Annotated in this window: 38 protein-coding genes; 16 read left to right on the top strand and 22 right to left on the bottom strand. The window is 48.8% G+C overall.

All coding sequences use genetic code 11. The features are described from left to right. Positions 1-218: 218 nt before the first annotated feature. Positions 219-1,247 (bottom strand): lipoate--protein ligase, encoded by a 1,029-nt coding sequence (locus tag BZJ17_RS13060; RefSeq protein WP_077641013.1) that lies wholly within the window; start codon positions 1,245-1,247, stop codon positions 219-221. Between the two features lie 373 nt (positions 1,248-1,620). Here BZJ17_RS13060 and pheS point away from each other — a divergent pair, with 373 nt between their 5' ends. The 6 genes from pheS (at position 1,621) to btuD (ending at position 8,667) form a co-directional block, all read left to right on the top strand. Continuing rightward, positions 1,621-2,604 carry a phenylalanine--tRNA ligase subunit alpha gene (pheS, locus tag BZJ17_RS13055; RefSeq protein WP_077456131.1) on the top strand — a complete coding sequence of 328 codons (984 nt, stop codon included), beginning with the start codon at positions 1,621-1,623 and terminating at the stop codon, positions 2,602-2,604. Between the two features lie 19 nt (positions 2,605-2,623). Beyond that, positions 2,624-5,026, top strand: a complete 2,403-nt coding sequence (pheT, locus tag BZJ17_RS13050; RefSeq protein ID WP_077641012.1) for a phenylalanine--tRNA ligase subunit beta — start codon at positions 2,624-2,626, stop codon at positions 5,024-5,026. Positions 5,027-5,433: 407 nt separating this feature from the next. Then, positions 5,434-5,730, top strand: coding sequence for an integration host factor subunit alpha (gene ihfA, locus BZJ17_RS13045; RefSeq protein WP_069587653.1), 297 nt, complete (start codon positions 5,434-5,436; stop codon positions 5,728-5,730). Positions 5,731-5,904: 174 nt separating this feature from the next. Further along, positions 5,905-6,885, top strand: a complete 981-nt coding sequence (locus BZJ17_RS13040; RefSeq protein ID WP_077641011.1) for a succinylglutamate desuccinylase — start codon at positions 5,905-5,907, stop codon at positions 6,883-6,885. A gap of 10 nt (positions 6,886-6,895) precedes the next feature. Beyond that, positions 6,896-7,879, top strand: coding sequence for a vitamin B12 ABC transporter permease BtuC (gene btuC / locus BZJ17_RS13035; protein ID WP_077641010.1), 984 nt, complete (start codon positions 6,896-6,898; stop codon positions 7,877-7,879). Continuing rightward, positions 7,879-8,667: a vitamin B12 ABC transporter ATP-binding protein BtuD gene (gene btuD / locus BZJ17_RS13030; protein WP_077641009.1), complete on the top strand. Its 789-nt coding sequence runs from the start codon at positions 7,879-7,881 to the stop codon at positions 8,665-8,667. Before btuC ends, btuD begins: the two co-directional genes overlap by 1 nt. On the opposite strand, the gene BZJ17_RS13025 is transcribed toward btuD, so the two are convergent. Further along, positions 8,651-9,103, bottom strand: coding sequence for a TerB family tellurite resistance protein (locus BZJ17_RS13025; protein WP_077641008.1), 453 nt, complete (start codon positions 9,101-9,103; stop codon positions 8,651-8,653). The genes btuD and BZJ17_RS13025 overlap by 17 nt on opposite strands. Positions 9,104-9,361: 258 nt before the next feature. On the opposite strand from BZJ17_RS13025, the gene hrpA reads away from it, so the two are divergent. From hrpA to BZJ17_RS13010, 3 genes are all read left to right on the top strand, one after another. Next, positions 9,362-13,084, top strand: coding sequence for an ATP-dependent RNA helicase HrpA (gene hrpA, locus BZJ17_RS13020; protein ID WP_241836805.1), 3,723 nt, complete (start codon positions 9,362-9,364; stop codon positions 13,082-13,084). Positions 13,085-13,267: 183 nt separating this feature from the next. Continuing rightward, positions 13,268-13,903, top strand: coding sequence for a murein L,D-transpeptidase catalytic domain family protein (locus BZJ17_RS13015; protein ID WP_077456138.1), 636 nt, complete (start codon positions 13,268-13,270; stop codon positions 13,901-13,903). Positions 13,904-14,075: 172 nt separating this feature from the next. Beyond that, positions 14,076-14,933 (top strand): DNA ligase, encoded by an 858-nt coding sequence (locus BZJ17_RS13010; RefSeq protein WP_077641006.1) that lies wholly within the window; start codon positions 14,076-14,078, stop codon positions 14,931-14,933. 39 nt (positions 14,934-14,972) lie between these two features. Here the strand turns inward: BZJ17_RS13010 and dld are convergent, their stop codons facing one another. Then, complete coding sequence (dld, locus tag BZJ17_RS13005; protein ID WP_077641005.1) at positions 14,973-16,763, bottom strand: D-lactate dehydrogenase; 1,791 nt, start codon at positions 16,761-16,763, stop codon at positions 14,973-14,975. A 109-nt stretch (positions 16,764-16,872) separates the two neighbouring features. Continuing rightward, a complete protein-coding gene (locus BZJ17_RS13000; protein ID WP_077641004.1) occupies positions 16,873-18,564 on the bottom strand; it encodes an L-lactate permease in 1,692 nt (563 codons plus the stop codon). A gap of 195 nt (positions 18,565-18,759) precedes the next feature. Between BZJ17_RS13000 and BZJ17_RS12995 the strand changes: the two genes are divergently transcribed. Continuing rightward, positions 18,760-19,662: a LysR family transcriptional regulator gene (locus tag BZJ17_RS12995; RefSeq protein ID WP_077479819.1), complete on the top strand. Its 903-nt coding sequence runs from the start codon at positions 18,760-18,762 to the stop codon at positions 19,660-19,662. Positions 19,663-19,776: 114 nt separating this feature from the next. Here the strand turns inward: BZJ17_RS12995 and BZJ17_RS12990 are convergent, their stop codons facing one another. Further along, a complete protein-coding gene (locus tag BZJ17_RS12990) occupies positions 19,777-20,601 on the bottom strand; it encodes an HDOD domain-containing protein (protein WP_077456142.1) in 825 nt (274 codons plus the stop codon). A 78-nt stretch (positions 20,602-20,679) separates the two neighbouring features. After that, complete coding sequence (locus BZJ17_RS12985; RefSeq protein WP_077641003.1) at positions 20,680-21,387, bottom strand: DUF3581 family protein; 708 nt, start codon at positions 21,385-21,387, stop codon at positions 20,680-20,682. A gap of 216 nt (positions 21,388-21,603) precedes the next feature. Between BZJ17_RS12985 and cobB the strand changes: the two genes are divergently transcribed. Continuing rightward, positions 21,604-22,320 carry a Sir2 family NAD+-dependent deacetylase gene (gene cobB, locus BZJ17_RS12980; RefSeq protein WP_069587672.1) on the top strand — a complete coding sequence of 239 codons (717 nt, stop codon included), beginning with the start codon at positions 21,604-21,606 and terminating at the stop codon, positions 22,318-22,320. A gap of 31 nt (positions 22,321-22,351) precedes the next feature. On the opposite strand, the gene BZJ17_RS12975 is transcribed toward cobB, so the two are convergent. From BZJ17_RS12975 to potA, 4 genes are all read right to left on the bottom strand, one after another. Continuing rightward, entirely contained in the window at positions 22,352-23,395 is a 1,044-nt protein-coding gene (locus BZJ17_RS12975; RefSeq protein ID WP_077641002.1) for an extracellular solute-binding protein, read from the bottom strand. Between the two features lie 70 nt (positions 23,396-23,465). Beyond that, complete coding sequence (gene potC, locus BZJ17_RS12970) at positions 23,466-24,236, bottom strand: spermidine/putrescine ABC transporter permease PotC (protein WP_077641001.1); 771 nt, start codon at positions 24,234-24,236, stop codon at positions 23,466-23,468. Further along, positions 24,233-25,087 (bottom strand): spermidine/putrescine ABC transporter permease PotB, encoded by an 855-nt coding sequence (gene potB / locus BZJ17_RS12965; RefSeq protein ID WP_077456146.1) that lies wholly within the window; start codon positions 25,085-25,087, stop codon positions 24,233-24,235. The genes potC and potB overlap by 4 nt, the downstream gene beginning before the upstream one ends. After that, positions 25,074-26,189, bottom strand: coding sequence for a spermidine/putrescine ABC transporter ATP-binding protein PotA (potA, locus tag BZJ17_RS12960; protein ID WP_077641000.1), 1,116 nt, complete (start codon positions 26,187-26,189; stop codon positions 25,074-25,076). Before potA ends, potB begins: the two co-directional genes overlap by 14 nt. A gap of 275 nt (positions 26,190-26,464) precedes the next feature. Here potA and BZJ17_RS12955 point away from each other — a divergent pair, with 275 nt between their 5' ends. Both BZJ17_RS12955 and BZJ17_RS12950 read left to right on the top strand, forming a co-directional pair. Continuing rightward, positions 26,465-27,283 (top strand): hypothetical protein, encoded by an 819-nt coding sequence (locus tag BZJ17_RS12955; protein WP_069587681.1) that lies wholly within the window; start codon positions 26,465-26,467, stop codon positions 27,281-27,283. 29 nt (positions 27,284-27,312) lie between these two features. Continuing rightward, positions 27,313-27,969: a DUF2987 domain-containing protein gene (locus BZJ17_RS12950; RefSeq protein WP_077640999.1), complete on the top strand. Its 657-nt coding sequence runs from the start codon at positions 27,313-27,315 to the stop codon at positions 27,967-27,969. A gap of 51 nt (positions 27,970-28,020) precedes the next feature. Here the strand turns inward: BZJ17_RS12950 and ttcA are convergent, their stop codons facing one another. The 11 genes from ttcA to ccoN all read right to left on the bottom strand — a co-directional run bounded on the left by ttcA (position 28,021) and on the right by ccoN (position 38,065). Then, positions 28,021-28,950 carry a tRNA 2-thiocytidine(32) synthetase TtcA gene (gene ttcA, locus BZJ17_RS12945; protein ID WP_077640998.1) on the bottom strand — a complete coding sequence of 310 codons (930 nt, stop codon included), beginning with the start codon at positions 28,948-28,950 and terminating at the stop codon, positions 28,021-28,023. Between the two features lie 133 nt (positions 28,951-29,083). After that, the gene (uspE, locus tag BZJ17_RS12940; RefSeq protein ID WP_077640997.1) at positions 29,084-30,031 is read right to left on the bottom strand and encodes a universal stress protein UspE; all 948 of its coding nucleotides are present in this window, start codon (positions 30,029-30,031) and stop codon (positions 29,084-29,086) included. Between the two features lie 152 nt (positions 30,032-30,183). Beyond that, a complete protein-coding gene (locus tag BZJ17_RS12935; RefSeq protein ID WP_077640996.1) occupies positions 30,184-30,927 on the bottom strand; it encodes an FNR family transcription factor in 744 nt (247 codons plus the stop codon). 81 nt (positions 30,928-31,008) lie between these two features. Continuing rightward, the gene (locus tag BZJ17_RS12930) at positions 31,009-31,683 is read right to left on the bottom strand and encodes a sulfite exporter TauE/SafE family protein (protein ID WP_077640995.1); all 675 of its coding nucleotides are present in this window, start codon (positions 31,681-31,683) and stop codon (positions 31,009-31,011) included. 11 nt (positions 31,684-31,694) lie between these two features. Beyond that, complete coding sequence (gene ccoS, locus BZJ17_RS12925; protein ID WP_077640994.1) at positions 31,695-31,901, bottom strand: cbb3-type cytochrome oxidase assembly protein CcoS; 207 nt, start codon at positions 31,899-31,901, stop codon at positions 31,695-31,697. Positions 31,902-31,910: 9 nt separating this feature from the next. Further along, the gene (locus BZJ17_RS12920) at positions 31,911-34,283 is read right to left on the bottom strand and encodes a heavy metal translocating P-type ATPase (protein ID WP_077640993.1); all 2,373 of its coding nucleotides are present in this window, start codon (positions 34,281-34,283) and stop codon (positions 31,911-31,913) included. 2 nt (positions 34,284-34,285) lie between these two features. Beyond that, positions 34,286-34,771: a FixH family protein gene (locus BZJ17_RS12915; protein WP_077640992.1), complete on the bottom strand. Its 486-nt coding sequence runs from the start codon at positions 34,769-34,771 to the stop codon at positions 34,286-34,288. Positions 34,772-34,841: 70 nt separating this feature from the next. Then, the gene (gene ccoP, locus BZJ17_RS12910; RefSeq protein ID WP_077456155.1) at positions 34,842-35,822 is read right to left on the bottom strand and encodes a cytochrome-c oxidase, cbb3-type subunit III; all 981 of its coding nucleotides are present in this window, start codon (positions 35,820-35,822) and stop codon (positions 34,842-34,844) included. After that, the gene (locus tag BZJ17_RS12905) at positions 35,819-35,998 is read right to left on the bottom strand and encodes a cbb3-type cytochrome c oxidase subunit 3 (protein ID WP_077456156.1); all 180 of its coding nucleotides are present in this window, start codon (positions 35,996-35,998) and stop codon (positions 35,819-35,821) included. The genes ccoP and BZJ17_RS12905 overlap by 4 nt, the downstream gene beginning before the upstream one ends. Before the next feature lie 14 nt (positions 35,999-36,012). After that, positions 36,013-36,624: a cytochrome-c oxidase, cbb3-type subunit II gene (ccoO, locus tag BZJ17_RS12900; protein WP_069587701.1), complete on the bottom strand. Its 612-nt coding sequence runs from the start codon at positions 36,622-36,624 to the stop codon at positions 36,013-36,015. A gap of 13 nt (positions 36,625-36,637) precedes the next feature. Further along, a complete protein-coding gene (gene ccoN / locus BZJ17_RS12895; RefSeq protein WP_077456158.1) occupies positions 36,638-38,065 on the bottom strand; it encodes a cytochrome-c oxidase, cbb3-type subunit I in 1,428 nt (475 codons plus the stop codon). Between the two features lie 278 nt (positions 38,066-38,343). Between ccoN and BZJ17_RS12890 the strand changes: the two genes are divergently transcribed. After that, positions 38,344-38,766: a hypothetical protein gene (locus BZJ17_RS12890; protein WP_077640991.1), complete on the top strand. Its 423-nt coding sequence runs from the start codon at positions 38,344-38,346 to the stop codon at positions 38,764-38,766. A gap of 84 nt (positions 38,767-38,850) precedes the next feature. On the opposite strand, the gene BZJ17_RS12885 is transcribed toward BZJ17_RS12890, so the two are convergent. Then, positions 38,851-39,399: a hypothetical protein gene (locus tag BZJ17_RS12885; protein ID WP_077640990.1), complete on the bottom strand. Its 549-nt coding sequence runs from the start codon at positions 39,397-39,399 to the stop codon at positions 38,851-38,853. A 146-nt stretch (positions 39,400-39,545) separates the two neighbouring features. On the opposite strand from BZJ17_RS12885, the gene BZJ17_RS12880 reads away from it, so the two are divergent. Together BZJ17_RS12880 and BZJ17_RS12875 are read left to right on the top strand one after the other, a co-directional pair. Further along, on the top strand, positions 39,546-40,736 hold the full coding sequence (locus BZJ17_RS12880; RefSeq protein WP_077640989.1) for an FIST N-terminal domain-containing protein: 1,191 nt from the start codon (positions 39,546-39,548) through the stop codon (positions 40,734-40,736). 2 nt (positions 40,737-40,738) lie between these two features. Beyond that, a complete protein-coding gene (locus tag BZJ17_RS12875) occupies positions 40,739-42,862 on the top strand; it encodes an ATP-binding protein (RefSeq protein ID WP_077640988.1) in 2,124 nt (707 codons plus the stop codon). Positions 42,863-43,217 lie beyond the last annotated feature (355 nt).

Genomic DNA, 43,217 nt, shown 5'->3' with positions numbered 1-43,217 from the left:
GTAATGGTTTTTTACCAAAATTAAAATCTATTAATCAATCTCTTTATGAGTCATTTGATTAACTTTCGAGCAGGTAGTTGAAATATTGTGTTTTGAGGATTTCAAAAAAGGCTGCCACCATCATAGTTGGTGTAGCAGCCTCTTAAATCTTTGAGTGGGATCAAAAGAAGGGGGTTTATGTGACGTGTGTCACTATGAAGAGTGCGTTTGGATAGAAATCAGACAATAGCGTTACGTAGCCACAGCGCGATATCTTCGTACATAGTTTGGTGGCTCTGATCGGCATCAGCCCAGCTCATCACAAAGTGATAAAGCTTTTCGTGGTGATACGCTTGCCCCACCATTTGATTGGCCAGTAATTCTAACGGACCGGGCGTCAGGCTGTCGGTAAACAGTTTACAGTCCACAATCTCACCGTGTTTGACGTCCAAGTGTAACTCCACGCCACCCCAATTAAATCGCTCGTCAAAGGTGTGCATAAATTGCGGGCTTTGACCAAAGTTCCATTCCCAACTGCATTGCTTCTCGTAGATAGCATCAAACCCTTCGACGTCAGGTTTTGCTTGGGGAGAAATGTATTCAATCTCAGTGTGCTGACCAAAGTGCGCGAAGAATGCTTGTTTGATGGCGTCACAGACCTTTTCGTGATCCACCGATGGCACAAACTCCGCAATGTTAGCGACGCGAGCGCGGACTGACGTGATACCTTTGGCTTGCAGTTTTTTGGGATCGGGGTTGAGGTAATCACCCAATCGAGATAGATCGGCGTTAATCAACAATGTGCCATGATGAAAACCACGATCTTTGGCTTCTTTATACGCAGAGCCAGAAATTTTACGTTGTCCTTCAGGGGTGTCCATAACCAAGTCGTTGCGTCCACTGGCGGAGGCATTCACGCCAAGCGACTTGAGCGCATCAAGGACGATTTGCGTAGAAATGGATTTATCATAGCCGGGTTTGCCTGCCATGAAGGTGAAGTTAGTATTGCCGAGATCATGAAACACTGCGCCACCGCCACTTTGACGACGCGCTAAGACCACCTTGTCTTCTTCCATCTTTCGCGTATTACATTCGCGCCAAGGATTCTGACCGCGTCCAATGACCACCGTATTGTCATTGCGCCACAAGAACAGGACATTTTGTTGGGCCGACATGGTGCGAAATATGGTGTCTTCCACGGCAAGATTGAACCAAGGGTGAGTGGACGTTGATACAAAAACGCGCAGCGGCAGAGAGTTAGGGTTCATGCAAGGCTCCAATCGGTCAAAAAGCTGGGCAGTAGAATAACAAACTCACTGAGGCGAGCGGGAACAAATAGCAATATAAATCATCTCCGAGTGTCGCTGTGACTGACAACTCTGCTTAAAGAGCAGACAAATTCACTTTTTCTCCGCAAATCAGTGTGGAAAAATCCAACAAAAGTGGTTTAGGGTTTGGCATTAGCCGTGGCATTAATTAGTATGTAAGGTCATTTTTATTACCCGTTCTCTCAGTTAATTGGCATGGTAGTGCAAATCGGCGCTCTGTCAGTTTGCTCAGACAATTGGTAAACCACGATTTCCAACTGGTATGCCACTTCTTTAATCTGGTTGGACAGCCCCACGGGTCGACGAGGAAACAATGCAACAATTAGAAGAAATTCTTGCTAGCGCAACAGCGGCGATCGCCAGTGCCGCATCCGTTGCTGCACTGGATGAGGTCCGGGTGAAATTCCTGGGTAAGAAAGGTGAATTAACCGCGCAATTACAAGCTTTAGGCAAATTGCCTCCGGAAGAGCGTCGTGAAGCAGGTCAAACGATCAACCAAGCGAAGCAAACCGTACAACAAGCGATTGCTGAGCGTAAAAATGCACTTGAGCGCGCCGAGTTGGAAGCGAAGCTTGCGGCTGAAACCATTGATGTCAGCTTGCCGGGCCGTCGTATTGAAAACGGTGGTATTCACCCTGTAACGCGTACTATTGAGCGTATCGAACAGTTTTTTGGTGAGTTAGGCTTTTCTGTTGCCGCAGGCCCAGAAGTCGAAGACGGCTTCCACAACTTTGATGCGTTGAACATTGCTGCGGACCATCCGGCACGCACAGACCATGATACTTTCTTCTTCAACCCAGATCTGATGTTGCGAACCCATACCTCGGGTGTACAAATTCGTACCATGGAAGCGGGTAAGCCACCGTTCCGCATTATTGCGCCGGGCCGTGTTTATCGAAATGATTACGACCAGACCCATACCCCCATGTTCCATCAAGTGGAAGGTTTATTGGTTGATAAAGACATTAACTTCGCTGACCTGAAAGGCGTGTTAAATGACTTTTTGCGTAACTTCTTTGAAGAAGACTTAGAAGTGCGTTTCCGTCCGTCTTACTTCCCGTTTACTGAGCCGTCAGCAGAAGTGGATGTGCGCCGTAAAGGTGGTAAGTGGCTTGAGATTTTAGGCTGTGGCATGGTTCACCCGAATGTCCTACGCGCGGTAAACATTGACCCAGAAGCGTACCAAGGTTTTGCCTTCGGTATCGGGGTAGAGCGCTTGACCATGTTGCGTTATGGCGTGAATGACCTTCGTGCGTTCTTCGAGAACGATCTGCGCTTTTTGAAACAATTTAAGTAATCAGTGGGGCAAGGTAATAATGAAATTCAGTGAATCTTGGCTGAGAGAGTGGGTGAGCCCAGCAAACGACACCGAGGCGCTTGCCCACCAAATCACGATGGCCGGCTTAGAAGTAGACGACATTGCGTCAGTGGCCGGCGACTTTTCCGGCGTAGTGGTTGGCGAAGTGGTTGAGTGTGGTCAGCATCCGGATGCGGATAAACTGCGTGTCACCAAAATCAATGTTGGCGGTGATGAGCTACTTGATATTGTATGTGGTGCGCCAAACTGTCGCCAAGGCTTGAAAGTTGCAGTAGCGACCGTTGGTGCGGTCCTTCCTGGAAACTTTAAGATCAAAAAAGCGAAGCTGCGTGGCCAGCCATCGTTCGGGATGCTGTGCTCTTTTACCGAGCTGGGCATCGATGTGGAATCTGATGGCATTATTGAGCTGCCAACCGATGCACCGATTGGCACCGATATTCGTGAATACTTGTCACTCAATGACGCTGCGATTGATGTTGATTTGACACCCAACCGTGCTGATTGCTTGAGCCTGCGTGGCCTCGCTCGCGAAGTGGGCGTGCTTAATCGCGCCGATGTAGCCGAGCCGACCATTACTCCAGTGGCACCTAGCATTGATGATAAAGTCACGGTACGTATTGATGCGCCTCAGGCATGCCCACGTTACCTCGGCCGTGTCGTTCGCAATGTCAATGTTGGCGCACAAACACCACTTTGGATGCAAGAAAAACTACGTCGCAGCGGCATTCGTGCCATTGATCCTGTTGTTGATGTCACCAACTATGTGATGCTCGAACAAGGTCAGCCGATGCACGCGTTTGACCTCAGCAAAATTGAAGGCGGCATCGTCGTGCGTCTTGCTGAAGAAGGCGAAGCACTGACCTTACTCGATGGCAACGAAGCGAAGCTAAATGCGCAAACACTGGTAATTGCCGATGACCAAAAAGCCTTGGCGATGGCGGGGATTTTTGGTGGTCAAGACTCAGGTGTGACGACGGAGACTCAGGATATCTTATTAGAGTCCGCCTTCTTTGCGCCAGAAGCCATTCGTGGTCGTGCACGTAACTATGGTTTGCATACTGACTCGTCACACCGCTTTGAGCGCGGCGTTGATCCAGCACTGCAAACTGCTGCGATGGAGCGTGCGACTGAACTATTGATCGCGATTTGTGGCGGAGAGGCCGGTGAAATTGTGGTGGGTGAGTCATCTGAGCATCTACCTAAGCGTGACACTGTGACTTTACGCCGCGAGAAGCTTGATCGCCTACTGGGTCATCATATCGACGATGCCACCGTTACCGACATTCTGACCCGTCTTGGCTGTGGCGTCACACAGACGCAGGAAGGTTGGCAGGCGACAGCACCAAGCTGGCGTTTTGATATTGCTATTGAGCAAGACTTGATTGAGGAAGTGGGCCGTATCTATGGATACGACAACATTCCGACGCGCGCACCGAAAGCCGCACTGACTATGCGCGAGCATCAAGAAGCCGCGATGCCGCTAAAACGTGTACGCGATTTGTTGGTTGACCGTGGCTTCCACGAGGCGATTACCTACAGCTTTGTCGAGCCAAAACAGCAAGCGTTGATTGTGCCAGATGTTGAGCCGCTAATCCTGCCAAGCCCAATTTCTGCAGACATGTCAGCCATGCGTTTAAGCCTGCTTCCAGGGCTTTTGAATACGGTAGCGTACAACCAAAAACGCCAACAACCACGCGTGCGTTTGTTTGAGTTTGGTTTACGTTTCACTCCAGAAGGCGATATGACGGGTGCTGTTCGCCAAGAAAATATTCGTCAAGAGCGTATGCTTGCGGGTGTGATTGCTGGTCCTCGTAGCGAGGAGCACTGGGATATGGCAACGGCGACAGCGGATTTCTTTGATTTGAAAGGCGATCTTGAAGCTGTTCTTGAATTGAGCGGTAAGTTGTCTGACTTCCGTTTTGTCGCCGCCAAGCATCCAGCGATGCACCCGGGTCAAACTGCTGCGATTGAATTGGATGGCAAGGTCGTTGGCTATATGGGCACCTTACACCCAGAGCTTGAGCGTGAGTTTGGCTTAAATGGTCGTACCGTGGTGTTTGAGATTGAGTGGCAAGCCATTGACAGCCGCTTTATTCCAGAAGCCGCTGGCCTTTCTAAATTCCCAGCAAACCGCCGTGATATTGCGGTGATTGCCGACCAAACACTCGCGTCTGGTGACGTAGTAGCTGCGTGCTTGGAAAGCGGTAATGCGTTGGTGAAAGGGGCGAAACTGTTTGACCTCTACACTGGCAAAGGGGTGGAAGAAGGTAAGAAAAGCTTGGCGATTGCCCTTACGCTTCAGTCTGATGATCGCACGTTGGAAGAAGCCGATATTAGCGATGCCGTGTCTGGTGTTGTGGCCCATTTATCAGAGAAACTGGGCGTAACTTTGCGTGATTAATCCCACTCTGATTAGAAAAAAGCAGCGGAAACGCTGCTTTTTTTATGCCTAATTGATCTAACATCTATCCGTTTGAAAAGCTGAGTAAATTCACTAAATCTGTATAAAATCCGCTCAGATATTGATAAATTTGCCTAAAATCAGTCACTAATGGATATATGCAAATAGCGTGACTAAAATACGCTTGGTAAGTGGCTGGTAACAAAGGTCAAATTTTTGGACACTGTTCTTGCTTTTGCAACTTAAAAAAGTTGGCGCAAATCAGCCAGTTGGCATACACTTGTTTTGAGTTGGTCCTCAAATATCCCTAAAATACAAGGGCTAAAGACGTGTGGACCACGTGTAGAATGGTGGTGTCGATACTGCGGTATTGCATATGTGTTCAACAATTCTTGAGGGAAAAACCTATGGCGCTCACTAAAGCCGATTTGGCTGAGAACCTGTTTGAAAATATCGGGATTAGCAAACGGGACGCCAAGGAGACAGTCGAAGCGTTTTTCGAAGAAGTTCGTAAAGCACTCGAAAGTGGCGAGCAGGTGAAATTATCAGGTTTTGGTAATTTTGACTTGCGAGACAAGAATGAACGTCCCGGTCGAAACCCTAAAACAGGGGAAGATATTCCAATCACTGCGCGACGCGTTGTGACGTTTCGACCTGGCCAAAAACTAAAAGCACGGGTTGAGAACGCCAAGGTAGAGAAATAAACAGAGCGTTACTCGTGCCAGTGGTGACGATGCCACGGATAAAAAGCCGCGGACCGAAAGGTTGGCGGCTTTTTAATTTGTCTATACATGATCACACTGTGAAGGGAAAACGCTGGGTTTATCGGTTAAGTCACTGTAACGTTTTGTTGTCTAGTTGTAATAAAAGGAAGCATTATGCTGACAACACGTCCTGGTGCCTTTATTGATGCGGCATTGACTGCACCTCACGCCTTTACCCCAGACTCATGGCGAGTTGGCTCGCTGACCTTCAATCACAGCGCGCCCGGTATCATCTCAATCCAACCCGATGCGGCCAACGTTTGCCGTTGTGTGGTGCTATCGTCGGGGATCCATGGAGACGAAACTGCACCGATTGAACTGATTGACCAGCTGCTCGCGGATATGCTCGCAGAGCAATTTACTCCTGATGTACCACTGTTACTGATCATTGGTCATGCTGAGGCGATTAAAGCGCACACTCGTTTTATTGAAGATAACCTCAACCGCTTATTCGGAGGCTGGAATGAGGAAAAAAACGAAGAGCACTACCTTGCCAACCAGCTGCAGAAAGCGGTGAGCGATTTCTTCGCGGCTCAACCGGATAACATGACCCGTTGGCATCTTGATTTACACAGTGCGATTCGTGAGTCCTACCATTATATGTTTGGAGTGATCCCAACCACGCCGACCGAGAAAGACGTGCGCCCATTGGCCGCATTACTCAATGACGCGAAAATGGATGCCACTGTCCTGTCTCAATCACCCTCACCAACCTTTAGTTGGTATAGCGCCAATCACCATGATGCGCTGGCTGCAACCTTAGAAATGGGCCGTGTGGCGCCGTTGTTTGAAAATGATATGCGTGAGTACGAGCCACTTGATCGCACCTTACGGGGCTTGTTAAAAGCCGCTACGTTACCGACTGAGTTGGCGCCGATGCGCTTTTACCGCGTGACTCGAACCTTGACCAAGCACACGGAGCAATTTGCACTCACGTTTCCCTCCACCGCCAAAAACTTTACACCGTTTGAAAAAGGCGTGTTATTGGCGACCGACAAGGGACAAGACTCTATGTGCACGTACCACAAAAAGCCACTGCGTAGCGCTTTTCAAGCCTCACGCCAGTCTGTAAAGTGCGTCACAGAATCAAAATAATGGATGACGCATGCGAGTGTCCGAACTTACTTCACGCCAGCAAGCCAGATGGCGGCGTGCTTTACTAGTATTTAGTGGCGTTTTACTGGTCGTTGGCGTGTTTGCTCTGAGCGTTGGGGAGATCTGGATCGCTCCGTTTGGCAATCACTCAGTATTAGAGTCGCAGCTGCTGGTACAACTGCGTTTTCCGCGAGTGTTGGCGGCCATACTCATTGGCGCGTCGCTTGCCATCGCAGGGGCGAGTTTACAGGTATTACTCGGTAACCCGCTTGCCGAGCCCGGCGTGTTGGGGATCTCAGGCGGCGCCAGCGTCGCAGTCGTATTGTTGCTTTTTTTCGCGCCAGCATGGGCATCCGGCGGCATGATGGCGGTTGCGGCTATGCTTGGTGCTAGCCTCTTTACACTGATACTGGTGTTGCTTGCTCGGCGTGCCTTAGCAACGTCACGCATTTTGTTAGTGGGCGTCGCCTTGAGCATCCTTGCCGGGGCGGTGGTGACCTTAGCCTTTTATTTCAGCTCTGATTTTAACCTTCGCCAATTGATGTATTGGCTAATGGGTTCATTGTCCGGTATGCGCTTAAGCCATATCGCGTGGTTGGCGCTGACCGCGCCGTGTATCGCGATATTGTGTCAATTCGGCCAGCAATTGGATCAACTCATGCTTGGTGATGTACAAGCGCAACAATTGGGGCTAGATACCCATCGCTTGCGTTGGCAATTGATTGTGCTGATCAGCATCTTGGTCGGATTATCGGTAGCTGCAGCTGGCGTGATTGGCTTTATTGGCCTTGTGGTACCCCACTATTTACGTTTGTGGTTTGGTAGCCGGAATCGCTACTTGCTGCCTTTGTCGGCGTTGGCTGGGGCGATTTTACTGGTCAGTGCCGATACGCTGGGTCGATTGCTGCTTGATGCGGCAGAGCTCCCCGTTGGGGTGGTGACCAGTGTGATTGGTGCGCCCTTATTCATTTGGATGCTGGTTAAGGCGGTGTAATGTTAACAGCACATCAATTGAGCTTATCGCCGCGTTTATTGCCACTGTCTATCCGCTTTCAGCCAGGGCAAGTTACGCATTTGATTGGCCCTAACGGCAGTGGCAAAAGCACGTTATTACATTTACTGTCAGGGCTTGGTACGCCTGAACACGGCCAGGTGAGCATTCAAAGCACCGCTATTGCCGGCCTACGCCGCCAAGATCTCGCGCATCTTCGCGGTTACTTAATACAACAGCAAAAACCTGCCTTCGTGATGGCCGTGTATGAATACCTCAATTTGGTCATCGACAGTCTACAGCTTGGCCAAGTGTCTGCGCGTGATGCGGTGGTAAGACGTGTATGCCAATCGCTGTCGATTGATGACAAGCTTCATCGTCGTGTTGACAGTTTGTCAGGAGGCGAATGGCAACGGGTTAGGCTGGCTGGGGTATTATTGCAAGTTGACAGGCAATTAAACCCACAAGCTTCTGTGTTATTGCTGGATGAGCCGGCGACGGGGCTGGATGTTGCTCAGCAAGAAGCGATTTACGCAGAAATTACTCACGCCGCCAAGCAGGGACTGTGCGTCGTCATGGCAAACCATGATCTTAACCGCAGCCTGACGCACGCAGATAACGTGGTTTTGCTCAACCAAGGCCGGATGGTGGCGAGTGGTGCACCCCGTGATGTACTTTCGGACACCCGCTTGTCTGACGTATTTGCGACCCCTTTAGTGCAGGTCAGTACTGCATACGGCCCGGTGATTGTGCGGGTTGGCGAGCAAGCCGATCTCAATCCGCCTCGATGACGTTCAGCTTGGCCCTGATGAATTCCGCGTGATCCACATAAAGCAGCTCGGCGGTTTTACGGATCACCGCTTCTTCGAGCGGGTCGATATTTTCATCGGCATACGCCACCGACCACATGGCTTCAATCAGTTCAATCCGTGCTTGTGGGTCTAAATCACGCAGCTTGTCCGTGTATTCGTATAGCGACGTCGCTTGTTTACTGTGAGCTTGTGCCTCGGCCAACAGTGTATCTGCTTGCGATGGCTCGAGGTTCAGTAATTGGCAAATGCGATCGCGCTTAGTCACAAACTCCCGCTCATCAATGTCGTGATCGGCCATCGCCACCTCACTCAATAAGCCTGCCATCGCTTGATGCAGCGATAGCCCAGCCTCACTGTGTTGCGTCGCATCAGCGGCGAGGGCGGATTCAAGTTTTTTAAAAAGCTGTTTTAGCATGGCTGTTCTCCCAAACTGCGGAGTTTATTGGCCGTCTTTACACACTGAGTACGTAGTGAACGGGCAATACGTTTACTTTAGCAACACCGTATTGGCGGTTTGCGCGTCGATGGCGCGGCTTTGTTTCTTTTTACTTTGTGATAGGATGCGTCTCCAATCAACCTTATTTATCGGCTGTGACACTGATAAACGCCTTAAAAGATTAAGCAGTAAGCAGGAATCGCCTTGAGTTCACGTCATCACAACACGTCAGAGACACTGTTTGCAGCGTTAAACGATTGTATCAATACGCCAACCGTTCGCTACCCGGAAGAGTTGCCAGTCAGTCAGAAGAAAGATGACATTGCCGAGGCAATCGCGAACAACCAAGTCGTGATCATTGCGGGGGAAACGGGCTCAGGCAAAACCACTCAGCTACCCAAAATCTGTATGGAGCTTGGGCTAGGCGTCGCTGGTACCATAGGTCACACTCAGCCACGTCGCTTGGCTGCACGCTCGGTCGCCTCACGAATTGCTGAAGAGCTTGACGTCGAGTTAGGCAGTAGCGTCGGCTATAAAGTACGTTTTAATGACAAAGTCTCAGAGGCGACGCAAGTCAAACTGATGACGGACGGGATCTTGTTGGCCGAAATCCAGCACGATCGGTATCTGAATCAGTACGATTGCATCATTATCGATGAAGCCCACGAGCGCAGCCTAAACATCGATTTTATTCTTGGCTATTTGCGCGAGTTATTGCCTAAGCGCCCCGATCTCAAAGTCATCATTACCTCGGCAACTATCGATCCAGAGCGTTTTTCTAAGCACTTTAATAACGCGCCTATGATAGAGGTGTCTGGCCGTACTTATCCGGTGGAAGTGCGCTACCGCCCATTGGTGGAAGAGGACGATAGCGATCGTGACCAGCTGGAAGCGATCAGCGATGCGGTCGATGAACTGTGTCAGGAAGGGCCGGGTGATATCCTGATTTTTATGAATGGTGAGCGTGAAATTCGCGACACCGCCGATCATCTTCAGCGTCGTCAACTGCGCGATACCGAAATTTTACCCTTGTACGCAAGGCTTTCTGCTGGTGAGCAAAATCGTGTATTCCAATCTCACTCAGGTCGCCGGATTGTACTGGCCACCAACGTCGCCGAGACCTCGCTAACCGTTCCGGGCATTAAGTATGTGATTGATCCCGGCACGGCACGGATTTCTCGCTATAGCTACCGGACCAAAGTGCAGCGACTGCCAATTGAGCCGATTTCACAGGCCAGTGCTAATCAGCGTAAAGGACGCTGTGGCCGTGTGTCGGAAGGCATTTGTGTGCGTCTGTATAGCGAAGAGGACTTTTTAGGCCGTCCTGAATTTACCGATCCAGAAATTCTGCGGACTAATCTGGCTTCGGTGATCCTGCAAATGACGGCATTAGGGCTCGGTGATATTCAAGCCTTTCCATTTGTTCAGCCGCCTGACAGCCGTCACATCAAAGATGGTGTTCGTTTGCTCGAAGAGCTGGGGGCGATCAAGCCCGGCCAAGCCACTGATAAACGTAAGCTGACCGCGATTGGTAAAACCTTAGCCAAACTGCCGATTGACCCGCGTTTGGCACGCATGGTGATTGAGGCGCCCAAGCATGGTGCCTTAAATGAGGTGATGGTGATTGCCGCGGCCTTAGCAATCCAAGACCCGCGTGAGCGTCCAGCGGATAAGCAGCAGCAAGCGGATGAAAAGCACCGTCGTTTTGCCGATAAAGAATCGGACTTTTTAGCCTATGTAAACCTTTGGGATTACGTCAAAGAGCAGCAAAAAGCGCTATCGAATAACCAGTTCCGTAAACAGTGCAAAAAAGACTATCTCAATTACTTGCGGGTGCGAGAGTGGCAAGACGTTCACTATCAGATCACCCAAGTAATGAAAGAGCAAAATGCACAATTCAACCAAGAGCCTGCCAGCTATCAGGCCGTTCACATGGCACTGTTAGCAGGGCTATTAAGCCACATTGGCCTGAAAGACCAAGAAAAGAACGAATACCAAGGCGCGCGGAATGCACGGTTCCATATTTTCCCGGGTTCTGGGCTTTTCAAAAAGCAGCCTAAATGGGTGATGGTTGCTGAGCTGGTTGAAACTTCGAAACTCTGGGGGCGAATTGTTGCGCGTATCCAACCTGAATGGGTGGAGCCATTGGCGCAGCATTTGATTAAGCGCAGCTACAGTGAACCACATTGGTCACGCAAGCAAGCGGCTGTCATGGCCAGCGAGAAGGTCACGCTATACGGGATCCCGATTGTCGCCAGCCGTAAAGTCAATTATGGCCCCATCGACCCGGTGCTTAGCCGTGAGCTGTTTATTCGTTCGGCATTGGTTGAGGGGGATTGGCAAACCAAACATGCCTTTTTCCGCCAAAACCAAAAGCTGTTGGCGGAAGTGGAGGAGCTCGAGCTCAAATCTCGTCGGCGCGATATATTGGCAGACGACGATACCTTGTTCGACTTTTACGATCAGCGCCTCGATCATAGCGTGGTCAGTGGGCGTCATTTCGACACCTGGTGGAAAAAGGCTCGTCAAGACAATCCGGACCTGCTTAGCTTTGAAAAAGCCATGCTATTGCAAGGTGACGCTAGCCATGTCACGGAGCTGGATTACCCCAATTTTTGGCATCAAGGCAACCTAAAACTCAAATTAAGCTACCAATTCGAGCCGGGCCAAGACCACGATGGGGTGACGGTGCATATCCCACTACCAATCCTTAATCAGGTGTCAGAAGAAGGCTTTGATTGGCACGTCCCCGGGCTACGTCACGAGCTAATTGTCGCGCTGATTAAATCTTTGCCTAAGCCGATACGACGTAACTTTGTTCCGGCACCAAACTATGCGGATGCGGTCTTGCAACGCGTGACGCCCATGGAAGCGCCTTTGCTCGATAGCATGGAAAAAGCCCTAAAGCAGATGTCCGGAGTCACCATTGAGCGCGACAGCTGGAATTTGGCGCAATTGCCAGAGCATCTGCGCATTCAGTTCCGCGTTGTGGATGATAAAAACCGCACCTTGGCTGAAAGCGAAGATCTTCATGCACTGAAACTGTCACTGAAAGATAAGGTGCAAGCGACGTTATCGGATGTGGCGGATGATGACATTGAACAGCAAGGACTCACCCAATGGACATTTGGGGAATTGCCGAAACGTTACCAGCAAAAGCGCAGCGGGTTTGAAGTCAAAGCGTATCCGGCTTTAGTCGATGAAAAAGACAGTGTCGCGATCCGCCTTTTCGAAACGGAAGATCAACAACATAAAGCCATGCAAGCGGGGCAGCGTCGATTGGTCTTGCTCAATGTGCCATCGCCGATAAAATACCTGCACACCCATTTGCCCAACAAGTCGAAACTCGGTCTGTATTTTAACCCCTATGGCCGTGTTTTGGATTTGATTGATGACTGCATCGCCTGTGGCGTGGATAAACTCATTGAGCAACACGGCGGGTTAACCTGGGAAGCGCAAGCATTCGAAGCTCTTAAAGAGACGGTGCGTGCGGAGCTAGGTGATACTGTGGTGGATATTGCTCAACAGGTCGAACAGATTTTAACCCATGCCTTTAGCATCAATAAAAAGCTAAAAGGCAAAGTGGATCTTTCGATGGCGTTTGCGATGTCGGATATCAAAGCTCAACTAGAAGGGCTGATTTACAAAGGCTTTGCTACCGAATCAGGCTGGCAGCGGCTGCCCGATATTTTACGCTATATGAAAGCGATAGAGCGTCGGTTAGAGAAGCTGCCGATTGATCCAGCGCGAGATCGCAGTCATATGCTCAAGATTGAATCTGTGATGAATGACTATAAGGCGTTGCTGAATAAGTTACCGAAAGGCAAAACTCTCCCTGATGAGGTAAAAGCCATACGCTGGATGATTGAAGAGCTTCGAGTGAGTTACTTCGCGCAGCAACTGGGTACGCCTTATCCGATTTCAGACAAGCGGATTAAAAACGCCATTGCGGCGATTTAAACGCGGCAAGGTCGTGCCGCCGTGTGACGTCAGTGAATGGATAAATCGTGAACGATAATTAATTTATATAAATATCAATAGTTAATAGAAACCGTGTCAAATGGCACGGTTTTTGTTTTTGCCAATACGGACAACAAACGGCTCGGTCGTTCGTGTTGCAGTGGCAAAGTAAGGAGCAGAAAAATGAAACAAGCAGGTGTGGCCCCTTGGTATCGGGTAGTTTTTTATGTGTTAGCGCTCAGCATGCCAACCACAGTATGGGCCAGTTTTAAAGATGAGGTCAGTGGTTTATATCAGTCTCTCAACCTCGCCGGTGAGGTGTCGTATCAGGCCTTTTCTGATGCGTATCGCCATTTTAAGCACAACCAAAGTAGCAAGCCGGTGATGACGCTGATTGATTACGGAAAACCGTCGTCAGAAAAGCGGTTTTGGGTGATCAATGTGAAAAAACGCCAAGTGCTATTTCGCTCTTATGTCTCTCATGGCAAGAATAGTGGCGCCCTTTACGCAAAGCGTTTCTCGAATCAGATTAATTCCTTGCAAACATCATTAGGGGTTTATCGTGCGGCTGAAACCTATCATGGTAAACATGGCTACTCACTGCGTTTAGATGGGCTTTCGAAGGGCTTAAACGATAATGCGCGCGCAAGAGCGATTGTGATCCATGGTGCCGATTATGCTCACCCTAAGGTGATTAAACAAAGCGGCCAATTAGGTAGAAGCTGGGGCTGCCCGGCGTTACCTAGCTACTTATCCGCGCGCGTGATTGATGCAATAAAAAATGGCACCTTTATCTATGCGTTTGCCAGCCAAGCTTGATGGTTCTTGATTGCGCAGCAGACGAGGTTTCACGAGTCATTTCACGGTGGGCGATGTAACACCTGCACATTGTTCACCGTGAACGCAAATTCTCTACCAACAAAAAATAAAGGCATGTTGAGACGCCTTTTATCGCGCTAGCGTATGCTCCTTAACCACTAAGGAGGAATGCATGGCACGCCTAAATCCAGTTACTTTATGCTTACTCTCCGCGTTTACCCTGTTTCCTAGCAGTGATGGGGATGCTGCACCGTCCGCGCCAGCGTTGATGCATGGTGTTGACGGGCAGATTGCCGAACATGACTATCGTGGCTATTGGGCCAGTGAAAAACTGGATGGGATCCGCGCCTATTGGACGGGCACGCAATTCTTAACCCGACAAGGAAATCCCATTCACGCACCGGATGCATTGATACGAACGCTACCAACGACGGCTTTAGATGGTGAGTTATGGGCCGGAAGAGGCGAGTTTCAAACCGTGTTGCGTACCGTGTTGGACGATAAACCAGACCCTGACGCGTGGCAGAACGTTCGTTTTTATGCGTTTGATTTACCGGATGAACCTGGCCCGTTTTCTGATCGCTATGCAGCACTGAAAAAGATAGTCGCCAACAGCGCATCGCCGTTCTTAGCCTTGGTAAAGCAAACGCCAGTGACTGACAATGACGCGCTCCAAGCACAGCTTATTGCCATCAATGAATCGGGGGGAGAAGGTTTGATGCTGCATCATCCCGATAGCCTGTACTTAGGAGATCGGGTAGAGAGCTTGGTCAAGCTAAAAACCTACCAAGAGAAAGATGCCATCGTTGTTGGTATGACGCCCGGAAAAGGTCGGTTACAAGGCTTGATGGGGGCCTTAGTGGTACGTCTTGCGGATGGTACTGAATTTCGCGTGGGGTCAGGCTTTAGCGATGCACAGCGGGCTGAACCACCTGAAATCGGCAGTACCATTTTGGTTAGGCACAATGGTGTAACGGAAAAGGGCATCCCACGCTTTGCGCGTTTTATTCGCGAGAAACCCATGCTTTAAAAAGAACCCGCCTAACGGTTGGCGGGTTTGCAGGTCGGTTTAGTGCTCATGCGTGGCGGGTGACGTGTCCTGACTTGCTCGATGACGAAGCTGGTGATCAAGACACTGACAGTCTGCATTGTATTTTTTCTTGCTGGTTTTTCCGATCCCCGGGTTAAAACTATTGGTTGGGTCAAGCTGATGGTAGAAATGGGCTAAATCGGGCTCGGCGGCATAGAGATGTCCCACGTTATGCTCGGCAGGGTATTTCGCGCCGCGTTCGTTGAGCTGGGCAAGCATTTTTGCCTTAATTGCATGTACATCGGCACCTTTTTTCACAATGTAGTCTTGGTGAAAGACGTGACAGAAAAAGTGTCCGTAATAGAGCTTGGTGATCAATTGTGACTCAATGGTATCAGGCAGTTGCTCGACCCAATGTTTTTCATTGCGCTTCAATGCAATATCAAGCGCGAGAATATCTTCCACATCATTGCTGTGCATGGTGTGATAGCGAATCGCTGCGCCGGCAGCAGCAAAGCGGTGAAGCATGGCTTTTTTGGCTTCCTCTTCGGTACAGACAAAAAAGTCGCTGTCATCATGGTCGGCAAAGAATTTCGTCAAGAATTGCGAGCTTTCCTCAATACCTTCGTCTGATGCTTTAAAAATCAAATGATGCTCAAAGCGGTCACGGAACGCGATCATACGAGAAGGCAAATGCTGCGGAAAAAGCTGGCTAACGTACTGCATGACTTTATCCGGCAGTGAATTGGGCAGCAAGGGCACTTTATCCAGCCACGCGGTAATTTGAGCTTTTAAGGCAAACATTTTAGGAATGCTGTCCGTCCCTAGTCGGCCAATGGCTAAAAACACGTCTTTGCCATATCGTTCAGCAATATTAAAGGCCTCGCGATGCATGTATTCTGCCACTTCGGGAAGATGTGACAGCTCGCTGAGCACACGGCGACGTAACTGGTACAATACATCAGGATTGTTGGTGCCGATATAGAACACCTTTTCACGCTCTGGAATGGGATAGGTATCTAGCCTGACCGCAAACACTGCCAGTTTTCCTGCACAGCCACTCACTTCATGAAGACGGTGTTTATCGGCGTTATACCGTGCAGGGCTATCTGCGTCGACATCACGGAGGATTTGCTCGTAATCATGCGCGGAGGCTTTGCGCGTATCCGTGGTAATGTCTTCAGGACGATAATCGCCGCGTTCGACACGGGCGAGAATGGTTTCCGGGTCGTCGCCAAGCGCAATCCCTAAATGATTGACCAAGACTAGCTCACCGGCTTCGTTTAACTGCGCAAAGAGCGAATATTCTGTATAGGCAGGGCCACGTTTAACCAACGCGCCACCAGAATTATTGGCCACACCACCGACAATCGATGCGCCAATACACGACGAGCCAATCACAGAGTGCGGGGCTCGGTTAAGAGGGCGTAAGGTTTGCTCTAAGTGATGAAGTGTGGTCCCCGGAAAGCTGATCACTTGCTTGCCCTGATCAAGCAGCTGTAAGCCGTCTAATCGTGTGGTATTAATTATCACCACATCGCGGTCATAGTCATCGCCCTTCGGCGTCGATCCTTCGGTTAAGCCCGTATTCGCGGCTTGCATGATGATCACCACATCGGCGTCAACACAGGCTTGCAAGACACGCCATTGCATCACTAATGATGTTGGGAAAATGACCGCCAGCGCACTGCCTCCTCCTGAGCGAAACCCAGTGCGATAGTGCTGGGTATGACTTGCATCCGTCAGTAGGTTCTTGTGACCGACAATATCCGTCAGCGTTTGTATCAATGCTTGTTGTTGTGATGAGGACAAACGTGATGGGGTGTTCATAAGCGTTCCTTTCCTTCCATATATTCAAAAAGGCTGAGGGTCAGCCTGGCTGGCCCGCTTGAGTTAGGTCAATCAGGCCGAGTTCTGCGCTCGGCCTATCACCGTCAGATTACGCCGCCATCAGGATGTCAGCAACTTGAATCACATGTATCGCGATGATGCCAATTACCCCAGCGGCAATCAGGTAGTAAATCGTAGGTAATACAGTTTTACGTAAGGTCGCGCCTTCGCGCCCCAATAAGCCCACAGTGGCGGAGGCGGCAACGACGTTGTGAATGGCAATCATATTACCTGCTGCCGCACCGACGGCCTGAAGTGCCAGCACGGTGACGGTTGATGCGCCCAGTGTTTGTGCGACTTCAAATTGAAACTGACTAAACATCATATTCGAGACGGTATTTGAGCCGGCGATGAAGGCCCCTAATGCACCAATGGTGGCGCTAAGAGCAGGGAAACCATCACCCACCAGTTGCGCAGCAAACCGCGCTGTCATCACTGGCATACTGACCAAATCGGCGGCATTCACACCTGAGTTAATAAATATACGCACCATAGGAATGGTAAACACCAACACAAAGCCTGCACCGATGAGTGTTTTACTAGACTCATTCGCTGCTTTGAATAGAGGCTGGAGACGTTTGCAGTGAAGTAAGGTGGCAACTAAGGCGACGAATGCGAGGATCCCACCAGGAAGATACAAAGGTTGAATCGCCGCGTTAATGCCGGTTTCTCCCAATAGCGCGTTAAAACTTAAGCTCACATCTGTTAGTAGTGATTTTACCGTTGGACTGACGCGGCTGATCACCAAACACAGTGCCAAGAGTAAATAAGGCGCCCAAGCCATGGCCATGTTCATGGGCTTTTCTTGAACCTTAAGGTCCATTTTAAGCGAGCCTAACCATTGACTCGGCCACGTAGAGGCATCATCAAAGTCCCAGTGCTTTTTGGGAACAAGAAAATTTTTCCGTGCCGCGGTGGTGACCAGGACAATCCCCACTAATCCACCAAGTAGAGAGGGGAATTCAGGACCGAGTAACCACCCGGTCAAGGCATAAGGAATGGTAAAGGCTAACCCCGCAAAAATGGCGAATGGCGCCACGGCCAATCCTTCGCGCCAGCTTTTGTTTTTGCCGAAAAAGCGGGTCAACATCATGGCCATCAATAGTGGCATTAGGGTGCCAATCATGGCATGGATGAGTGCGACTTGGGTGGTGATAGCTTGTAAATAGCTGGCCCAGTCACTGCCGTTAGCCAGTAATGTTTGCCCAATAGTGTGGCTATCAAGCCCTTTATTGACGCCGACAATGATAGGGGTTCCCACTGCTCCGAAAGAGACGGGCGTGGATTGGATCATCATACCAATCACAACGGCGGCCAGCGCAGGAAAACCGATCGCAACCAACAAAGGGGCAGCGATGGCCGCGGGGGTCCCAAATCCTGACGCGCCTTCAATGAAAGAGCCAAAACACCAAGCGATAATAATGGCTTGAATACGCCGGTCATCTGAAATATTGGTGAAACCATTACGGATCACGGTAATCGCACCGGTGTGTTTCAATGTGTTGAGCAGCAAAATCGCGCCAAAGACAATCCAGAGGACAGCGGCTGTAATGATTAGTCCTTGTAAAATCGAGGCTGAGACACGAGTAAGGCTCATTTGCCACTGGAATAGTGCGATTAACACTGTCATGATAAATGCCACTGGCATCGCCTTTTTGGCGGGCCAATTTAATCCCACCAGCAAAATGGCAGCAACCACGATGGGGGAAAACGCAATAAGGGCGTAGAGGGTATCAGTCATAGTCTGTCCTTTTAGACGTCTCTTCCGTTAGTTCACGTAAAAGCAAGGCACGCCATCGTATTTTTATGCTGTCGCATCTGTTGTTTTTTTGCTGACATCGTGATGACGTGATGTTAACTGGATGTGACATTACTCGTTTACATTTTCTTGATATATGGAAATAATGAAAATGATTACTTCCATAATTGACATAATATGCCGAAAACAGACGATCTCGTACTTTTTGCTCAAGTCGCTGAATATGGTTCCTTCAGCAAAGTTGCCGAAATAAATTCCCTTACAAATTCAGTCGTTAGTAAACGGATTAAGAAGCTGGAGGAGAGTCTAGGCGTTCAGTTGTTGTATCGAACAACCCGAAAGCTGACACTGACGGATGCGGGGCGGACACTCTATCAAGGCGCAAAAACTGTGAAGCAAGCCGCTGATGAAGCCTTTGATGCTGTCTCGGGCTTTGGTGAGGCGATCAGTGGCCATATCAAAATCTCGGTACCAACGATTTCTGGTGAGTTACTGTTAGCAGAGGCAGTCGCGGAATTTTGTAGCCAATACCCGGGGCTTACCATTGATATGTCGTTAGAAAACCGCTTTGTTGATTTGATTGATGAAGGGTTTGATTTGGTAATCCGTACCGGTTATCTCGAGGACTCCAGTTTGATTGCCCGGCATATTCTCGACTCTCAATGGGTGGTTTGTGCCGCACCGGGCTACATTGCACGTCATGGTCGTCCGCAGCAACCTCATGATCTGAAAGCCCATAACTGTTTGCAATATGCCTATCAAACCACAGGAGCAAGTGATTGGGAATTTAAAGGTGAGGGCAAAAACCAAATGATTAAAGTGTCGGGGAATATCTCGACGGATAACCCCATTGCATTGAGGAAAGGCGCGCTTGGGGGACACGGTATTGCGTATGTCCCGCGTTGTTTGGTTTATCAGGATATTACTCGGGGCGACTTGATTGATTTGTTTCCCGATCAGGTGGGCAAGCGATTGGGAATTTATGCCGTGTACCCGTTTACCCGTCAGCCACCAAAGAAGATCCGCTTACTCATTGAGCACATTCGGCAAAAGTATTTAGATATTCGCCATTGTTTCTAGCAAGGTGATGTATAAACAGATACCGCGTTTATTTGGCTGCAATGGCAACGTTCGGTGACAACCAAAAAGCGCCATGCTGGATGGCGCTTGTATTCTATGTACAGTCAGATTTAACTATTTCAGCATCTTCGCCATTTCACGGCCTTTGCCGATCACATCATCAACGGCGGCGACCACGGTTTTAGGAAAGCCGAGCATATTGTATTCGAGCTGCTGATTAAGCCACTCGAGCTTGGAGTCGGTGGTGACAAACTCCTGCCATGATTCGTCGACTTTCCCCGCCAGTCGTAAGATACCGGCCAGTGGCGAGAATTGTTCTTGATGGACGGGCGTAAATTGATAGCGAATTGCATCGCAAAGCCGATCAGGAAAATTCCACCTACGTGCTAACTCACCGCCTAACTCTGCGCTGGTGACACCTAAAATGAGTTCCTGCGCTTCTTGCTTGGGTTTACCCGCTTCTATATGTAGATTAATCCTATCAAGCTGTTCATAAGCGGTTGTCATGATCAGCAATTCGCCCAAGTTATGAAGCATCCCCGCAGTAAACGCCTCATTCGGATCCATTTTTAATGAGCCCGCGAGCGCTTTGCTGATGGTCGCTACTTCAAAGGTGTGCTGCCAAAATGCGTCGATATCCAATTCGCTATCGACGTCAAACGCACTCATTAATGCACTTGAAACGACGAGGGTGCGCACGGGGCCAAGCCCAAGCCGAATGACTGCCTCATTGACAGAACCAATGTTCCGGGCTCGTCCAAAATAGGCGGAATTTGATAAGCGGAGTACTCGGGCTGAAATCACTTGATCGTATGAAATTTTGTCCGCAATTTGATTGAGATCGGCACTGTCACTGTTTACCAAATCAATCAGTTCTTGCACAATTTTGGGGATCTTCGGTAATTTATCGATACGCTCAACTAAGCTACTGGATTGCATAATAACTTCCCTATAAAAACGCCCTTATCTAACTATAGATCAGGGCGAAACGTGGGTGCGGATAAAATGCAAAAAAAGCTAAGCCATACAGTATGCCTGCTTACGGGCATTGAAACGCTCAACCAAATCTTGAATCGCGTCTTCACAATAAGGGCGCAACCCGCTGGCAACCATTGTCTTGCAACCATGACCGACACGCCTGTCCCCAACCATAAAATCAAACGCGAGATCGACCTTGCCACGTTTACCGTTAACACTCATGGTTGAGCTAGAAAGGGCAACTTCTGCCGAGCTAATTTGTAAATCATCAAACGACAGACTCATGCTCTCATACATCACCAGTGGACGATCGGTATTGATCATCATCTGCTGCTCACGCATCAATGGCACCATGATATGGGGAAAGTTTTTACCTGAAAACTGTACATAGTGCTGAGCAATTTCGTTAGCAAGCGCAGGGTCGTGTCGTACAGCACCGCGGCGGGTCAGGGTAAGATAGAGCTTTTGGTTTTCATCGACCACAGTGACTTCATGATCGGTTTCGACAATCTGTAATGGCGTGTTCGCACTGATCATGCCATTAAAATGAATCTGAATATGCTCACTGATCCCAATCTTTGCAAGCAAAATAGAGAGCAGAAGATCGCCGGGTACACAAAAGCGTGATGCCTCAGTATCGTGGATAGGGTTAAAGTCACCGGCAACACGTTTGGCAAAGTCACTGGCTTGCTGGCGAGTAAAAAGCAGTTTTCCGTCCTGCTCACTATAATAACGTTCAAGTTGCATAATTGTTAACAAAAGCGATAAACAAGTGAGTATTGTAACCCAAGCGGACGGATTGATTGGTCTAGCCAGTCGTTGCATTAGCGGTTCGTGATCGCGGTCGAGCATTTTTTCCTAAGGAAACCATTTCGCGACCAAGGTCTAAAGCCACCATGCTTCAAAGGTTTCATTTTGGGTGTTATAAATGAAGGTGTTAGATAAAAAATTCAAGGATGGGCTATGACATTTCCCTACCGACACATTGTTGTGCTTACCGGCGCGGGCATTTCTGCAGAGTCGGGTATTCGTACCTTCCGTGACCAAGATGGCCTGTGGGAAGAGCACCATATTGAAGATGTCGCGACGCCAGAAGGCTTTGCGCGTAATCCGCGATTGGTTCAGCAGTTTTATAATGACCGCCGTCGCCAGCTTCAATCCGGTGTATTGCCCAATGCGGCACACGACGCGCTAGCCCGTTTAGAAAAAGAAAGTGATGCCACTGTGCTGGTGGTCACGCAGAATATTGATGATCTTCATGAACGTGCCGGCACACAGCACATCATTCATATGCATGGCGAGCTCCTCAAAGCACGCTGCAGCCACTCGCAACAGACCATTGATTGGGTAGGGGATATTACTGATGCTGATCACTGTCATTGCTGTCAAATGCCAGCGCCCCTTCGTCCTCATGTGGTTTGGTTTGGCGAGATGCCACTGGGGATGGGACAAATCCATGATGCACTCACCCAAGCTGATTTATTCGTCTCTATTGGGACGTCTGGTGCAGTCTATCCCGCGGCGGGATTTGTACATGAAGCGGCGATGCATGGGGCTCACACCATTGAAATCAACTTGGAGCCCAGTGCGGTTGAAAGTGAGTTCAGTGAACGCCGTTACGGCAAAGCCAGCACGCTCGTACCGGCGCTGGTGGATGAAATCCTCGCCCTTGAACAGTAAAAAGGGGCCCTCAGGCCCCAATGTCTCGTTATTACATCCCCGCCTTTAAGCGCTGGAAATAATCTTCGTACAAGCGGTTGGCATCACCGACCGCGTTTTGCCATTCACCGGCCTGCATCACCGCTTTCGGTGGGTAAATATTAGGATCATTTTTAAAGGAAGCCGGTAACAGCGGATAAGCCGCTTTAACGGGTGTTGGGTAGCCAATTTCGAGTGCGAGCTTCGCGGCGTTTTCTGGACGCAGCAAGAAGTCGATCATCTTGTGCGCAGCGTCTACATGTTTAGCGTTGGCGGGAATGGCAAGGCTATCCATCCAAAAGATAGCGCCTTCTTCTGGCCAGACAATCTCAATGGGAGCGCCTTCTTGACGGGCCATATACGCAGATCCATTCCAAAGCATCCCCAAGGTGACTTCGCCGGCAAGGTAGGGGTTGGCAGGGAAATCGGAGTTAAACACCAATACATTTGGCATTAGCTCACGCAGCGCCTCGTAGGCGGCTTTAATCTCATCCGGATTGGTGGTATTCGCTGAATAGCCCAGCTTACGCAGTGCGATGTGGAAGAGCTCGCGCGCGTCATCCATCATCAGCAATTGACCCTGCCATTTAGGATCCCACAGATCGGCCCAGTGAGAGACAGCGCTGCTATCCATAAAATCAGTGTTGACCCCAATGCCCGTTGCTCCCCAGATATAAGGGATAGAGTATTGGTTATCAGGATCAAAGGGTTTGTTCAGGTTATCAGGGTCAAGGCCGTCAAAGTGGCTTAGCTTGGTTTTATCCACTTTCTGTAGCATGCCTTCCTGACGCATTTTGGAGACGTAATAGGTTGAGGGAACAACCAAATCATAGCCTTCAGGATGCGTCTTTAATTTCGCATACATGGTCTCATTGGACTCATAGGTGGAATACATGACTTCAATACCGGTTTCTTCGGTAAATTCTTCTAGCACGGATGCTGGAATGTATTCGGACCAATTGTAAAAGTAGAGAACATCATCTTCAGCCGATGCCGTTGATGGGACCAGTGACGCACCCAGCAGCGCCAACGCAGAGAGTGAAGACCATTTGGTCATGGTGAAAACTCCTAGACATTACAGACAACAGGAAGCGGGCTGCCAGCGGGGCAGCAGCCCGAGGAAAGGTTTATTTTAGTCGATCTTTAGCCAGCCATTGTGAGCACATAACTAAGACGAGCGATACCATTAGCATGATGGTCGCTAAGGCATTAACTTCGGGTGAGACGCCAACTTTAACCATTGAGTAGATTTTCAAAGGTAAAATTTCATAACTTGGGCCCGTCACGAAAGAGCTAACAATCACATCATCCAAGGAGAGTGTGAAACTCAGTAACCAGCCCGCGCCCACCGCAGGCGCTGCAAGGGGCAGAATGATTTTGGTCAGAATGATCCACTCACTGGCGCCTAAATCGCGAGCTGCCTCAAGCATTTTGACATCAAAGCCATTTAAGCGGCTGTACACGGTGACCACCACGAACGGCAAACAAAAGGTGATGTGCGAGAGCAGCAAAGTAAGAAAGCCCAATTGTGTGCCCATTAAGACAAATAATGCCAACAATGAAATGGCCATCACGATATCAGGCGACATCATCACCACGAACAGCATACCATTAACGAATTGCTTGCCACGAAAGCGATAGCGGAACAACGCGACTGCCGTGAGGCTACCGATAATTGCCGCCGCAGAGGCAGAGAAAATCGCGATGGTGAGCGAGTTTCCTGCCGCCTGAACCAAGCTGTCATTGTTGATAAGCTGCTCATACCATTTCCAAGTAAAGCCTTTCCAGTTCATGCCAAACTTGCTGGCATTAAAGGAATTCACAATCAATATAATGATTGGAATATACAAAAAGGCATAAACTAAGGATAAGAATCCACTGCGTAAGATGCGGCTCATGCAAGTGTCTCCTTACGGTTCATCCATTTGCCAACCCGCCAATAGGCGAACAACATCAGACCCATGAGAACGGTCAGAGAAATACTGGCTGCGGAACCAAATGGCCAATCTCGTACATTGAGGATTTGGCTCTTAATCACATTACCAATCAGTAGATTCTTCGCTCCACCCAATAAATCAGAGACATAGAACATGCCCAAGGCGGGCAGTAATACCAACAAACTGCCGGCAATAATCCCCGGAGTGGTTAAGGGAAGGATCACGCGAATAAAACGTTGAACCGTATTCGCCCCAAGATCGCGCGCCGCTTCAAGGTACGCGTTGTCTAGCTTTTCAATGCTGGAATACAAGGGCAAAATCATAAACGGTAGCAAGATATAGACAAGACCAATCATGACCGCGTATTCGGTATACATAATGCGAATGGGGCGCTCAATCACGCCGAGCCACATCAGGCTTTCGTTCAATAAGCCGCGTGTGCCGAGAAAAATCTTAAGGCCATAGGTACGGATCAGTGAATTCGTCCAGAAGGGCACAATGACTAAAAAGAGCATTAACGGACGCATGCGTTTTGGCATTCTGGCGATGATAAACGCGAACGGGTAACCGATTAACAAGCAAATCAGAGTTGCGATGGCTGCCATATAGAACGAATGCCATACCACCTTGGCGTAGAGAGGATCCAGTAACTTGGCATAGTTACTGAGTGTGAAGGTCATCTCAATCAAGTTGGCATCGTCACGGGTTAAGAAACTGGTGATGATGATCATCAGGTTGGGCATAAAGACAAAAACCAATAACCAACCGACAACCAAGCCAATGATGGCGGTTTGCAGGTTAAGCTTTTTCATCGGCCAATACCACCTCCCAGCTTTCAACCCAAGTGATTGCCACTTTTTGGTCGAGTGAGTGGTCAACATCCGGGTCATCTTCATTAAAGAATTCGCTGACCATCACGGTTTGCCCTGATGGCATCTCGAGCACAGAGTCTAACGTCATGCCTTTATAGTTACGCTCACGCACGTAGCCAATTAGGCCATTGGGGTTAGCATCATCACTAATTTCTTCAATGCGAATGTCCTCTGGGCGCAGCAAGACTTTGACTTGATCGCCGGCACCTACATCCAGTTTGCAGTAGACCTCACATTCACGTGACTCAATACGCGCCCAAATGCGTTGCTCATCCATCCGTTTAATCACGGTAGCATCGAACACATTGATTTCACCAATAAAGCGCGCCACAAACAGGTTCTTCGGCTCTTCGTAAATCTCACGAGGGCTACCGTCTTGCTCGATTTCACCATCACGCATCACTAATATCCGATCGGACATCGACAGTGCTTCTTCTTGGTCATGTGTGACAAAGATAAAGGTGATCCCCAGTTTACGTTGTAGCTGTTTGAGCTCCATTTGCATGCGCTTGCGCAGCTTATAATCTAGCGCGGATAAAGACTCATCTAACAACAACACTTTCGGTTTATTGACAACAGCACGAGCAATCGCAACACGTTGTTGCTGGCCACCTGATAGTTGATGTGGCTTACGCGACGCATAATGGTCAAGCTGCACCATACGCAGCGCTTCCATCACCCGAGGCTCGATCGTCGTACGATCCACACCTTGCATCCGCAGTCCGAACGCAACGTTTTCGAATACGCTCATGTGCGGGAAAAGAGCGTAGCTTTGGAATACCGTATTTACGTGGCGCTGTTCGGCGGGGATATCAGTGACATCCTTTCCATCGATAATGACATGGCCGCTGTCCGCATCTTCAAGGCCAGCGATAAGACGTAATACGGTTGTTTTCCCGCAGCCAGAAGGGCCGAGGATAGTCAGAAATTCACCATCATTAACGGTGAGATTGAAACGGGAAATGATTTCTTTGCCGTCAAAGCTTTTGGTCAGAGACTTAAGCTCAACAACCGGTTTGTGAGATACATGCGCGTGGTTCAATGGTTCGTTCTCTCCCTACCTGGCAAATTGTTGTTCGCGGATTTACCCATAAAATAGACGGCGCATGATAGACGTGCATCCTACTAAGTTAAAGCAATTTTTTACACAATTTCGCCGTGCTCAAATCAGCCGCTATCATCGGTAAATCATGAAACATCCTTGATGTTAACGTTGGGTAAAAATAGCACGGATTCCTTGTTTTCTGGTGAGATTGGTTTTTGGCTATTGGTAACAGTCAGATATACTGTCAACAACAGTCATGACAAATAACGATTATGAGTCAACAAGATTTCAACAATGCGCTACATATTGGTGGGTCGATAGAGACCGCACTCAACGGTCGATATCGCCTCGAGCCATTTGAGATTATTAAAGAAGCGTTCTCGCTGACATTTAAACACTTCTGGTCCTTTCTGCCCGCGGCTTTATGCTTATTTGCCGTTCAAGTTGGTATTCTAGTGTTGATGTTGACGTTACTTCTGGGCGATCCCTCTCATTTATTCGAGGGGTTAGTCGGGCAGCGCGAAATGACCACAGATATGGTGTCATCCGTGTGGTTATCTAACTTTACCTCTGAGGTGCTGATTGCCCCCTTGTATGCAGGTGCAAGCTTGATGGGGTTGGCGCATGCCATTGGGTTTAGGTCCAAACCTCGCCATCTAGTTAAGGGGTTGGCGTTTGCACTGCCTGTCACCGTGGTGATTTGTTTGTCTGCGACGTTACAAAGCGTCGCCAGTATGATTTTCCCATTATTGAGCTTATATGTCGCGATGGCCTTTTCGATGGCACCGCTACTGATTTGTGAAAAGCGTTTGACGCCGTTAAAGGCGCTGGCGGTGTCTTTCCGTGCCGTCAACAAGAAAGTGCTCGCCCTTGCCACTATTTATGCGGTGGTCGGCGTGCTATTTCTCATTTCTTTTGTTACCGCTGGCTTTGCATTGGTTTGGGCATTACCCTTTCTGTTCAATGTTAAGGGTGTGATTTACCGAGAAATGTTTGGTGTCGGCGTCGAAGTGACGGTGTCACAAAATAACGATAACAATGCCACCCCTGAAACATCCCATTCGTCAGGCAACGATACTTTTGATGCCTGATTGGCGTTTAGCCCGTACACGGAGTGTCCATGAAAAAATTAACCAGTGCATTGGTACTGGCAGCTTGTATGAGCTTGCCTGCCCATGCCGATACCATGAGATTTAGCTACAGCAAATTGTTCACTCAGCTCAAGCATAATGTTGAAGAAGGGCACCCAGATATTGGTGTCGCGTATTTTATGGTTTCGCCTGATACCGGAGAGGTGTGCCCCATATCTCGAGCGTGGATGCGCAAAAAGGAACATTACGAAGCCTTTGATATCCCGCCATCGCAAGCATTGCCACTGCCACTAGATAACCAGTTACGCAAAGTGAACCCAGATGTATTTGTGGAAACTCCAGCGGGCATGACCTGCGACATCTCTTTTCAGGTTCTAGTGAATACGCCGGTTGATCAGCAATTGACGGGGGAGCAAATTCAAGGCTGGTTGCCGCAAATGGATGCGATGATGAAGAATCTCGGCGGTATGTTCGCGTCGTGGTTTATGCCGAAAACGCAGGGTGTCGTGGTGCATTTTGGACCAGATGTTAGCGGTAATGTGGTATCAACAACCGGCCAATCGTACGTGATTGAGAACCGTAAAGTGACCATTGATGCCAGTGCGTTGCAACCGGAGTCACGCTTAACGCTTCCAGCCACGCCAATTAAAATATCACCTTGGCTACCAAAAGACCCTTCCTCTTGATACAAAAAAAGCGCTCTAAGAGCGCTTTTTTTACGGTAAAGAACGGGTTAGCTATTGGCTCACGTTCATCACATCTAACGTTAATGCCGGGTCTACCTCAACCACATCATCATTATCGGGTGTCGGGTTGGTAAAGGTTTCTTTATCGAAGGCAGTGTCTCCATCACCTTCATAGGCCATACCTGCTGCCACTGATTTGAAATCAAACAAGTTGAAGTCAGCCATGTGCGAAGGCACCACATTTTGCATCGCGCGGAACATGGTCTCAATACGTCCAGGAAAACGCTTGTCCCAATCACGCAGCATATCCTTGATCACTTGGCGTTGCAGGTTAGGCTGCGAGCCACATAGGTTGCATGGAATAATCGGAAACGCTTTTTGCTCCGAGTAACGTTCAATGTCTTTTTCGCGACAATAGGCCAGAGGACGGATCACCACATGTTCCCCGTTATCTGAGACAAGCTTGGGTGGCATGCCTTTCATTTTGCCGCCATAAAACATGTTCAAGAATAAGGTTTCAAGGATGTCGTCGCGATGGTGGCCCAAGGCAATTTTAGTGGCTCCCAACTCTTTAGCCGTACGATACAAAATACCGCGACGTAAGCGTGAGCAGAGTGAGCACGTGGTTTTACCTTCCGGCACTTTATCTTTCACAATCGAGTAGGTGTCTTCTTCAACAATCTTATACTCGACGCCGAGACTCTCAAGATACTCTGGCAAGATATGCTCGGGAAAGCCGGGCTGTTTTTGGTCTAAGTTGACCGCGATAAGCTCAAACGAAATGGGAGCGCTTTTTTGCAAGCTTTGTAGCATATCTAGCAGCGTGTAACTGTCTTTTCCGCCAGATAAGCACACCATGATACGATCGCCATCTTCAATCATATTGAAGTCAGCAATGGCTTGGCCGGTATTACGGCGAATGCGCTTTTGCAGTTTATTAAACCCGTATTTTTGTGCTTTGGTCAGCTCTTGAGTGCTCATAAGTACTTTCGCGTGATGGGCAGCTCAACCACGTTGCGCTGCAGTGAATGCATGAATGGCGGGTATGATACGGATTTTGACTATAAATGCCAGCAGCAGGCAGTGAATCGCACTGCCTGCTAGGGTTGAAGGGTTAGTCGTTCGCGCGAGGATCAAGTGGACTGATGTAACCATCCGGTTTGATGGCGAGCAAGTCACAATCCAGTTGGTCAATCATATGTTCTGCTGTATTACCAATGAAGACGGCTGAGAGGCCGGTTCGTCCTGTCGTGCCAAGAATCACCAGCTCTGCATCTAATTCACGCGCGATCTCGGGAATAACATCTTCAGGCAACCCCTCATGCACATGTGTACGCGCCTCTTCAATGTGGTGACGCTGGCGGAGCGCTTTCATGGCAGTGAGGTGATGTCCTCTAACTGCATCGGTATATGAGGTGGGGTCAAACTCTGGTAGCTCGATGGTAATGTTCACCGGWGTTGCCGGGTAGGCATTGGCTAAATGAAGCTCGGCACCAAGCATGGCGCTCATCACTTCGCCTTCATCCACGAGTTTATCATTCAATGTGGAGTGTGTTTCGCTCTCAGAGGCAACATGCACGGACGCAATGATTTTGCCTTTGTCTGGCCATCCATGTTCTTTCACCAACAACACAGAGCTTGGGCATTTTCGTAATAGATGCCAGTCAGTTGGGGTGAAAATCACGGAGCCTAAGGTGTCATGCTTGTGCGTGGCCTTAACCACTAAGTCATGCTGATGGCTCAGTACTCGCTCAACAATGGCTTCATAGGGACGGTTATGCCACACCACCTCTTTTTCAATATCACAATGTTGCGCGTTGTGTGACTGAATGATGTCATTCATCCATTCTTCACGTTGGTGCATCACGCCATTTCGCATTGCTTGACGCTCATCGGATGAGAGCATCGAGGTCATTTCATAAGAGAAATCATAAATAGCAAGAAATAGGGTCAGTTTTACATCCGCATCGCAGCGCTCACTTAATGTGACTGCGCGAGACAGTGCGGGTTGTTGGTCTTGGGCGGGGTCGATCACAACCAGAAGATTTGTATACCTAGACATATCTGCCTCCTTAGCACAGATGCACCGTGTAGTTTCAATGTAACGCACAACATCTAAGAGAGCGATATAAAATCGAGATAGGGGAGTAAAAAAGAGAAATGGCGCATAATGCGCCATTTATTAGGAATTTGTTTACATGTTGAGAGGGTAGTTTAGCACTCTTCACCCGCTAAACGCGCCAATTCTTCCAGATTGAGAATCGTGATGTATTTCCCTTTCACGGCAAGAATTTCTGATTTTTGGAAGCGACCTAGCAACCGGCTAATTGTCTCAACAGTAAGGCCGAGATAGTTACCAATATCACCACGGGTCATCGTCAACCGGAACTCACGAGGCGAAAATCCACGCTGAGCAAATCGTTTGGAAAGGCTGTAAAGGAAGGCGGCAAGACGCTCTTCTGCGGTTTTCTTCGATAGGAGCAAGATCATGTCTTGGTCTCCTTTGATCTCATTACTCATCAACCGCATGATTTGTTGTCTTAACTTTGGCATCGAGCCTGACAAATCGTCTAGCGTTTCGTAAGGAATTTCACAGATCATCGAGGTTTCAAGCGCCTGCGCAAAACTTGGGTGCTCTCTCTCGTTGATGGCGTCAAAGCCAACCAAGTCGCCCGCTAAATGGAACGCGGTAATTTGTTCATCACCTTGTTCGGTGATGGTGTAGCTTTTGATGGTTCCTGACCGAATTGCGTAAAGTGCTCGAAGATGATCACCCGCTTTGAACAACTCTTGGCCTTTCTGAATAGGTTTTTTTCGCTCAATGATGCTATCCAGTTGATCCAACTCTTGCTCATTTAACGTAAAAGGGATACATAATTGGCTGATACTGCAATCCTGACAATGAATTGCACAGCCACCAGACTGTACCCGCCGAGTGATGATCTTATTAGACACCATACACCTGCCTGAAATAAAAAACGTCGTTAGTAATATTACACCATCATGGCGTGCTTGGTCGACCTTATCCTTAAGGTCTATCTACAAAAGTAACTTTAATGCCCCATACGCTGTGTAAACCCCATACAATGCCATCAATGTGGCACATGTCAAACGTATTAGGCGATTATTGAGTATGGGTTTGATCCGCTCCGCAAGTGCACCCACGGTGATCATCGCGGGTAGAGTACCGAGACCAAAGCCAAACATAATCAGGGCACCTCCTGATGCGCTACCTGCAACTGCTGACCAACTGAGTGCAGAGTATACGAGTCCACAGGGTAACCAGCCCCAGAGTAAGCCAAATGGAAGTGCATAGGTTGGTGATTTGAGCGGTAATAACTTAGAGGAAAGTGGAGAGACGCTCTGCCACAATTTGCCACCAACCCGCTCGATATAACTTAAGCCATTCCAGATATGTGCCAGATAAGCCGCAAGCAACAGCATCATCACAGCAGCAAAAAGGCGTAGTACAGCCAGCTGATGGGTGAGATCACTCATGGCAAGAATAGAGGCAACTGCACCGCCAATCAGTGCACCTGCAATGGTGTAGGAGGTTATGCGTCCAAGGTTATACAAAAGTAGGTAGGGCCATTTCGCTTTATGCTTGGGGATACCGAGTGACATTGCTGCCGCCACACCACCACACATCCCAATGCAATGCCCGGCACCGACCAAACCAATGACGAAGGCGCCAATAAAATCAACGTTAGTCATACAAGGCTCGTTTAGGGATGTTTAGATGAGTGCTGGTTGTCGGTTTCGTTTTCGTTACGCTGCGCATTTTTCTCTGGCTCTTCCTCATCAAATAGGATTGATGAGCCTTGGCGTTCTAAATCTTCAAATTGATCGGACTTCACCGCCCAAATAAACACCACAGCAGCCACACAGACCAGCATGATGGCAATTGGGATCAGAATATAAAGGCTGGCCATAAGATTTCCTTATTTTCGGTTGAGCAGACGGAGTGAATTCGATACCACAATAATGGAACTTGCTGACATGCCTACCACGGCAACATAAGGCGCGACAAACCCCATTACTGCAAGGGGAAGAATGGTGACATTGTACCCTAAAGCCCATGCGAGGTTTTCGGCAATGATACGGCGTGTGCGACGCGCGAGTTGTCTCGCCGTAAGCAGTTTTTCTAGATCATCGCTCAGTAACACCATATCGGCGGAGGCTTTAGCGATGTCGGTACCGCCACCCATCGCCACCGATAGGTGGGCACCTGCAAGTACAGGGGCATCATTGACACCATCACCGACCATTAATGTAATCGTATCGCTTGAAAGCTCCTGAAGATACGCCAGTTTTCCTTGTGGCGATACGCCTGATATCACAGTTTCAATGCCAAGCTGGTTTGCGACCATGTCGGCATTGGTAGATTGATCGCCTGTGAGCATGGTGGTTTGAATGCCTGCGTGTTTGAACGCAGCAATTAAGGATGCACTGCTATCACGAATTGGGTCATTGAGCGAGAAGGCGGCAATGGGCTTACCATCACAGGAGAGCACGACTGGGTAATGGCTAAACGCTGTCTCTGTGGTGGTCAGCGCAAAATCCGGCTTGCCGATCCGCCAATGTTGTCCGTTAATTGTGCCGCTGATACCCAGCCCAATGTGATTATCTGCGTCAACGACGTCATAATACGCTAAGGCTCTCAACTGAAAAGCGTAGGCAATCGGGTGGTTGGCAAACGCTTCTAAGCTGGCGGCAATGACCAGTACGTTTTGTTCATCATATTCAGGGTTGAGGATCGCGACATCACTGATCTCAATCTTACCTTCTGTCAGGGTACCCGTCTTGTCGACAACCAACCGATTGACTTTCGTTAACGTCTCCAGCACATGACTGCGGCGTAACATAATACCGAGCTGACCAAAGGTTGAGGTTGAGCAGGTTAATGCGGTCGGTGTTGCTAAAGACAGCGCACATGGGCAGGTCGCCACCAACACTGACAGCATGATCCAAAATGCATCGTCAGGTCGCTCAAAATGCCAATATAACCACGTTGAGGCGGAGATAAGTAAAATAGCGGCGACAAAATAGCGGGCAATTTTGTCCGCGAGGACAGCGACTTTTGGCTTCGCCATTTGTGCTTCATCTTGTAGGCGAACAATGTTAGCAACTAATGACTCTTTATGATTGGCTGTCACTTCAAGGTCGACGTTACCTTCAACATTCATGGTCCCCGCGTAAACAACGTCTCCCTCTTGTTTCATTTGCGGCAGTGACTCGCCGGTGAGCATTGCTTCATCAACTGAGGTTGTGCCGGTTAGTACCACACCATCGGCAGGGAAAGGCTCACCTGGCAACACGCGTATTTTTTCTCCGACCGAGAGGCTATTAGCAGGCACTGCTTCACCATCAAGATAACGTGCCATTTTCGGTACCAGCTTGAGCAAATTTGCACTCGCGGCCGCCGCTGTGCGTCTTGCCCGCATTTCCAGAAAACGCCCCAGCAGTAAGAAGAAGGTAAACATCGCGACCGATTCGAAGAAGACTTCCCCTTTACCGGTAACGGTCGCGTACAAACTTGAAAAATAGGCAAAGAGCAGGGCGATAGAAACGGGCACATCCATACCCAGTGTACGTGCTTTTAAGTTTCGCCACGCATTGGTGTAAAACGGAAGCGCGGAGTAAAGCAGCACGGGAGTCGCAAAGATAAGGCTTATCCAACGGAAATAGTTTCGGAAGGTTTCATCCATATCGCCAAAGACTTCAAAGTACATTGCCACGGCAAGCATCATCACTTGCATGGTAGCGAGGCCTGCAATCCCTAGACGATAGAGATATTGCTTCATATTGCGGTGGTATTGCTGCTCTTGCTTATCCGCTTCAAACGGCGCAGCTTTGTAACCGAGTTGGTGAATGTGTGTAAGAATAGTGCTGAGTGATGTTTGGGTTTGATCCCAACGCACAGTCGCACGGTTCGTGGTTGTATTGACTTGGATATGCGTTACGCCTTTGGCGCGCTGCAATTGCTTTTCAATCAACCATGCACAAGCCGCACATGACACACCGTCTAGTGACAGTGTCACTTCTTTTTGTTCCGCGAGGTCGCGAACAAATTCACGTTGAACATCTTCATTGTCATATAGCGACAGTGATTTGAGCTCTTCCGGCACGAGGTCGGCTTTGTCTGCTTGGGTGGTTCGATATTGATAATAAGAACTCAAACCACTGTCTACAATAGTGGTTGCCACTGCTTGGCAACCGGGACAGCACATTAGACGAGGTTGATCAAAGATCACAACTTGATAGGTGTCGCCAGTCAAAACTGGCTCACCACAGTGATAACAGGAGTGGGTCATGATTACTGCTTACCGCTTAGTGTCCAATCACTTGAGAGAGGGAAATTTACCCGTCCGTTTACCTTCCAACTATCGTCAAACGACGAGATCTCAACAAACCACGGCCCCTCAATTGGCTCTGCAAGATCAATATGATAAATGCCCGCTTGGTTCGGATTCACCATCGCATTGATGTCTTTCCGCTCTAGCGTGCGGTGTTGGACATGTACCCGAAGGGTTGGGAAACGTTCAAGTTCGCCTTTATTGAGCGCAATACGTAATGCGTCCGGCGTCGTCGATAGACTCGCGGAAACCCCTTTTTGAGCCGCCACACGAAGTTTAGAAAGGTCGATGTTAATTGCTTTCCCTTTTTTATAATAATCTTCAGCCACAAGCGACACTGAGTTCAATGAGAACACTGTCACTGTGAGCAAACTGGCGACAACAACAGAAGCGGGAAGCGCGATAAGGAACCAAGGCCAGAACTGCTTGTACCAGGGCTTTATCATGGGGAACACCTTTGCTTGAGCGTTAAAAAAAAGCCCCTGCGGAACAGGGGCCATGTTCACACGTAAGTGCTTATTTTACTTCAGGGTTACTCAAACGCCATACATAAGCAGAGAGCAACTGAATTTTTTCTTCACCGAGGATATCTTTCCACGCAGGCATCACACCTTGGCGACCGTAGCGGATAGTGTCTTCAACTGCACGGCGAGAGCCACCGTATAGCCAGACGTTATCGGTGAGGTCTGGTGCGCCGAAGGCAGGGTTACCTTTACCATCTGTACCATGACATGCAGCACAGACAACAAAGCGCGTCTTACCTTTTGCGGCCATTTGCGCGTCAACCTTACGACCAGAAAGACTCAAGGCATAGGCAGCGACTTCTTTTACGCCGTCTTCACCCATGGTGTCTAACCACGCTGGCATATTACCTTGGCGGCCGTGCATCAAGGTTGCCTTGATGGTTTGAGGCTCACCGCCGTATAACCAAGCGTCGTCGGTCAGGTTAGGGAAGCCCGCTTGGCCACGCGCATCAGAACCGTGGCATTGCGCACAGTTTTGAATAAACAAACGTTGACCAACCTTTAAGGCTTCTTCGTTATCCGCAATTTGCGTAATAGGGCGAAGCGTTTTCCCGTCTTCTTGGTAAGCAAGCTTACGGAAGGCTTCACCGAACACTTTGTCTGCGGCTTCTAGTTCCATCGCGTACTGGTTGATGTGCTGCGCTTCTTGCGCTTTCGCCATCAATTCACGCGACTCCTCGACACTTCTTATATCCTGATAAGAACTTTTCCAACCTAGAACGCCGGCAAAGTTACCTAAACCTGGATACAAGATTAGATACCCAATCCCAAACACTAACGTGGCCCAAAACATGTAAGACCACCACTTGGGAAGTGGGTTATTCAGCTCACGAATACCGTCGTAGTCGTGACCCATATCATCCCCTTCGGCAACACCCATCTTATCTTTGGTCGTCCAAATGATAAGGGCTGCACACCCTGCAATGGTGCCGAGTACGATGATTGTTACAAAGAGACTCCAAAACGTACTCATTCGCGATTATCTCCTGTCTTGTCTTTGGACTTATCCTGGTCCTCATCGGCGAACACCAGATTGGCCGCATCATCAAAGTGCTTTTTGCGACCTTTGCTGTAAGCCCAAATAACGATCCCAATGAAGCTAACAAATAGGACTACTGTCCAAATACTATGAAAGGTGCCGATATCCATAGGCCCTCCTTTTTTTACTTCATTGCATGACCGAGTGACTGAAGATATGCAATCAGTGCTTCGATCTCTGTTTTACCTTCAACTGATGCCTTCGCATTCGCGATGTCCTCATCGGTATATGGCACACCGAATTGGTCACGGAACAGCTTCAACTTAGCAGCAGTGGTTTTCCCATCTAGCTTGTTTTCAGCAAGCCAAGGGAAACCTGGCATGTTTGATTCAGGCACTACGTCACGCGGGTTAATCAAGTGGACACGATGCCATTCATCAGAATAGCGGCCACCCACACGTGCAAGGTCAGGACCTGTACGCTTCGAACCCCATAAGAACGGGTGTTCCCAAACACTTTCACCAGCCACTGCGTAATGGCCATAACGCTCTGTTTCTGCGCGGAAAGGGCGCACCATTTGGCTATGACAAACAGTACAGCCTTCGCGCACATAAATGTCGCGTCCTTCCATCTCTAATGCTGTGTACGGACGAAGGTTATCTACCGGTTCAGTGGTTTGCTTTTGATAGATCAGCGGGGTGATCTCGACCAGCGCACCAAAACTGATTGCAACGATAATTAAAATCGCAAGCAGACCGGTATTTTTTTCAACGATTTCGTGGCGATTGGCACTCATTTATTCGTTCTCCTTATACCGCAGGCTCAAGCGACTTCAAGCTAGCTTCTGGCGCACGAATCGTTTTGTACGCGTTATAAGCCATCAGGAACATCCCTGAGAGGAAGATTGCACCGCCGATAAAGCGGACGAAATAGAACGGATATGAGGCCTCTAGTGATTCCACAAAACTGTAGGTGAGGGTGCCGTCAGTGTTCACTGCACGCCACATCAGACCTTGCATCACACCAGAAATCCACATTGCCACGATGTACAGAACAGTACCAATAGTAGCGAGCCAGAAATGGACGTTAACCAGTGATACGGAGTACATACGCTCTTGGCCAAACAGTTTTGGAATGAGGTGGTAAATGGAACCGATCGATACCATCGCAACCCAACCCAAAGCACCAGAATGCACATGCCCAATGGTCCAATCGGTGTAGTGCGACAATGCGTTGACCGTTTTAATTGACATCATTGGGCCTTCGAACGTCGACATGCCGTAGAACGACAAAGAAACGATCAAGAAGCGCAAGATTGGATCATAACGCAGTTTATGCCATGCACCAGACAGGGTCATAATACCGTTGATCATACCCCCCCAAGATGGAGCAAACAGGATCAGCGACATCACCATACCCAACGACTGGGTCCAGTCAGGCAGTGCTGTATAGTGGAGGTGGTGAGGCCCCGCCCAGATATACAGTGAGATAAGTGCCCAGAAGTGAACAATAGACAGGCGATATGAGTACACTGGACGACCTGCTTGCTTAGGCACAAAGTAGTACATCATACCTAGGAAGCCAGCCGTCAGTAGGAAACCTACCGCGTTGTGTCCATACCACCACTGCACCATGGCGTCGACGGCGCCGGCGTAGATAGAGTAGGACTTCATCGGTGAAACGGGGATCGCCATGCTGTTAACAATATGCAGTACAGCAATGGTCAGGATAAAGGCACCGAAGAACCAGTTCGCAACATAGATATGAGAGGTCTTACGCTTAATCAGTGTTCCAAAGAACACAATGGCGTATGCCACCCATACAACAGCAATAGCGAGGTCAATTGGCCACTCTAGCTCTGCGTACTCTTTCGAGGTGGTATATCCCATAGGCAGCGAGATTGCTGCGGCGATAATAATGGCTTGCCAGCCCCAGAAGGTAAACTCTGCTAACTTTCCTCCGAATAACCGTGTTTGACACGTACGTTGCGCAACGTAGTAAGACGTTGCAAACAGCGCACTGGTACCGAATGCGAAGATCACTGCGTTAGTATGCAGTGGGCGCAAACGGCTGTAGGTCAAATACGGAATATCAAAGTTCAGCGCAGGCCACACCAACTGAGCGGCAATAAGTACACCTACTGCCATGCCCACAATACCCCACAAAATAGTTGTTAGGGTAAATAAGCGGACAACGCGGTAGTTGTAGTCTTGTTCAAGCTGCTTAACTTGGCTCATATTGCATGCTTCCACTTTTTGGTTAACTACACTCACGTTTGATACGGACGAAGCCTCCGCTTCGTCTTGTTACATACCATCCCAAAGCACATCATCCGTCGCGTACGGTTTTTAACCGCTTTGCTCGCTCCGTTGCTATTTCTTTGTAAAAATGGCATTTTCGGCCAGAATCATACTGTAGATAATGGGTGAAAAACAGGGGCTAACCCACACACTCAGTACGGCTTACCCCTCTTTCTTATAAAACTTTGACCTCTGTAACACGGAAAAACCTAACTATGGCAGCAGAAAAACTTACCAAAGGCCGACTCACGCAAATATTGGTGATGCTTACACTTTTAATCTCCGCGTTCATTTGGCGCACCCTTATCTATACGCCGGGACTTTCGAGTATAGACTGCGATGGTCGCCAAGGAGTTTGTGGCACATCACATTCCCCGAAATTGCTTAGCTATCAATGGCAAGAAGAAGGGGGTAATTTAAAATTCTCTTTAATATCAAAGACAAATCCACATGCTGCCTACTGGTTGGAAGATGGCGCACAGGCGCCGAAAGTCGCAGCATCGTCAGAAGAAACCCCAGAAGGCGTGCAACGAGTTTGGCAGTGGACATCAGAGACTCGGCCCGAGGGTCAAGACACGTTTGTGGTTGTCATTGATCAGTATCAATTCAACTTTAATTACCTAAAAAAGCCCAATTGATATGCGTGTAAATTCACTTTTTAAGGGATAGGTGTCGTATATTTACTAGAGTGGTATTTATCTAAAGACTTCTCTAATCCTTTTTTACAGTGATATTTCAAATGACTGATTATCAATGAATTTTGAATCTTCGCTTATTAGGAACCCAGTCAGAGATGACAAAACTTCGCACTTTTTACCTTCTAGTAACGACTCGTCATTCGTGTTAATTGTGTGATCCGACTTGAAAATGACTCTGTTAAAGCGTTTCACACATTCTGTATCGGGTTTGTGTGCGGGGCCATTTGGATTAAGTGATTGGAGCATGACAAAGGCGGGCTCGTGAATACAGGCCGCCATCAAGGGGAGCCAACCCACCGCAGACAAATAAGCCTCACCATGCTCAAGGAGTAAAACAGCACCATGGAGAGAGCCAAGTTGACGACCGCATTCTTCCAACACTCTTAGGGTCTCATTCGCCGAAGGTTGCGCTTCACGAAAGCGAGCACGAGGCTCATCCGCGACGATGTCCAATCCATTGGATACTCGATAATCGATAATGATGGGCGTAAAGCCTTTAGCAGCAAGTTGATGGGACAAAACGGCACCGAGTTTACAGGCCCCGCCTAGCAGGGCGATAGGTCGACAGTCCATGTTTTTCGTCTATCCATAATAAGGTTGAATTTAGGATACGCGAGATTAGGTGCAATTTCAGCCACCTAAAGCGATGAATTCAGCGCCTAAAGTGCGTATCATGACTATCCTTACTCATTAAGATATCATTAAAACATACGGGTTGTATGAAAATATCGACAGCACATACGCGACTGAGCGATGCCGACCAAGCGGCACACGCACTCGCTCGTACGCTTAAAGCACGATTAACTGCGCCGCAGCTCTTAATGGTGTACTTTACCGAGCAGTATGACGCCAACCAGCTCCGAGAGACACTAAATGAGCTATTTCCTGACGCTCAAGTAGTCGGCTGCTCAACCTGTTGTGGTGTAATGACACAGAGTGGTTATATAGAAGGGCCGTCTATTGCTATCTGGGCATGTAGTGATGAGAAAGGGTGCTACGGTTCAGCCTTGGTGCCGCACGAACCCCACCGTCAAGTCGCTGACTCCGCACGCATTGCTTTAAATCAGGCGATTGAAAATAGTGGCCGATGTGGCGAGTTACCAAAACTCATTGCACTCCATAGCACCCCAGGTGAAGAAGAACATACTTTGGCCGCCATTCGAGAAGAACTGGGAGTCGCGGTGCCGGTGATCGGTGGCTCAGCTGCCGCGGATAGTGTGCAAGGGCAATGGCGTGTCTTCGATAGCCAACGCACCGCAAATACAGGGGTTGCGATTAGTGTGTTTTATCCGTCCGCAAGAGTCAGCTACTCGTTTCATTCCGGCTACGCAGCTACTCAGCGCAGTGCAACAGTGACGGATGTAAGAGGGCGCCAATTGGTTAGTCTTGATCACCAGCCCGCGGCAGAGGTCTACAAAGCATGGTACGAGGCGGAAACCGGTATCGCCTTCGATACACAACAACCAGTGTTTACGCAATCCACATTGTATCCGTTGGGTACCCAAACTGGCACCATTCATGGTCTACCTTATTACACATTGGCCCATCCAATGGCATTTAATGAGCAAGGCCATTTAGAGCTATTCTCTCAGCTCGAAGTCGGTCAATCGGTGTATTTGATGTCTGGGACCAGCGAAGGATTAGTCGCGCGCGCTAGCCGAGTAGTGGAATCAGCCAATGATCATGCGTTGCGACAGCCTGAACCCTTAGGGGGATTAGCGATTTATTGTGCAGGATGCATGCTGCATGTCAAAGACAAGCTAGAGCAAGTCGCTCACAATATCAATATTGCGTTATACGATGCGCCTTTCGTTTGTCCGTTTACCTTTGGCGAGCAGGGTTTGTTCAAAGGTGGCGAGTTGTCTCACGGTAATTTAATGATCTCAGCTGTGCTATTTCACAAGGATTAATCATGGCGTCGCAACGACTCACTGCGTCTGCTCGCTCAGACTCAGAATCGCTCCAAGAAACATTGTTCGAACTCAGTCGCGTCGAGGCGAGAGAAAAGCGTCTGCGTGAAGAAAACGATGCCATCTTATCTGCGATTTCAGCAATGACAGAAGCGACGACGAAAACGGATATCTTTGCCTCGCTATTAGGTGTGATCCGTCGCTATGTCAGCTTTGATAGCGCCTTGGCCTTGAGCCGAAACCGAGAAACTGAAGACGCGTTCCGCTGCCTCGTAGCAACAGACAGTTCTTTGGAAACCGTGACTTGGCAAACGGGGGAAGTGTTTCGTCGTTGTGTCCGCGGTGAGACAGTCGCGATTTATAAGCCAGGATTGGTCAAAGAACTGCACTGTTTGACGCACCAGTACGCTGGATATATCAATGGAACAGCACTGATCAGCGGCCTGACTGTTAACGACAGTGAAGTGATGTTGGTGTTGTTGTCGCATCGACGCGATTCATTCAACGACGAAGCCCAGCAAGTGTTAGACAGATTTCGTCCATTAATCCAACGGACGATTATGGATATCGATTATCGTCACCGCCTGCATACGCTGGTTGGGATCCGCACCCAAGAGCTCAATGCAAGTCGTCAACGTTTTCAAGATTTTGCCCAAACAGCCAGTGATTGGTTTTGGGAATTAGACAACAGCTTTCATCTTACTTACCTTTCTTCGCCGTCAACCGATGCGGATATCGATCCGGAAGCGCTACTTAATAAAATTAAATCAGATACGGCGCTGAAAGCACGCTTAGAACGACTCATCCGTCACGAGAAAGCGTTCAGTGATATTGAATGGCATATGCGCGCTGGTACAAATGATTACTGGGTAAGTTTGTCGGGCCGTCCCTTTTATAATAAACGGGGAGAATTAGTGGGGTATCGTGGCACAGCCAAGGATATTACTACCACCAAGCGTCGTGTCGAAGAGCTACAACAAGCACGCCAACAAGCAGAGCTGGCCAATAATGCGAAGTCTCAATTTTTGGCGGTGATGAGTCATGAAATACGAACTCCGTTAAACGCGGTGCTGGGGCTGATTGACGCACTGCAACATTCTTCGCTTAACGCTGATCAAATGGCATGGGTAGGGCAGATGGATAAATCGGCTCAGTTGCTCTTAACGCTTATTAGTGATGTGCTTGATTTATCAAAAATTGAATCCAATCGCTTTTCTCTGTCTCCCTCCGTTATGCGCCCTAGTGACAGCGTCACAAATGTCTATCAGCAATTGGTCGATCGTGCCGATAAAAAACATATCTACTTATCCATGTCGGTTTCATCTGTGGTTCCAGAGACGATTTTTATGGATGAAAATCGCTTTACGCAGATATTACTGAACCTTATCGGTAACGCACTCAAATTTACTGATCGTGGTGGTGTCACCGTATCTCTTGATGCCGAGCAGCACACGTTGGTGTTATGGGTGAAAGATACCGGCATCGGTATCGAAGAAAATCAACTCGCGCGAATATTCGATCCCTTTACTCAAGCAGATGGCAGTATCACGCGCCGTTTCGGCGGAACAGGGTTAGGACTGTCTATCTGTAAAAAGCTGGTTGAAATGATGGGTGGGACCATCAGCGTGCAAAGCGAGCCAAACCAAGGAACAGATTTCTGTGTTCGTTTGCCCATCATTGCGCCTCCCGATGGCGCATTACCGCCGGAACAGCCAAAAACAGATGAAAATCATGATGATGTAGTGCCTCCGATGACGATTTTAGTGGCCGAAGACAGTCGCGCCAACCAAATGGTGGTGAGACTCATGCTGGAAAAGCAAGGTCATCGAGTCATTCTGGCATCCAACGGTGAAGAAGCCGTTCACCATATTCAGCAACACCTCGATGATTTTGATTTAGTGCTCATGGATATGTCGATGCCAGTGATGGACGGCATTGCCGCGACCAAGGCATTACGGATGGCAGGCTTTGACAAACCAATTATCGCGCTAACGGCTAACGCGATGGACGAAGACCGCCGTCGCTGCATTCAAGCGGGCATGAACGACTTCGTCACCAAACCGGTCAGAGCAGAAAGCCTCCATGCGCTGCTCAGTGACTACCAGCCCGGATTACATACCGAGTAACTCGCGCTAGCGATTGCGAGGTCTAATTACAATGAGTTGAATCGGTTTAGACCAAGTTGGGATAATCAGATTAAAAGAAGTAGTAATTAGCTATTTTATGGTAAATAGCCAATTACGTTTAATGGCACGGATGAAGTAGAGAAGCGTATGGTTAAGTGGCAGGCATACAATCAATCGGATACAATATTTAACATAATCTATATAATGCGCACTTGGTATCACTAGTTTTGACAATCAATACCAGATACTTGCCGTAACCTAGCCAAATGATACGTATAAGAGTCGTCATAGAGACGCACATCAGGAATACAAATCTGGCGAATGTAGCTCTTATCAATCTCAAACTTGCGAGCTA

It is taken from the genome of Salinivibrio sp. IB574 (genome assembly GCF_001996205.1).
Taxonomy (GTDB): domain Bacteria; phylum Pseudomonadota; class Gammaproteobacteria; order Enterobacterales; family Vibrionaceae; genus Salinivibrio; species Salinivibrio proteolyticus.
This window is presented reverse-complemented; position numbering and strand designations above follow the sequence as displayed.

Bases quoted from the DNA above. Each gene is read 5' to 3' on its own strand.
- BZJ17_RS13060 (WP_077641013.1), bottom strand. From the start codon at position 1,247: ATGAACCCTAACTCTCTGCCGCTGCGCGTTTTTGTATCAACGTCCACT.
- pheS (WP_077456131.1), top strand. From the start codon at position 1,621: ATGCAACAATTAGAAGAAATTCTTGCTAGCGCAACAGCGGCGATCGCC.
- pheT (WP_077641012.1), top strand. From the start codon at position 2,624: ATGAAATTCAGTGAATCTTGGCTGAGAGAGTGGGTGAGCCCAGCAAAC.
- ihfA (WP_069587653.1), top strand. From the start codon at position 5,434: ATGGCGCTCACTAAAGCCGATTTGGCTGAGAACCTGTTTGAAAATATC.
- BZJ17_RS13040 (WP_077641011.1), top strand. From the start codon at position 5,905: ATGCTGACAACACGTCCTGGTGCCTTTATTGATGCGGCATTGACTGCA.
- btuC (WP_077641010.1), top strand. From the start codon at position 6,896: ATGCGAGTGTCCGAACTTACTTCACGCCAGCAAGCCAGATGGCGGCGT.
- btuD (WP_077641009.1), top strand. From the start codon at position 7,879: ATGTTAACAGCACATCAATTGAGCTTATCGCCGCGTTTATTGCCACTG.
- BZJ17_RS13025 (WP_077641008.1), bottom strand. From the start codon at position 9,103: ATGCTAAAACAGCTTTTTAAAAAACTTGAATCCGCCCTCGCCGCTGAT.
- BZJ17_RS13015 (WP_077456138.1), top strand. From the start codon at position 13,268: ATGAAACAAGCAGGTGTGGCCCCTTGGTATCGGGTAGTTTTTTATGTG.
- BZJ17_RS13010 (WP_077641006.1), top strand. From the start codon at position 14,076: ATGGCACGCCTAAATCCAGTTACTTTATGCTTACTCTCCGCGTTTACC.
- dld (WP_077641005.1), bottom strand. From the start codon at position 16,763: ATGAACACCCCATCACGTTTGTCCTCATCACAACAACAAGCATTGATA.
- BZJ17_RS13000 (WP_077641004.1), bottom strand. From the start codon at position 18,564: ATGACTGATACCCTCTACGCCCTTATTGCGTTTTCCCCCATCGTGGTT.
- BZJ17_RS12995 (WP_077479819.1), top strand. From the start codon at position 18,760: ATGCCGAAAACAGACGATCTCGTACTTTTTGCTCAAGTCGCTGAATAT.
- BZJ17_RS12990 (WP_077456142.1), bottom strand. From the start codon at position 20,601: ATGCAATCCAGTAGCTTAGTTGAGCGTATCGATAAATTACCGAAGATC.
- BZJ17_RS12985 (WP_077641003.1), bottom strand. From the start codon at position 21,387: ATGCAACTTGAACGTTATTATAGTGAGCAGGACGGAAAACTGCTTTTT.
- cobB (WP_069587672.1), top strand. From the start codon at position 21,604: ATGACATTTCCCTACCGACACATTGTTGTGCTTACCGGCGCGGGCATT.
- BZJ17_RS12975 (WP_077641002.1), bottom strand. From the start codon at position 23,395: ATGACCAAATGGTCTTCACTCTCTGCGTTGGCGCTGCTGGGTGCGTCA.
- potC (WP_077641001.1), bottom strand. From the start codon at position 24,236: ATGAGCCGCATCTTACGCAGTGGATTCTTATCCTTAGTTTATGCCTTT.
- potB (WP_077456146.1), bottom strand. From the start codon at position 25,087: ATGAAAAAGCTTAACCTGCAAACCGCCATCATTGGCTTGGTTGTCGGT.
- BZJ17_RS12955 (WP_069587681.1), top strand. From the start codon at position 26,465: ATGAGTCAACAAGATTTCAACAATGCGCTACATATTGGTGGGTCGATA.
- BZJ17_RS12950 (WP_077640999.1), top strand. From the start codon at position 27,313: ATGAAAAAATTAACCAGTGCATTGGTACTGGCAGCTTGTATGAGCTTG.
- ttcA (WP_077640998.1), bottom strand. From the start codon at position 28,950: ATGAGCACTCAAGAGCTGACCAAAGCACAAAAATACGGGTTTAATAAA.
- BZJ17_RS12935 (WP_077640996.1), bottom strand. From the start codon at position 30,927: ATGGTGTCTAATAAGATCATCACTCGGCGGGTACAGTCTGGTGGCTGT.
- BZJ17_RS12930 (WP_077640995.1), bottom strand. From the start codon at position 31,683: ATGACTAACGTTGATTTTATTGGCGCCTTCGTCATTGGTTTGGTCGGT.
- ccoS (WP_077640994.1), bottom strand. From the start codon at position 31,901: ATGGCCAGCCTTTATATTCTGATCCCAATTGCCATCATGCTGGTCTGT.
- BZJ17_RS12920 (WP_077640993.1), bottom strand. From the start codon at position 34,283: ATGACCCACTCCTGTTATCACTGTGGTGAGCCAGTTTTGACTGGCGAC.
- BZJ17_RS12915 (WP_077640992.1), bottom strand. From the start codon at position 34,771: ATGATAAAGCCCTGGTACAAGCAGTTCTGGCCTTGGTTCCTTATCGCG.
- ccoP (WP_077456155.1), bottom strand. From the start codon at position 35,822: ATGAGTACGTTTTGGAGTCTCTTTGTAACAATCATCGTACTCGGCACC.
- BZJ17_RS12905 (WP_077456156.1), bottom strand. From the start codon at position 35,998: ATGGATATCGGCACCTTTCATAGTATTTGGACAGTAGTCCTATTTGTT.
- ccoO (WP_069587701.1), bottom strand. From the start codon at position 36,624: ATGAGTGCCAATCGCCACGAAATCGTTGAAAAAAATACCGGTCTGCTT.
- ccoN (WP_077456158.1), bottom strand. From the start codon at position 38,065: ATGAGCCAAGTTAAGCAGCTTGAACAAGACTACAACTACCGCGTTGTC.
- BZJ17_RS12890 (WP_077640991.1), top strand. From the start codon at position 38,344: ATGGCAGCAGAAAAACTTACCAAAGGCCGACTCACGCAAATATTGGTG.
- BZJ17_RS12885 (WP_077640990.1), bottom strand. From the start codon at position 39,399: ATGGACTGTCGACCTATCGCCCTGCTAGGCGGGGCCTGTAAACTCGGT.
- BZJ17_RS12880 (WP_077640989.1), top strand. From the start codon at position 39,546: ATGAAAATATCGACAGCACATACGCGACTGAGCGATGCCGACCAAGCG.
- BZJ17_RS12875 (WP_077640988.1), top strand. From the start codon at position 40,739: ATGGCGTCGCAACGACTCACTGCGTCTGCTCGCTCAGACTCAGAATCG.